The organism is Bradyrhizobium sp. 215_C5_N1_1, from assembly GCF_052075935.1.
Taxonomy (GTDB): Bacteria; Pseudomonadota; Alphaproteobacteria; order Rhizobiales; family Xanthobacteraceae; genus Bradyrhizobium; species Bradyrhizobium barranii.
Genome location: NZ_CP197228.1, coordinates 8,269,593 through 8,323,642, shown reverse-complemented (window position 1 = coordinate 8,323,642; position 54,050 = coordinate 8,269,593). Strand labels below are relative to the sequence as shown.

General features: G+C 60.7%; 57 protein-coding genes, 1 tRNA gene and 6 pseudogenes (1 of these 64 only partly in view). 27 read left to right on the top strand and 37 right to left on the bottom strand.

Translation table 11 applies throughout. From position 1 onward, the window contains the following. Positions 1 to 295: 295 nt before the first annotated feature. Positions 296 to 656 (bottom strand): annotated as a pseudogene (locus tag AB7G19_RS40110) (hypothetical protein). 1,036 nt (positions 657 to 1,692) lie between these two features. Beyond that, positions 1,693 to 2,723 (bottom strand): annotated as a pseudogene (locus AB7G19_RS40105) (IS110 family transposase). 242 nt (positions 2,724 to 2,965) lie between these two features. On the opposite strand from AB7G19_RS40105, the gene AB7G19_RS40100 reads away from it, so the two are divergent. The 3 genes and pseudogenes from AB7G19_RS40100 to AB7G19_RS40090 all read left to right on the top strand — a co-directional run bounded on the left by AB7G19_RS40100 (position 2,966) and on the right by AB7G19_RS40090 (position 7,042). Continuing rightward, positions 2,966 to 4,528 (top strand): winged helix-turn-helix domain-containing protein, encoded by a 1,563-nt coding sequence (locus AB7G19_RS40100; protein WP_354114704.1) that lies wholly within the window; start codon positions 2,966 to 2,968, stop codon positions 4,526 to 4,528. 127 nt (positions 4,529 to 4,655) lie between these two features. Then, positions 4,656 to 5,676 (top strand): annotated as a pseudogene (locus tag AB7G19_RS40095) (IS110 family transposase). 928 nt (positions 5,677 to 6,604) lie between these two features. Further along, entirely contained in the window at positions 6,605 to 7,042 is a 438-nt protein-coding gene (locus tag AB7G19_RS40090; protein WP_071916327.1) for a YybH family protein, read from the top strand. Between the two features lie 154 nt (positions 7,043 to 7,196). Here the strand turns inward: AB7G19_RS40090 and AB7G19_RS40085 are convergent, their stop codons facing one another. The 4 genes and pseudogenes from AB7G19_RS40085 to AB7G19_RS40070 form a co-directional block, all read right to left on the bottom strand. Continuing rightward, positions 7,197 to 8,636 (bottom strand): IS1182 family transposase, encoded by a 1,440-nt coding sequence (locus AB7G19_RS40085; RefSeq protein ID WP_354134850.1) that lies wholly within the window; start codon positions 8,634 to 8,636, stop codon positions 7,197 to 7,199. Between the two features lie 408 nt (positions 8,637 to 9,044). Continuing rightward, positions 9,045 to 10,604 carry a hypothetical protein gene (locus AB7G19_RS40080; RefSeq protein WP_354134849.1) on the bottom strand — a complete coding sequence of 520 codons (1,560 nt, stop codon included), beginning with the start codon at positions 10,602 to 10,604 and terminating at the stop codon, positions 9,045 to 9,047. A gap of 386 nt (positions 10,605 to 10,990) precedes the next feature. Further along, positions 10,991 to 11,898, bottom strand: a pseudogene (gene ligD, locus AB7G19_RS40075) (non-homologous end-joining DNA ligase). A 3-nt stretch (positions 11,899 to 11,901) separates the two neighbouring features. Beyond that, on the bottom strand, positions 11,902 to 12,105 hold the full coding sequence (locus AB7G19_RS40070; protein ID WP_439037682.1) for a hypothetical protein: 204 nt from the start codon (positions 12,103 to 12,105) through the stop codon (positions 11,902 to 11,904). A gap of 252 nt (positions 12,106 to 12,357) precedes the next feature. On the opposite strand from AB7G19_RS40070, the gene AB7G19_RS40065 reads away from it, so the two are divergent. The 6 genes from AB7G19_RS40065 to AB7G19_RS40040 all read left to right on the top strand — a co-directional run bounded on the left by AB7G19_RS40065 (position 12,358) and on the right by AB7G19_RS40040 (position 18,603). Continuing rightward, the gene (locus AB7G19_RS40065; RefSeq protein ID WP_354114698.1) at positions 12,358 to 12,534 is read left to right on the top strand and encodes a hypothetical protein; all 177 of its coding nucleotides are present in this window, start codon (positions 12,358 to 12,360) and stop codon (positions 12,532 to 12,534) included. A 492-nt stretch (positions 12,535 to 13,026) separates the two neighbouring features. Next, positions 13,027 to 13,413, top strand: a complete 387-nt coding sequence (locus tag AB7G19_RS40060) for a DUF1236 domain-containing protein (protein ID WP_354134934.1) — start codon at positions 13,027 to 13,029, stop codon at positions 13,411 to 13,413. 1,201 nt (positions 13,414 to 14,614) lie between these two features. Beyond that, positions 14,615 to 14,941, top strand: coding sequence for a nuclear transport factor 2 family protein (locus AB7G19_RS40055; protein ID WP_439037683.1), 327 nt, complete (start codon positions 14,615 to 14,617; stop codon positions 14,939 to 14,941). A 327-nt stretch (positions 14,942 to 15,268) separates the two neighbouring features. Then, on the top strand, positions 15,269 to 15,436 hold the full coding sequence (locus AB7G19_RS40050; RefSeq protein WP_354134932.1) for a hypothetical protein: 168 nt from the start codon (positions 15,269 to 15,271) through the stop codon (positions 15,434 to 15,436). Between the two features lie 1,337 nt (positions 15,437 to 16,773). Continuing rightward, positions 16,774 to 16,950 carry a hypothetical protein gene (locus AB7G19_RS40045; protein WP_439034323.1) on the top strand — a complete coding sequence of 59 codons (177 nt, stop codon included), beginning with the start codon at positions 16,774 to 16,776 and terminating at the stop codon, positions 16,948 to 16,950. A 1,272-nt stretch (positions 16,951 to 18,222) separates the two neighbouring features. Beyond that, entirely contained in the window at positions 18,223 to 18,603 is a 381-nt protein-coding gene (locus AB7G19_RS40040; RefSeq protein WP_439034324.1) for a hypothetical protein, read from the top strand. Between the two features lie 16 nt (positions 18,604 to 18,619). Here AB7G19_RS40040 and AB7G19_RS40035 read toward each other — a convergent pair whose 3' ends face one another. Continuing rightward, positions 18,620 to 18,850 carry a hypothetical protein gene (locus AB7G19_RS40035; RefSeq protein ID WP_354134941.1) on the bottom strand — a complete coding sequence of 77 codons (231 nt, stop codon included), beginning with the start codon at positions 18,848 to 18,850 and terminating at the stop codon, positions 18,620 to 18,622. Next, positions 18,850 to 19,212: a hypothetical protein gene (locus AB7G19_RS40030; RefSeq protein WP_354134942.1), complete on the bottom strand. Its 363-nt coding sequence runs from the start codon at positions 19,210 to 19,212 to the stop codon at positions 18,850 to 18,852. Before AB7G19_RS40030 ends, AB7G19_RS40035 begins: the two co-directional genes overlap by 1 nt. 536 nt (positions 19,213 to 19,748) lie before the next feature. Between AB7G19_RS40030 and AB7G19_RS40025 the strand changes: the two genes are divergently transcribed. Beyond that, positions 19,749 to 19,991: a DUF6894 family protein gene (locus AB7G19_RS40025; protein WP_354133834.1), complete on the top strand. Its 243-nt coding sequence runs from the start codon at positions 19,749 to 19,751 to the stop codon at positions 19,989 to 19,991. Between the two features lie 353 nt (positions 19,992 to 20,344). Then, positions 20,345 to 20,470, top strand: coding sequence for a hypothetical protein (locus tag AB7G19_RS40020; RefSeq protein ID WP_354134944.1), 126 nt, complete (start codon positions 20,345 to 20,347; stop codon positions 20,468 to 20,470). 477 nt (positions 20,471 to 20,947) lie between these two features. Here AB7G19_RS40020 and AB7G19_RS40015 read toward each other — a convergent pair whose 3' ends face one another. Continuing rightward, on the bottom strand, positions 20,948 to 21,154 hold the full coding sequence (locus tag AB7G19_RS40015) for a hypothetical protein (RefSeq protein WP_354134945.1): 207 nt from the start codon (positions 21,152 to 21,154) through the stop codon (positions 20,948 to 20,950). A 14-nt stretch (positions 21,155 to 21,168) separates the two neighbouring features. Here AB7G19_RS40015 and AB7G19_RS40010 point away from each other — a divergent pair. Beyond that, positions 21,169 to 21,242, top strand: a tRNA-Gly gene (locus AB7G19_RS40010). A 330-nt stretch (positions 21,243 to 21,572) separates the two neighbouring features. Here the strand turns inward: AB7G19_RS40010 and AB7G19_RS40005 are convergent. The 4 genes from AB7G19_RS40005 to AB7G19_RS39990 all read right to left on the bottom strand — a co-directional run bounded on the left by AB7G19_RS40005 (position 21,573) and on the right by AB7G19_RS39990 (position 24,179). Next, positions 21,573 to 22,205 (bottom strand): class I SAM-dependent methyltransferase, encoded by a 633-nt coding sequence (locus AB7G19_RS40005; protein ID WP_439034325.1) that lies wholly within the window; start codon positions 22,203 to 22,205, stop codon positions 21,573 to 21,575. Between the two features lie 135 nt (positions 22,206 to 22,340). After that, positions 22,341 to 22,934: a malonic semialdehyde reductase gene (locus AB7G19_RS40000; protein ID WP_439037684.1), complete on the bottom strand. Its 594-nt coding sequence runs from the start codon at positions 22,932 to 22,934 to the stop codon at positions 22,341 to 22,343. Positions 22,935 to 23,002: 68 nt separating this feature from the next. Continuing rightward, complete coding sequence (locus AB7G19_RS39995) at positions 23,003 to 23,413, bottom strand: nuclear transport factor 2 family protein (protein WP_354134948.1); 411 nt, start codon at positions 23,411 to 23,413, stop codon at positions 23,003 to 23,005. Between the two features lie 31 nt (positions 23,414 to 23,444). Continuing rightward, a complete protein-coding gene (locus AB7G19_RS39990; protein ID WP_439037685.1) occupies positions 23,445 to 24,179 on the bottom strand; it encodes an SDR family NAD(P)-dependent oxidoreductase in 735 nt (244 codons plus the stop codon). Between the two features lie 290 nt (positions 24,180 to 24,469). On the opposite strand from AB7G19_RS39990, the gene AB7G19_RS39985 reads away from it, so the two are divergent. The 3 genes and pseudogenes from AB7G19_RS39985 to AB7G19_RS39975 form a co-directional block, all read left to right on the top strand. Continuing rightward, positions 24,470 to 25,366: a LysR family transcriptional regulator gene (locus AB7G19_RS39985; protein WP_439037686.1), complete on the top strand. Its 897-nt coding sequence runs from the start codon at positions 24,470 to 24,472 to the stop codon at positions 25,364 to 25,366. A 398-nt stretch (positions 25,367 to 25,764) separates the two neighbouring features. Next, a complete protein-coding gene (locus tag AB7G19_RS39980) occupies positions 25,765 to 25,974 on the top strand; it encodes a hypothetical protein (protein WP_354134894.1) in 210 nt (69 codons plus the stop codon). Positions 25,975 to 26,126: 152 nt separating this feature from the next. Next, positions 26,127 to 27,133 (top strand): annotated as a pseudogene (locus AB7G19_RS39975) (IS110 family transposase); the annotation flags it as partial. A gap of 299 nt (positions 27,134 to 27,432) precedes the next feature. On the opposite strand, the gene AB7G19_RS39970 reads toward AB7G19_RS39975, so the two are convergent. From AB7G19_RS39970 to AB7G19_RS39945, 6 genes are all read right to left on the bottom strand, one after another. After that, the gene (locus AB7G19_RS39970; protein WP_439037687.1) at positions 27,433 to 27,651 is read right to left on the bottom strand and encodes a DUF6894 family protein; all 219 of its coding nucleotides are present in this window, start codon (positions 27,649 to 27,651) and stop codon (positions 27,433 to 27,435) included. A 794-nt stretch (positions 27,652 to 28,445) separates the two neighbouring features. Continuing rightward, positions 28,446 to 28,697: a hypothetical protein gene (locus tag AB7G19_RS39965; protein WP_283017309.1), complete on the bottom strand. Its 252-nt coding sequence runs from the start codon at positions 28,695 to 28,697 to the stop codon at positions 28,446 to 28,448. Next, positions 28,694 to 30,343: an IS66 family transposase gene (tnpC, locus tag AB7G19_RS39960; protein WP_283017310.1), complete on the bottom strand. Its 1,650-nt coding sequence runs from the start codon at positions 30,341 to 30,343 to the stop codon at positions 28,694 to 28,696. The genes AB7G19_RS39965 and tnpC overlap by 4 nt, the downstream gene beginning before the upstream one ends. A gap of 69 nt (positions 30,344 to 30,412) precedes the next feature. Further along, positions 30,413 to 30,760 carry an IS66 family insertion sequence element accessory protein TnpB gene (tnpB, locus tag AB7G19_RS39955; RefSeq protein WP_283017311.1) on the bottom strand — a complete coding sequence of 116 codons (348 nt, stop codon included), beginning with the start codon at positions 30,758 to 30,760 and terminating at the stop codon, positions 30,413 to 30,415. Next, positions 30,757 to 31,182: an IS66-like element accessory protein TnpA gene (tnpA, locus tag AB7G19_RS39950; protein WP_283017312.1), complete on the bottom strand. Its 426-nt coding sequence runs from the start codon at positions 31,180 to 31,182 to the stop codon at positions 30,757 to 30,759. The genes tnpB and tnpA overlap by 4 nt, the downstream gene beginning before the upstream one ends. Before the next feature lie 4 nt (positions 31,183 to 31,186). Then, entirely contained in the window at positions 31,187 to 31,393 is a 207-nt protein-coding gene (locus tag AB7G19_RS39945) for a hypothetical protein (RefSeq protein ID WP_441268797.1), read from the bottom strand. A gap of 214 nt (positions 31,394 to 31,607) precedes the next feature. Here AB7G19_RS39945 and AB7G19_RS39940 point away from each other — a divergent pair, with 214 nt between their 5' ends. Further along, the gene (locus AB7G19_RS39940) at positions 31,608 to 31,793 is read left to right on the top strand and encodes a hypothetical protein (protein WP_439037688.1); all 186 of its coding nucleotides are present in this window, start codon (positions 31,608 to 31,610) and stop codon (positions 31,791 to 31,793) included. 111 nt (positions 31,794 to 31,904) lie between these two features. Here the strand turns inward: AB7G19_RS39940 and AB7G19_RS39935 are convergent, their stop codons facing one another. Beyond that, on the bottom strand, positions 31,905 to 32,108 hold the full coding sequence (locus AB7G19_RS39935) for a hypothetical protein (RefSeq protein ID WP_354134897.1): 204 nt from the start codon (positions 32,106 to 32,108) through the stop codon (positions 31,905 to 31,907). Between the two features lie 95 nt (positions 32,109 to 32,203). Between AB7G19_RS39935 and AB7G19_RS39930 the strand changes: the two genes are divergently transcribed. Beyond that, the gene (locus AB7G19_RS39930; RefSeq protein WP_354134898.1) at positions 32,204 to 32,404 is read left to right on the top strand and encodes a helix-turn-helix transcriptional regulator; all 201 of its coding nucleotides are present in this window, start codon (positions 32,204 to 32,206) and stop codon (positions 32,402 to 32,404) included. Between the two features lie 1,005 nt (positions 32,405 to 33,409). Here the strand turns inward: AB7G19_RS39930 and AB7G19_RS39925 are convergent. Continuing rightward, a pseudogene (locus tag AB7G19_RS39925) lies at positions 33,410 to 33,596 on the bottom strand (hypothetical protein); the annotation flags it as partial. A gap of 186 nt (positions 33,597 to 33,782) precedes the next feature. Between AB7G19_RS39925 and AB7G19_RS39920 the strand changes: the two are divergent. Further along, positions 33,783 to 34,133 (top strand): hypothetical protein, encoded by a 351-nt coding sequence (locus tag AB7G19_RS39920; protein WP_439037689.1) that lies wholly within the window; start codon positions 33,783 to 33,785, stop codon positions 34,131 to 34,133. Between the two features lie 433 nt (positions 34,134 to 34,566). On the opposite strand, the gene AB7G19_RS39915 is transcribed toward AB7G19_RS39920, so the two are convergent. The 6 genes from AB7G19_RS39915 to AB7G19_RS39890 form a co-directional block, all read right to left on the bottom strand. Then, complete coding sequence (locus tag AB7G19_RS39915; protein ID WP_439034331.1) at positions 34,567 to 34,830, bottom strand: DUF6894 family protein; 264 nt, start codon at positions 34,828 to 34,830, stop codon at positions 34,567 to 34,569. Positions 34,831 to 35,966: 1,136 nt separating this feature from the next. Continuing rightward, the gene (locus AB7G19_RS39910) at positions 35,967 to 36,161 is read right to left on the bottom strand and encodes a hypothetical protein (RefSeq protein ID WP_144030747.1); all 195 of its coding nucleotides are present in this window, start codon (positions 36,159 to 36,161) and stop codon (positions 35,967 to 35,969) included. Positions 36,162 to 36,224: 63 nt separating this feature from the next. Then, a complete protein-coding gene (locus AB7G19_RS39905) occupies positions 36,225 to 36,671 on the bottom strand; it encodes a YciE/YciF ferroxidase family protein (RefSeq protein WP_439034332.1) in 447 nt (148 codons plus the stop codon). After that, the gene (locus AB7G19_RS39900) at positions 36,668 to 37,306 is read right to left on the bottom strand and encodes a cysteine hydrolase family protein (protein WP_063983395.1); all 639 of its coding nucleotides are present in this window, start codon (positions 37,304 to 37,306) and stop codon (positions 36,668 to 36,670) included. The genes AB7G19_RS39905 and AB7G19_RS39900 overlap by 4 nt, the downstream gene beginning before the upstream one ends. 36 nt (positions 37,307 to 37,342) lie before the next feature. Further along, a complete protein-coding gene (locus tag AB7G19_RS39895; RefSeq protein ID WP_354134902.1) occupies positions 37,343 to 37,633 on the bottom strand; it encodes a SemiSWEET family sugar transporter in 291 nt (96 codons plus the stop codon). 8 nt (positions 37,634 to 37,641) lie between these two features. Beyond that, positions 37,642 to 37,797 carry a hypothetical protein gene (locus AB7G19_RS39890; RefSeq protein ID WP_161495837.1) on the bottom strand — a complete coding sequence of 52 codons (156 nt, stop codon included), beginning with the start codon at positions 37,795 to 37,797 and terminating at the stop codon, positions 37,642 to 37,644. A 193-nt stretch (positions 37,798 to 37,990) separates the two neighbouring features. Between AB7G19_RS39890 and AB7G19_RS39885 the strand changes: the two genes are divergently transcribed. Genes AB7G19_RS39885 through AB7G19_RS39870 form a run of 4 tightly spaced genes read left to right on the top strand, consistent with a single transcriptional unit; the run spans position 37,991 to position 39,975 of the window. Further along, positions 37,991 to 38,575 carry a phosphatase PAP2 family protein gene (locus tag AB7G19_RS39885; RefSeq protein WP_354134903.1) on the top strand — a complete coding sequence of 195 codons (585 nt, stop codon included), beginning with the start codon at positions 37,991 to 37,993 and terminating at the stop codon, positions 38,573 to 38,575. After that, positions 38,562 to 39,167, top strand: a complete 606-nt coding sequence (locus AB7G19_RS39880; protein ID WP_085401472.1) for a cupin domain-containing protein — start codon at positions 38,562 to 38,564, stop codon at positions 39,165 to 39,167. The genes AB7G19_RS39885 and AB7G19_RS39880 overlap by 14 nt, the downstream gene beginning before the upstream one ends. Beyond that, on the top strand, positions 39,164 to 39,511 hold the full coding sequence (locus AB7G19_RS39875) for a DUF3147 family protein (RefSeq protein WP_063983390.1): 348 nt from the start codon (positions 39,164 to 39,166) through the stop codon (positions 39,509 to 39,511). Before AB7G19_RS39880 ends, AB7G19_RS39875 begins: the two co-directional genes overlap by 4 nt. Next, complete coding sequence (locus AB7G19_RS39870) at positions 39,508 to 39,975, top strand: DUF3147 family protein (protein WP_354134904.1); 468 nt, start codon at positions 39,508 to 39,510, stop codon at positions 39,973 to 39,975. Before AB7G19_RS39875 ends, AB7G19_RS39870 begins: the two co-directional genes overlap by 4 nt. Before the next feature lie 33 nt (positions 39,976 to 40,008). Here AB7G19_RS39870 and AB7G19_RS39865 read toward each other — a convergent pair whose 3' ends face one another. The 4 genes from AB7G19_RS39865 to AB7G19_RS39850 all read right to left on the bottom strand — a co-directional run bounded on the left by AB7G19_RS39865 (position 40,009) and on the right by AB7G19_RS39850 (position 42,526). After that, positions 40,009 to 40,524, bottom strand: a complete 516-nt coding sequence (locus AB7G19_RS39865; RefSeq protein WP_439037690.1) for a YciE/YciF ferroxidase family protein — start codon at positions 40,522 to 40,524, stop codon at positions 40,009 to 40,011. A gap of 551 nt (positions 40,525 to 41,075) precedes the next feature. Further along, a complete protein-coding gene (locus AB7G19_RS39860; RefSeq protein WP_439037691.1) occupies positions 41,076 to 41,330 on the bottom strand; it encodes a response regulator transcription factor in 255 nt (84 codons plus the stop codon). A gap of 60 nt (positions 41,331 to 41,390) precedes the next feature. Then, the gene (locus tag AB7G19_RS39855) at positions 41,391 to 41,972 is read right to left on the bottom strand and encodes a YihY/virulence factor BrkB family protein (protein WP_370152519.1); all 582 of its coding nucleotides are present in this window, start codon (positions 41,970 to 41,972) and stop codon (positions 41,391 to 41,393) included. Further along, positions 41,969 to 42,526 carry a YihY/virulence factor BrkB family protein gene (locus tag AB7G19_RS39850; protein WP_439034334.1) on the bottom strand — a complete coding sequence of 186 codons (558 nt, stop codon included), beginning with the start codon at positions 42,524 to 42,526 and terminating at the stop codon, positions 41,969 to 41,971. The genes AB7G19_RS39855 and AB7G19_RS39850 overlap by 4 nt, the downstream gene beginning before the upstream one ends. Positions 42,527 to 43,129: 603 nt before the next feature. Here AB7G19_RS39850 and AB7G19_RS39845 point away from each other — a divergent pair. The 4 genes from AB7G19_RS39845 to AB7G19_RS39830 are packed head-to-tail and all read left to right on the top strand — an operon-like array spanning position 43,130 to position 45,564. After that, entirely contained in the window at positions 43,130 to 43,339 is a 210-nt protein-coding gene (locus AB7G19_RS39845; protein ID WP_439037692.1) for a hypothetical protein, read from the top strand. Further along, positions 43,333 to 43,467, top strand: a complete 135-nt coding sequence (locus AB7G19_RS39840; protein ID WP_256376410.1) for a hypothetical protein — start codon at positions 43,333 to 43,335, stop codon at positions 43,465 to 43,467. The genes AB7G19_RS39845 and AB7G19_RS39840 overlap by 7 nt, the downstream gene beginning before the upstream one ends. A 12-nt stretch (positions 43,468 to 43,479) precedes the next feature. Further along, entirely contained in the window at positions 43,480 to 44,556 is a 1,077-nt protein-coding gene (locus AB7G19_RS39835; RefSeq protein WP_354134906.1) for a glycosyltransferase family 4 protein, read from the top strand. A gap of 12 nt (positions 44,557 to 44,568) precedes the next feature. After that, positions 44,569 to 45,564, top strand: coding sequence for a L,D-transpeptidase family protein (locus tag AB7G19_RS39830; protein ID WP_439034335.1), 996 nt, complete (start codon positions 44,569 to 44,571; stop codon positions 45,562 to 45,564). A 1,098-nt stretch (positions 45,565 to 46,662) separates the two neighbouring features. On the opposite strand, the gene AB7G19_RS39825 is transcribed toward AB7G19_RS39830, so the two are convergent. The 6 genes from AB7G19_RS39825 to AB7G19_RS39800 form a co-directional block, all read right to left on the bottom strand. Beyond that, entirely contained in the window at positions 46,663 to 46,926 is a 264-nt protein-coding gene (locus tag AB7G19_RS39825; RefSeq protein ID WP_063983383.1) for a GlsB/YeaQ/YmgE family stress response membrane protein, read from the bottom strand. 9 nt (positions 46,927 to 46,935) lie between these two features. Then, positions 46,936 to 47,388, bottom strand: coding sequence for a YidB family protein (locus tag AB7G19_RS39820; protein ID WP_439037693.1), 453 nt, complete (start codon positions 47,386 to 47,388; stop codon positions 46,936 to 46,938). A gap of 85 nt (positions 47,389 to 47,473) precedes the next feature. Next, the gene (locus tag AB7G19_RS39815; protein WP_038953428.1) at positions 47,474 to 48,094 is read right to left on the bottom strand and encodes a general stress protein; all 621 of its coding nucleotides are present in this window, start codon (positions 48,092 to 48,094) and stop codon (positions 47,474 to 47,476) included. Between the two features lie 37 nt (positions 48,095 to 48,131). Next, on the bottom strand, positions 48,132 to 48,452 hold the full coding sequence (locus tag AB7G19_RS39810; protein ID WP_354134908.1) for a hypothetical protein: 321 nt from the start codon (positions 48,450 to 48,452) through the stop codon (positions 48,132 to 48,134). A gap of 445 nt (positions 48,453 to 48,897) precedes the next feature. Next, entirely contained in the window at positions 48,898 to 50,679 is a 1,782-nt protein-coding gene (locus AB7G19_RS39805; RefSeq protein WP_354134909.1) for a thiamine pyrophosphate-requiring protein, read from the bottom strand. Beyond that, positions 50,676 to 51,701, bottom strand: coding sequence for an aldo/keto reductase (locus tag AB7G19_RS39800; protein ID WP_259258616.1), 1,026 nt, complete (start codon positions 51,699 to 51,701; stop codon positions 50,676 to 50,678). The genes AB7G19_RS39805 and AB7G19_RS39800 overlap by 4 nt, the downstream gene beginning before the upstream one ends. A 188-nt stretch (positions 51,702 to 51,889) precedes the next feature. Between AB7G19_RS39800 and AB7G19_RS39795 the strand changes: the two genes are divergently transcribed. After that, a protein-coding gene (locus AB7G19_RS39795; protein ID WP_441268796.1) for an excinuclease ABC subunit A crosses the window boundary here: on the top strand, positions 51,890 to 54,050 show its 5' portion. Its footprint extends 368 nt past the window's final position; the window shows 2,161 of its 2,529 coding nt (coding positions 1–2,161); it begins with the start codon at positions 51,890 to 51,892; its stop codon lies beyond the right edge, outside the window.

Genomic DNA, 54,050 nt, shown 5'->3' with positions numbered 1-54,050 from the left:
GGCGTCTCCTTCCTCTCCAGCCCGAAGGCGCTTGGGGCCGCTCACATCGGTAGAGGCATCTCAGTGCCGCCAGCCGTCCTTGTCGACCTCCACCCGAAAGCCTTCCGGCATGCGCGGCACTTCACCTTCGCCAGCAGCGTTGCAGGCCGGGCAGGGGGCGCCAGCGCCGCCACAGCTGCTGGCGTGCGGGCCGTCCCAAGGGCGGTCCGGGTGGTTCTCGCAAACCCACCCGAGATCGTCGCAGTGGTGCACGTCGTGGCGCGTCCGCCGGCCAGCGGCTTACCCTCGCTGGACATCAGACGACCCCGCGCAAAGGCAGCGCGAGCTGCATGTCGAAGCGCCTTGTGGCGTTAGCAGCGATGAAGTCTTGCAATGAAGACGAGATCTCGGCGTCGGTGTCGGCCGCGCGCTGGGCCAACGCGTCGGCGACGTCGGAAGTCGCATCCCGCGACCAACCCTCGACGGCATTGAAGGATACAATTCGGAGCGGATAGGCGTACTGGCCGGACAGGAGATTTTGCAGAACGCCCTCGAGGTTAGTGTCAGCCTCATCCGTTTCCCGCCAGGCGCAACCGGCGCGCGCCGAAGTCGTCAAGCACCAGATAGGTGTCGCGGTCGAGGCGGTCGGCTGGCACGATCGAGGGCGAGGAACGCATACGCTACTCCGATACTACAAAGGCGAAGAGAACGGCCCCGGCTCCGGAGGGATCAAGGGGGTAGGCCGAGTCCGCTCCGCCAACTCTGGCAGCGAGCCAGCGACGATTCAAATATTCGCCTGCTCTTGTCGTTCCCCTTGGGACCCTTGTCCCGGAAGAAAAGGGCCCCAGCTCAAATGGGGATGAGCCGGGGCCTAGAGGTTACCTTCGGCGAGCCCGAGGGCGTCGGGAAAACTTGGCACTAGCCGCGATGTTCCTGCGCGATGGCTTGCTGGCGCCCGTGGCCGGACTCGAATCGGCAACACACTGATTACAGGTCAGCCGCTCTACCACTGAGCTACAAGCGGCTCCAGCCAGGCAGGGGGAGTGCAAGCTGGGGACGTGGCTTGTCGGCCACACGTCCGACTAAACCGAGACGGTTTGTCGGGATTCGGACAGACGAGCCAGCGCCATTTATTCAGCCTGTCAGCCATTGAAGTGGTGTGATCGGCGGATCAGCCCGGCGGTCTCCTCCAAGGGGCCGCCGGGTTTTTCCGGTTTGCCAGTGGCCAGGGGCTGACGCCGCTGAGTGAGCGGAGGCCAGTGGCTTGGATAAGGATCTTCATTTCAAAATTGCTGTCATCGCCCTTGGCGCGTTTACGACCGTCTTGGCTATCAGGCTGATATATCCTGTCTGAGGTGTTCCTTCGATGGCGGTGCTTGTTCAGCCGCATCGATGGAACCGTGACTGCAGGCGCATATCCCATGCAGCACGTCTGCACCCAACCGTGCAGACAATCGGCAGCCGGGAAAAATGGAACCCCTAGTACACTCTGCAGCATTGGTCGGAGCAGCCATGTGTTCGGCCTGTTTACGCGGTACGCATGACCGCTGGCCATAATGCCCTCCGCGGATCAGGTCCCGGTCAATAGCACGCATTCGACGATGCTGTGGCCCAAGTGGGTTGTCCTGATCGCCGGATCGACCCGGCGCTGCATTAGTGCTGTTCGCCCTTCCAACCGTTACGTCACACCCGGATGACCGGCTGTGATCTCGTTCACGCCGTAAGAGCGGCGGGTTCCTTGTAGTGTTCGCTCCTGGCCATCATCGCCCATGCCATCCTGGCGAGCTTATTGGCGAGTGCGATGGCCGCGACCTTGGTGGGGCGCCGCGCCAACAACGTAGTGAGCCAGGGCCGATGGCCCGTGCCATGGATTTTAGCATAGCGGATCACGGCGAGTGCGCCTGCCGTGAACAGGCGGCGCAAATAGCGATCGCCTTGCTTGCTGATACTGCCAAGCTTGCCCTTGCCCCCACTCGAGTTCTGCTTCGGCACGAGCCCAACCCAGGCCGAGAAGTCCCGTCCCGATCGGAAGGCGTTGGCATCGGCAACGCTCGCGACCAGCGCTGTTGCCAGCGCCGGCCCGACGCCCGGGATAGCGTCCAGCCGTTTGCTCGTCGCACTTGATCGATGCCAGGCGATGATGCGTCGGTCGAACTCCAGGATTTGGACCTTCAGGGCTCGCAATTGGCTGCCGAGAGCCGCAAGACACGCGCGGGCCGCCTCTGGGAGCCGGCGATCAGCTGTATCGGCCACGACTTCCAGCAACTGCTCGACACCCCTGCGCCCGACGGGGGCGACAATCCCGAACTCGGCAAGATAGGCGCGGATTGAATTGATGACGGCAGTCTGCTGGCGGATGAACAGATGGCGCGCTCGATGAAGCATCAGACAGCTCTGTTGCTCGACCGTCTTGGTCGGCACGAACCGCATGTTAGAACTCGTGACCGCCTCGCAAATCGCCTCCGCGTCCGTGGTGTCGTTCTTCTGCCGCTTGACATAGGGCTTCACATAGGCCGGAGGCATCAACCGCACCGTATGCCCAATGTCTCCAGCTCACGGGACCAATGGTGCGATGATGCGCAAGCCTCGATCCCCACCAGGCATGGCGGCAGTTTCCGGAAAAATGCCAGGACGTGCCGGCGCCTCAAGCGACGGCGTATGACCACCTGGCCGGCTGCATCAACGCCATGCACTTGAAAGACCGACTTCGCGATATCCAGACCGATTGTCGAAATTGACTGCATAGGATGCTCCTCCGAATCGTGGGAGCTTCAAAACGGCGCCCAATCCTTGGCACTCTCGCGCCGGTGGAGGAGCCGTCCACAGCATCACAAGCGGGAGGAGAGGGAATAAGGAACGCCAGTCCGGCCGCGGATTTAAGGACGAAGGCGTTGGTTTAGTGGCGCGCTAACAGCTCGCTTACATTTTCCTCACCGGCAGCTTATTGTTATGGTTTCCGAGGGTGGCCCCGGAGAGGGAATTCAGCTTGCGGTTTCTTTTTGAGGATTACGCATTGGATACCGACAGGCGCGAACTGCAGCGCGCAACAGACGTGGTTGTTGTCGCACCCCAAGTGTTCGATCTACTCGAATACCTGATCCGAAACAGAGAGCGCGTCGTCAGCAAGGACGACCTCATCAACGCCATCTGGAAAGGTCGCATCGTCTCGGATGCTGCGCTGACGACTCGCCTCAATGCCGCCCGGAGCGCAATCGGGGACACGGGCGATAAACAGCAGTTAATCAAAACATTGCCGCGCAAAGGTTTCCGCTTCGTTGGTGCAGTGCAGGAAGCCCGGAGGCCCGCAAATGAGACGGTTGGCCCAGTCGAGCGAACCGGCGACACGCCGCCGCGCCTATCCATCGTCGTGCTACCCTTCGCGAACCTGAGCGGTGATCGTGAGCAGGACTATTTCGTGGATGGTGTAACCGAGAGCTTGACCACGGACTTGTCGCGCATCAGTGGTTCATTTGTAATCGCACGGAACAGCGCCGTCTCATACAAGGGTAGAGCAGTCGATGTTCGGCAGGTCGGCCGCGAATTAAACGTTCGCTACGTGCTCGAAGGCTCAGTGCAACGCAGCGGCAATCGGCTTCGGATGAACGTGCAGTTGATCGATGCCCACAGCGGTCAGCATCTTTGGGCCGAGCGCTTCGAGAAGCCTGTCGGCGACCTGTTCGATATGCAGGACGAAATCGTGTCGAGGCTCGCCGGTACATTAGGTGCCCAGCTCATCGAGGCTGAGGCGCGACGAGCCGAGCGTACGCTGCATCCCGATGCGATGGACTTGTGCTTCCAGGGCCGGGCCTGGTTGATGAAGGGGATTAGCCTTGAATGCGTGACGCAAGCGCGGGGCTTCTTCGAGCGCTCGCTGGAGTTCGATCCCGGCAACGTCGAAGCAATGATTGGTCTGGCAAATGTTGATACGGTAGTTGGAGGTAGCTTTACGACGGATGATGGGCCCGCGCGGCTTGCGGCGGCCGAGGCGATAGTGAACAAGGTATTGTCGATTAGGCCGAACAGTGCCTCAGCCCACATGGCTCGGGGGTGGGTCCAGACCTTTACGAACCGGGCCGCCCAAGGCATCCGTGAGTTCGAACTTGCGTTGGCGCTGGCTCCGAATTTGGTCCACGCTCATGCTGCCCTTGGTTTCGCAAAATCCTACATAGGTCGCGCTGCCGAGACCGAAGGCCATATACTCGAAGCTTTACGGCTCTCTCCTCGCGACGTTTTCGCCTACCAGTGGGCGTGTTTTGCGGGCGTGGCCAAGCTGCTGCTTGGTTCAGACGTCGAAGGCGTCAGTTGGCTGCGACGAAGCACCGAGGCGAACCGTAACTTTCATCTCGCTCATATATCGCTCGCCGCTGCCTTGGCCTTGACCGGCGCGCTCGATGAGGCGCGAACTGCTGCGAGAACGGGACTTGCGCTCAACTCAGGTTTCACCATTCGTCGCTTGCTCGCAGCTCAACAAAGCGACAATCCAATTTACCTTGCCGGGCTGCAGCGCTTGTGTGAAGGCTGGCGCCTCGCTGGCGTGCCGGAAGGGTGACGAGCGCTTCGGGTCAGAAGTCGACTTCAGCGCGTTCCTGACCTACGTCGGCGAATGGGATGGTCCGGCCGTGCTCCTGCCCCGCCAGCGATAAGCTGGCCAGGGGCGCCAAGACAGGGAGCACGCCATGTCCCAGACACCCAGTACCGCGATCGCCGTGATCGGCATCGATATCGGCAAAAACTCGTTCCACGTCGTGGGCCACGATACGCGCGGCACCATCGTGCTGCGGCAAAAGTGGTCGCGTGGCCAGGTGGAGGCGCGGCTCGCCAATATGCCGCCTTGCCTGATCGGCATGGAAGCCTGCGTCGGCGCACATCATTTGAGCCGCAAACTCGCATCGTTAGGTCACGATGCCAGGTTGATGCCGGCCAAATATGTCCGCCCTTATAGCAAAGGACCGAAGAACGACTTCAATGACGCCGAAGCGATTGCCGAAGCCGTGCAGCGCCCGACGATGAAGTTCGTGGCGATCAAGACCGCGGAGCAACTCGATCTGCAGGCGCTGCATCGGGTGCGCGAGCGGCTGGTGTCGCAACGCCTTCATGCTGGAACGCGGGATCGCGGTGCGCCAGGGTATCGGCTTCCTGCGCACAGAACTGCCCACCATCCTTGCGACGCGCACCGATGCCCTGTCGCCACGCATGTTGCGTGTCATCGAGGAGTTGACAGGCGACTGGCGTCAGCTGGATCGATCGCATCGATAGCCTCTCCGGCGAGATCGAAGCACTGGCCCGTCAAGATCAGGCATGTTCGCGCCTGATGCGATCATTTCGAGCGCCATGGTGGCCGCGATCGGCACTGAAGACGTCTTCTCCAAAGGCCGTGACTTCGGCGCCTGGCTCGGACTGGTGCCCAAGCAGATCTCGACGGGAGACCGCACGATCCTCGGCAAAATCTCACGGCGCGGCAATCGCTACCTCCGCGTTCTGTTCGTGCAGGCGGCATGGGTGGTGCTGGTCAGGATCAAGAACTGGGAACGTTACGGACTCAGATCCTGGATCGAAGCCGCCAAGAAGCGATTGCACCACAACGTGCTGGCGATCGCACTCGCCAACAAGCTTGCCCGCATCGCCTGGGCGGTGCTGGCTAAAGGACGCGCCTTCGAGCTGACAAGGACCAACGATGCAGGCGTCCGACCCGCTTGATCCTCGCGCCGTGCTCGGCGCGGTCAAGGCGCGGCCTGGCAACGCCGGAGCCAGCCGCAAGCCAAGCGCAACGGCCGGCCTTGACCGCCCGTGCGCGCGACGCGACGCACGTCCTGCGGGCCGGGACGAAGGAACGGCCCCTGGCTCGAACACAGGAACTGCGAGGTAGGAGGAGCATGCGATGACGTAACCCCATCAACAGGTTCCAGCCGAAGTCTGCGAGAGGATGAGACGAGATGGAGGTCCGGTCTTCCCGGCGCATGCGAACACTGGTGACCCAAATGGCCCAATCGAGGCCTGTTCGCTAATGAGAACGCACGCGCGCTGATATCCATGATGGCCCGGAGCAAACCAATCAAAGGCCGGATACATTGATGCAAGACCACTCACCACCTGATCGACGAACCTCTTGCTACGCACGGCCGGACCATACAAGGTCACAAGCGGCTGTCCAGCTGGTGTCAGCTCAAAGCCCAAAGCCGACAATACGGCGATTGAGACAGATGATAGCTAAGGGCCAAGGCCGAATTACACTGTGACCAACGCAGGGATTTCCGACCGTGTGCCGCGTCTCCCATTTGTCAGCGCCGTTGACGGTAATTGCCCGGAATTGCTGTTCCGCGAACTATTGGGTGGAGTCCTTCCAACCAATCATGATGAATGTGCCTTCGCAGAACTGGTCATGGTGGTTGAAGTTCGGCGCGTGGACCGGATGCATTAGCGATGTCATGACGCGCGATATGGACTCCCGAGGTGAACGGCGCCGTTGAAGTTGCCATCGCCTGCACCTCTTTCGTAATGAAACAATGGCCGGCCACAGCGCGACCGGCGACGGTGTCGTCATGCTGGCGGGAGCGCAGCCGCGGCAGACGACCGGAGAGATGATCTAATCATTCGGGAAAGGCGTTATCCAACAGAGGAGTATCCTATGAAGTTGGCTCAAACATCAACACTACTCATTTGTCTGCTCGGCGCGCCGGGAATTTCGTTGGCCGCGGACGCCAAGGGGGACGTGGAGAAGGCTTACGCCGCTTGGGATGCCGCATTTAATAAGCACGACGAGAAAGCCATCGGCGCCTCCTATGTCGCGACGGCAAAATTGATGCCGCCCACACATCAGGTCGCGTCGGGGCCGGCCGAGATCGAGAAGTTCTTTGCCGGACTCTTCGCGAGCGGTGTGACGGATCACAAGTTGGAGATGATCGATGCCGGCGGAGACGACAAGGTCGTCTTCGGCACAGCCAAGTGGAGCGCTACGGGTAAGGACAAGGAGGGCAAGCCGTCTCCCTTCAGTGGTTTGGCGACGCACGTCTTCGAACGCCAAGCCGACGGATCGCTCAAATTGAGGCTGCAAACATTCAACTAAAGCGGTCGAAGCTTAATCGGTCCGGCGAGGCGGCGGCCTTACCGGACGCCCAAAAGGGCTACTTGTCTCCGGTGCAAGATATGTCCGGGTTGGGTCTTGGTCGTGTAAAAACGCCTTCCGCGGGAGGGCGGTGATAAGCCATGACGGTTCGGTCTCAGGCCGCGATCGCGGCCATCAGCGGCTTGGTCCCGACGATGTTCATGGCCCGTGTCAGGTTATAGGCCAGGACCGAGAGAGCCATCTCGGCGGCTACGTTTGGAAGCGTTTTGGTGAGGAAGTGTGTCGCTCCCATGCGGGCCTTCATGGTGCCGAACGGATGCTCAACCGTCTCGCGACGCACGCGCATGGCTTGTACGTTTGCCTCAAGGCGCTGCTGCACAGCTTCGAGCAGATGCTCATGCTCCCATCGTGGAATCCGTCGCTCCGGGCCTGTCGTGCATTGCGATTTGAGCGAACATTTTTGACAGGCTGTGGTCCAGTAGCGCCTTATCCGCTTGCCATCTTCCTCGTTCGTAAAGCGATACGGCAGTTGCTCCCCAGCCGGACAGCGATAGGCGTCTTCCTCCGGCAAATAGACAAAGTCCTGCTTGCCGAAGCGACCATCTGACTTGGCACCCGACGTCTGCGGCTTGGGTAGAGTCACGATGATGCCGGCCTCGTGGCACGCGAGGATTTCCAGGCTGCTGAAGTAGCCGCGATCGGCAACGGCCTCGAGGGTCTCGGTCTTGAGAACAGCCTTCGCCTGCTTGGCCACATTGGCCAGCTGAGCCCGATCCGAGCCGCTGTGCGTCACCTTATGCGTCACAATCAGATGGTGCTCGGTATCTACGGCGACCTGCACATTGTAGCCAACGACGCCGGAACCGCGCCCGCTCGTCGCCATCGAACGGCTGTCGGGATCGGTCAGTGAGATCTGCTGGTCAGGCGAAGCACGCATCTGCTTCTCGTAGACGGCAAGCTTGCCCATCTCCTCCTTCAGCTTTGTAAGCTTCTCATTCAGCCTCGTCACCTTCGCAGCCAGTGCCTCCGTCGGCTCTTGCCGGTCGGCCGTGTCAAGTTGGCTCAGATAGCGCGAGACGCTCTCCTCCAGCTGGGCACGCCGTCGTTCCACCTTCGCCCGTGTGAAGTTCCTGTCGCGGTTGTTCACGGCCTTGAACTTGCTGCCATCGATGGCAACGCTCGCCGTCGCGAGGAGGCCCATCTCGCGGCAGAGCTCGACGAAGCGAGCACATACCCTGCGCAGCGCCAGGCCATTGTCTTTGCGGAAGTCTGCGATTGTCTTGTGATCAGGTGTGAGCCGACCCAGCAGCCACATGACTTCGACATTGCGTCCGGCTTCGCGTTCGAGTCGCCGGCTCGACTGCACCCGGTTCAGATAGCCGTAAATGTAAAGCTTGAGGAGAATTGAGGGGTGGTACGATGGCCGACCAGTCGCTGCTGGCTCCACACCCTCAAAGCTCATCTCAGCCAAATCGAGCGCATCGACAAACACGTCGATCACGCGAACAGGGTTGTTCTCGTCAATGAAATCATCGAGGCATTCGGGCAATAGCGTCCACTGCCCACGATCCGCCTGCTCAACGAAGCGCCTCATCAGCTTCCCCCGCAGAATCACGAGAGAATCATAGCAAAGCAGCGGCGTTTTCACACAGCCAGGGTCGGTAGCAGAAGCTGGCGGGCAGGAAGTGCGACTGCTGGATCAGGCGGAGCCGGCGGCGGCGCGGGCTGGGGGTGCTGGATCGGGCGGCGGTGCAATTCGGCCGCTAGCGGTCAAGGCGCTTCGAGCAGCCCTGGGTCGACCAACCCGGGCGCGACATCAATGACCCGAAGATGAAGGGGAAGTAGTCCCATCGCGAGCGGCCGCCGGATATGATCCAGCGGGCTATCTTCATGATGCGTTCGCTTATGAGCAGGAGCAGTCGCGGTTGAGGACCGCATTCGTTGGAGCGATTGCCTTGGTTTTGAGGATCGGTGACTAAATCGCCGACGAAGAGGAACGCTCTCAGACAAACAAAAAGTCATTCGCCGTCATCAAATTGGTGAAGTTTGCAAGTGTAACTTGATCGACTCCTGCGATGATAATGGTGCTAGTTCCATTTTGGGTTATGACAAGATCATCGAACGACTGCACGCCCGCCACGTCAATGAAAGCGATCTTATCATCTTGGCATTGGCTGAAGTCCCCGATGACATTCTGAGTTCCGACCGTCGTTGCACCATCATCCTTGAATACGAACGTGTCGCTACCGCCAAGAGCATTGCCGCGCAGTTGGCCATCGCCCCACATCTCGTTGCTGACCGTGCAACCGGGCGCCGCGGTTCCAGCGTAGAGGACATCGCTGCCTCCCTTGGCACGACCCGAAAGTTGCTCCGCGTCGCCCCATAAGAAGTTATCGACCCGGCCGCTACCAACGGCCTCGCCGCCGACAATAAGATCATCGCCTCCTTGGGTCGCGCCGCCCATGGCCTGAGCGTCCCCATACAGCTCATTTACAACATCAGTCAGGGACCTGTCGCCGCCGCTTAGACTGTCATTGCCCCCGCTGGCAGCGTCGAGCATCGTAACAGCATCGCCGACGGCGAAGTTCTTGCTCCCCTGGAACGTCGCAACGTCGTCGCCGCCTTGCGCATGCCCGGACATTGTGGCGCCGGCGTCCCCGTAAAAAGACACTGTGGAGCCGCCCTCGTTGACGAAAGTATCGTTGCCGCCCTTGGCAAAGCCGGAGATGTCGCCGCCGGCATCGCCATAAAAGGTCTTTGACGTTACCGCCCCACCGGAGCCCATGAAACTGTCGTCGCCTCCCTCAGCATGGCCCGACATGTTACCTCCGGCATCACCATAGAACACCTGCGTGGCGAACAAGGCCCCGTTGAAGGTGTCGTTGCCACCTTTGCTGTAGCCGGTCATGTCACCGCCGGCATCTCCGTAGAATGTGTTGCCTGAGTCCGTTCTGGCTGTGAATGTGTCATCGCCGCCGTGGGCGTGACCGGACATATTGCTCCCGGTATCACCAAAAAAGACGTTTGTTGCCTGCCTGGAGCCCTGGAAGCTGTCATTGCCACCCTTGCTGTAGCCAGACATGTCGCCGCCCGCATCGCCATAAAAGGTGTGGGTGCCACCCTGTACCGTCTGAGTTATAAAAGTGTCGTCGCCGCCCTGAGCGTGACCCGACATGGCGCCGCCGGCATCGCCGAAGAACGTATTGATTTGCTGTCTGCCAGTTCCACTCAAGAAGGTGTCGTTGCCGCCCTTACTGTGCTCCGACATGTCCGCGCCAGCGTCCCCGTAGGCAGTGACACCAGCCAATGGGAGTCCGTTGAACGTGTCATCGCCGCCCTGCGCAAAATCGAAAATGCTGCCAACCACGTCACCATAAAATGTGTAATTGGAAAGTCCGACTTCATCGAAGGTGTCGTTGCCCCCCTTCGAGAAGTCGAACAGGTTCCCACCAGCATCGCCGAACAAGGTCGGTGCGCCCGGGGTGCCTATCAGGTTGTCGTCGGTGCCGAATTGATGATTGACCAGGTCCTCCGGAGTAAGTGGAACAGGCTGCCTGCGCATCGCGAGTCCTCCTCGACTGCATCCAGCGCAATCTTAGGATGTTACGTCAGACCGCGCGCGAGCTATAAAGAGGTATATCTTTGGACAGATCGCATTCCTGTCGGGAACGCCCATGGTTACCTAGTTCATTGCTGCGCTTATGCGCTGGCATGTCAACATGGCGCGATGATCGTGCGAAAAAGCGCGGCGCCGGGCGGGGCGCTCCCAGAGCGGCGCCTGCGGCTTAGCGTTATGTTTCTGGGCGACATTCCCACACAGTAAACGTTTGTGCGAGTACTGGGGAAACAGCGACCTCGACACTGCGCTCGCAGGGCATGTTGAACTAGTCGAAATCGCTAAAAGTCGACTGCATTAACGGAGCGGATTTCCGGGCAGCCCGCCATGCTCTAGAGATCCTCGCGCAACGCTTTGAAGAACGGATGCCGCACCTTCCCCTCGGCCGACTTCGCTCGGTACTCAATCTCAGCAAGAAGCTTCGGTTCGACCCAGATGCCTTTGTGCGCTATCCGCTTCGCGTAGGGCTGCGTCTTCCGGACCAGCGGCTCGAGGCGCCGCCGCAGCTCGGCCGCCGACGTCTTGTCGAAGCCATGGTCGACCTTGCCAGCGTAAACCAGGTCAGAACCCTTTCGCCGAGCAAGGTATATGCCGTACCATTTGCCGTCGTCGAGCGCGAAGCCGGCGATGGTGAGTGTCTCGCGCTGGGCGCAGGTTTTCTTGACCCAATTATTGGTGCGGCCGACCGGGTAGACGCTGTCGCGCACCTTGGAGACGACGCCTTCGAGCCGATCTTGCAGGCATGGGCAAACATCTCGTTCCCGTCGATCTCGAAACTCGCGCTGAACTGAACGTCGGTGCCGGCAATGATCTTCTTCAGCTCCGCCTTGCGCTGAAACAGCGGTAACTTCTGGATGTCCCTGCCGTTGAGGTAGAGCAAGTCGAAAGCGACCAGAACGATCTTCGTTGACTTGCCTGTGAGCTCATTCTGCAGAACCGAGAAGTCCGTCGTGCCGTCGGTGGCAGGTACGACAATCTCTCCGTCGATGATGGCCGAGTGCCAGGCGTCATCGGAAACCTTCTTGAAACGCTTGGTCCAGTCGTGGCCGCGCCGTGTGAAGACCTTGACGGCTTCGTTCGCGAGGTGGACTTGCACGCGGTAGCCGTCGAACTTGATTTCGTGAATCCATCGCTCGCCGGATGGCACGCGGTCGGTCGCGGAGGCGAGAGCCGGCACGACGAAGCCGGGCAGGGGCGCCTTGACACCGAGTGCATCCGGCTTTTTCCGCTGAAACGCCACGGGCTAGACCAGGCGCAGGCTGAACTGCCGCGCATCTTGAGGCGCGTAGCGATCGACGAACTCCTGAAGATGCGAGGGCACGTCGTTCAGTTGGAGATTACAGCGATGTTGAATTTCGCGTGCGACATCCTCTGACACATCTTCGGACCAGCGCTCCGACGTGTTGAAGGCGACCACCTTGATAGGTCGCTTGTACTGGCCCGTCATCAGGTCTTGAAACCGTCTCCAGGTCGGCCGCTTCCATGTCCGTCTCGCGCCAAGCGCTGCCGGCGCGGCCAAAATCGTCCGCGACCAGATAAACGGTCGGCTCATCGGCCGGAATAATGGACGGGGTCCACCGGGACTGACGCATAATACGCAACTCCACAAAGAACCCGGATTCAATTTGAGGGGGCCCGATTCGTTCCAGAAACTGTGAAGAGGGGCGCCAGAGAGGCAAAGCAATATCGGGAGGACGAAATGGCGGTCAACAAGCCCACCGGCGACAGCGCTCGCAAAGGTGCGGTCAAGAAGCGTTCGCAGACGAAGGCGACATTGGGTGGAGCTTCCGCCTTCACTAAAGCGCGACAAGGCGTCCGGCGAATTCATGGGCGTCAAGAAGCCCGCGAAGGGCAAGAAGGCCGCAAAGAAATTTAAGGGCGTGCGGCTTGAGAAGAAAGCTACCAAAAAGAAAAAAGCAAAGAAGAGCTAGGCGGCTCTTCACGTGCGCCCTAATCTGGACGTTCGCTCAATCCTGATCTCAACATAGCCCTTCAGAGTAACGCGAGCGGACAGCGAGTTGGCGGGAGGAATTACCCGAACCCATCCTTCTTCAGGATTTGCCGCAGTGTATTCGATCTGCTCCGCATCGTTCAGGAAAATGCGGATTTTGAATCCGTCGAGCAAAAGATAGCAATAATTGCGAAAGCCTTCTTAGTCGCAACTTCTTGCAACCGGTCCATGAAACTGCGGCTTTCCAATCAAGAGGTACCCGTCTTAGCAACGTATGCCTGACAGCAACGCTGCGCCGCCGCGGCCTGAACTGTTACGCAGTAACATTCTCCAGCGCGCCTTTCATCACGGAGGAACCGGAACAATGCTCTGGCCCAGCGGTTGACGGCGCATCAACAACCACTGGAGAGAGTGGACATGAAAACCCGTCTTGCGATTTCATTGGCTGCTGTGTCGCTGCTGGCGGCGTCGAGTGTAGCCTTTGCCCAGTCGACGACCGAACAGGGCGCCAGGGACGGCGCGCGTGCGGGCGGCGACATCGGTGGCCCGGTCGGCGCGATGGTCGGCGGCACCGTCGGTGCGGCCGTTGGCGCCGGCCTCGAAATTCCGAATGCCGTGCTCGGCGGAATCCCGCGCGACGACTCCGTCGTGATCCACGAGCGCGTCGTCGTCGGCGAGCCCTTGCCCCCGACCGTGGTCTTGCGCCCGGTGCCGAACTACACCGAGTATCGCTACGCGGTGGTGAATGATCGCCGCGTCATCGTCGAACCGCGCACGCGCCGCGTCGTCAAAATCATCGACTAATCGGTCAAAGCGTGTAGGTTTTTAAGAGGCGGGGCCCCGCGGAGTGACGCTCCGCGGGGCCTTTAGTTTGTCAGAGCCGAACTGGCGCGAAACCGCCGGCGCCTAGTTGGGAGATCAGGCGTTCCGAGAAACCCGCCAGGCAACTGTGGCGGGTTTTCTCGTGTCTAGGCTGACGAGGTGGCAGCCGTTTGCGCACGGTCTGCGGGCGCGTCCCAATGAAACTTTTGGTCCCGGCGGAAATTGTGTATCGGGCCAAATTTCGCTTCGGAGGATCGGTAATGGCCAATTCTGTTCGCCCGTGGACCTCAGATGACCTTGAGAAGCTCAAGGCGATGGCCGGGAATCACCGCCGCGACGAGATAGCCGCTGAATTGAACCGAGGCGTCTCGTCGGTGGCTGTCAAAGCGCATCAGCTCGGCATCTCTTTGCGATACCACGGGCTGCCAAAGCGTCGACCGTCAACAGCCCAGTCAGCGCCGGGCCATTGACTCGATTGTTTTCGCTCACCTGCGTTGCGCGTCAGGCGATCCCGCGCAAGGGCAGGGCCAACTGCATGTCCGTGCCGGCCGACCGCCTCGATCGCGACATCCGATCGAGGGCGAAGAACGCATACGCTGCTCCGATACAATAACGGGGGAGAGACGGCCACTATCTGGTGCTCGAAGAGGAGCGCAGAGCGCAAAAAAAAGCCCCGCTTAAGCGGGGCTTTTGAAAGTAGCTGTTCCATTTCGAGCGCGTCAGGAAGCTTTGGAGAGCCCACCCGACACGATCAGGTTGGTGCAGTTAGCCGGTTTCGTCAATCAACCTTTGTTAATTCACCCAAGAAAAAACGGCCCCGCAAGATGCAGGGCAAAAGTGGCAATTCACAAGTGAACAGTTCATGTTGATGAACGATCAGCGCCTGCAACTTTGTCACGCGTGATCACAGCTCTATATAACGTCCGTTTCAGGTCATTAGGCGTAGCTTCATCTGCCGTGGTCCTTGGAAGGCTTGCGCCGCTAGTAGCGGTCTATGACCCACCGGCCGCGGATGCTCGAAGGCGACCCGTCGTCTTTCTTGCTCTTTGCAGAAGCATTGGCCAGACCGAACCGACCTGCCTTTTATCCTCGACCAACTAAGAGGAGGTGACAATCCCGGGAACAACTGGCAATTTCTCCCTACTCGCTGCGACGAACGAGAACACGGCAGGGAGGTAGGAATATGTCCTTTGACCCGATGGCCGCTGCCGTTGCCTGGCTTGATGCCTACCGCGCTGGAGACATTGAAACTATCTTGGCAATGTATGCCGAAGACGCGGTGGTTCACTGCAGCTGCGAAGGCATAAAAATTATCACCAGCACAGACAGCTTGCGTGCTTACTGGGATGACCGCCTTAGGAAGCGTCCCGCGTCCCATCTAGACAACCTGCAGCTATCAGGGGATGGAACAGTAATCTCGTATGTCACACGCGAGGGTGTCGTGAGCGCCTTATTAACTTTCGATGCATCCGGGCAGATCGCGTCACTTACCTGCGGTCCTTCAAACTAAAATGCATATCGGACGTTGAGCCGGCGACGACTAAGGTCCGCTGCGAGTAGTCAGGACGTCGGCTACGCTCTCACCACGTCGGCTATGGCTTAAACTCGACAAAACTCAAAGAGAGCACAATGCGTCCGCTTTCGGCACATTGCCCCCACCCCCGCCGGCATCTTCGTCGCGCCATTCGAGCCAGGCGCGATCGGCCCGGATCTGTTCGACGCGGCCTGCCGCATGAACGGAAGCAGCCAAGGCTCTGGCCGACAAGCCGCACGGCCTCGCTGTCGCGCACCAGGCATCGCAGGCAGCACCAGCGCGGGCGGGCAATACACTTAGACCATGCGCGACATCGCCAAGCAGGTTGTCGAAACCATGCGGGCAACACCGTTCCTGCTCGCCATCTTGATTATCAATCTGGCGGCGTTGGTCGGCTTCGCGTTCACGCTGCGCGAGGTTGGCAAGGCGGTTGCCCGGCGTGACGCGATGCTCGAACGCTGCATCAAATAGGAAACGGACCGCGAGGGCGATGGCGCGCACGGCGACGCTCACCATGGCGGGCAATCAGCTAGGGATCGTCGGACGCCTTAGACGAACCCTAAACGTGGGGCGTCGATTTCGAGCTTGGGTCTCCCGAACGTCGGGGATTATCTCTGTAACTAGGGCGGAGGTGCGCTCTCTGGGCACGCCTCGCGCAACCTTGCCCGTAACGAGCTCTTCGAAGGCAGACAAAAGTTTACGCTCATCCTCTATCATCTGCTGAAGAGCGTCCGTTTCCTGCTTGAGTGGGTCGTCGTCAGACATCAGTGCCTCACTCTAGTGGGAGCCGTAAATACGCCGCCGGGCTCTAATACATTGTCCCGGCGGCGGTGTTCATTTCCAGCCCCGAGGTGGGACTAACAAAAACCTCGGATACACATTTTACGCACGAGACCTAGGATGGTTCAGTTTGCGGGATGCCAATAAGAGGCCTCTGACTCACCGCTGGCGATCCCAAAGAAACGAAGGCGGCGATTTTCTCGCTGCGGCCCGCGCCGTGTCAAAAAATGCCGGATAAAAGATCTAAAAGATCTAAGTGGAGTATGGAGCCAGCCCCGGCGTTTTCGGCCTGCAAGATGAACTATTTCACAAGTGGGCCGCTTGCTTAACCCGGGATGAGGGAAGGCCCGCCTGGGGCTGGCTGAGCTGGCGGGCCTTCACCCCAAGCACAAGAGCGCGCGTTCTCCCAACACGGCCCCGTCCCGAAACCGAGACTGCTCGTGTTTACTTAACGAGCGGCTGAGAACCGGTTCAGGAACCTTCTCAGGCATGGAGCATTTTCGAGTCGCTTCTGGCCTTTACCCCGGAGGTCGGAAGCTACGTGACAGCACGGCTCCAGCTTCTGCCAAGGCTGGAGCCGGAGCTTTTTTTGCGGCCCCGTGGTTGCCGCCTCAGTTCTAATTTGAATTTCGTGCTGGCCTATTTCGAGCAACCCGTCGCGCACAGCACGTTCCCGCAGGCGAGCACATAGCTAAATTTAGTGCTGCGACGCAGCGACGAATTATAAGAACTGCCCCGCCTCACAGCGTTAACTCCTGTCACCGCCCGATCCGTGGCTTCTATCGGTGATGAGATCGCCTCTCTGCGCTCCCGCCCAATCCAACAAGGGAGCACGCCATGTTTCAGCGGCGACGTTTCAGACATCAGTTAGCGCTTAAGGACCGGCTGGCGGCTTGGTCCGAGCGTCTTGAACAGCAGGTCACCCAGCTTCCGCGAGGTCCCGAGCGAGAAGCCCTTTCCGTAAAGGCGCGGCAAGCCGACATTGCGATCCATCTGGATGATTGGGCGCGATCTCCCGGCTTGCCGAAATGAAGGATTTTCAGGCTTCAATTGAAAAGCTTCGGCGTGACGCAGCCGAAGCCGCCCTGATCCGGGATCTCGCGACGGACCGGATCAAACGCGACCTTTACGATAGGCTGCACATACATCTAAGTAGGCTTGCTGATGAGGTTGAGCTGGCGATGAAGTCTAAACAGGCGGGCTAGACAGCTCGACCGAGGCGTGCGCGCTAACTACCATTCGTTGCGCATCGCCTGCTCGACGCGGTCGCTTAGAAGTTCTGGAGGTGGGTATCGGCCACTAGCCTGCTAATTCCACTTCCTGCGCAACTTCTCCGCTGGGTCAAGGAGCTCGCTCATCCCGCACTCAACAACGTGCCGTTCATTTAGTTCGGCGAGCTGGTCCCGCCATACCGCGTCGTGTTCAGCGATCGTGCGCATATTCTGATCGAGTCCAGGTTTTACAACTCTTGCTTTTACAACTCTACGGCTCCGCTTGGGTACTTCCAATGTATTGCCTCGTGTTTCCTGTTCCTGTTAGTACTGGAATAGCTTACATCCTCAGGGTGTCACCCACGTCTCGCTATGATACCGGCGAGGGGCCAACAGCGACGTTATTCCGTTCTTCAACCGTGATGCAGCGTATTGCGTATCAACCAACGAGGTGCGTTGGTCGGCTCGGCTCATAAACCGCGCGCGTCGCGCGTTGACTCAGTGACTTTGTCGCTTGCAACTTCTAGCTTAGATTGTTGCGATCTGAATGGCTATCACGATTATGAGGCGACTGTACTTGATCACTAGCGAGCACAATGCCTCCGCTTTCGGGCTTCTCCCAGTTAGGGTGTGGTGGTGTTCGGCATGCACAGGCACGCCGGCGCGCACGCCGATGGTCCCGACGCGGACCTCGCCGGAATAGATGTGCCAAGTCTCCTCATGCGGATTGTCGGCGCGGCGGCGGGAGGGCGGTCAGTCAGAGAACGGGCCAGCCGCTGGATCGAGGGGCATTGCGGCTAGGCCAACAGGTTGGTCAACAGGTCTCGTCAAAAAGGCCCCGGCCCAAATGGGGCATGAGCCGGGGCCTCCAAGTATGCCCTCACGAGTTGAGGGCATCGGGAAAACTTGGCAAAAGCCACGATGTTCCTGGCTCGGCGGAAGTCCCCCGATTCCAAAAACCTCAGCGATGCAGTGGATGCACGCCGATTTTTGCGGCGACGTGGGATGGAGGAGAGCGGGCCTAGCGCGTCATCAACCATAGCTTCGATGTTCTTCCGAGAGTATTCGCGGGCCGTGTAGCGCGGTCCAGGCTCCTCTGGAAGATCCCGCATTTCCATACAAGCGAAGCCACCTCGTGGCACTCCGGCGCACCAAGATTTCGGCGAGTGATCCACCATCAACGTGGGTGGCCTGGAGAGTGGTGGACCCCTAGGAACTTTCGGAGGTGCAACTCATTGAGCGGTTATTCAAGTAGAGGACCGCTCTGTGAACCACATCGCCGTTATCTTGATCTTACTCGTTGGCGGCTCGTCGCTCGCATTGGCCCAGAGTACGGGTGGATCGAGCAGTAGCGGCTCGGCAACGAGTGGAACTGCGGCCACCGGCTCCAAAGGTTATGCTGGCGGCACCCTATCGACCGGGCATACCATAAGCGGCACTGCGGGCTCCTCCAGTCCCAACGTGGGCAACGCGCTCAGCCACGCGGCGACCGGCGACGTGGATGCTTCCTCTGTTAGTCCGGCTCCAACTTCCCACGACAACGCGGTGGATACGCCCGCCGCCGAACGCGCCATAAAGAATTTGGGCAACACCGATATCGGCATTCTCAAGAAGAAGACCGCGACGAGAAAAACGAGGAGAGCCTAGCCGCGCGGGCGGCCTCTCAGTGCCGCCAGCCGTCCTTGTCGACCTCCACCCGAAAGCCTTCCGGCATGCGCGGCACTTCACCTGCAGTAGCGTTGCAGGCCGAGCAGGGCGCGCCAGCGCCGCCACAGGCGCAGGCGCGTGGTCCATCCCAAGGGCGGTCCGGGTGGTTCTCGCAAACCCAGCCGAGGTTGTCGCAGTTGGTGCAGGTCGTGGTCATTCCACCGGCGGCCTTTTCCTCGCTGGGCATTAGGCGATCCCGCGCAAGGGCAGCGCTAGCTGCATGTCGAAGCGCCTTGTGGCGTTGGCCGTGATGAAGGCTTGCAGTGCAGACGCGATCTCGGCGTCGGTGTCGGCTGCGCGCTGGGCCAGTGCGTCGGCGACGTCGGAGGTCACATCCCGCGACCATCCCTCGACGGGATTGAAGGATACAATTCGCACTGGATAGGCGTACTGGCCAGACAGGAGATTTTGCAGGACCGTCTCGAGGTCGGTGTCAGCCTCATCCGTCTCGCGCCAGGCGCAACCGGCACGCGCGCCGAAGTCTTCAAGCACCAGATAGATATCGCGGTCGGGGCGGTCGGCCGGCACGATCGAGGGCGAGGAACGCATACGCGACTCCGATACGACAAAGGAGGAGAGACGGCCCCGGCTGCAGGGGTCTAGGGGGTAGGCCGAGGCCGCTCCGCCAGCTCTGGCGGCGAGCCAGCGACGACTCAAACATCAGCCGCCCTTGTGGTTCCTTTTCCAAACTGAAGGGGCGCTTCCGTATTTAACCGGTGTCACAAGACTGATTTTAACGGGGCCTAACATGGTAGAAGGCAAGCCAGCGGGGAAGGCGCTCCTGTGACCCGCACGGCCAACAGAAGGCAGAGCCAGTGATCAACATTGCTGAGTGCCGAAAACATGCTGATCTCTACAAGAGACTTTCTGGCGCGAGCGGCATTTCCAAAGATCGAGCCGATGTCCTGAAAAACATCGCCCGAACTTATGTGGGTTTGGCTGGCCAACTGGATAGACTGGCTTCTCTCGCGAGGAATGAGCAGAGGTAGGGTACCGGCCTGCTTCCGGCATCAGTCGCCTAGTTTGATTTGGGTGTGGCCTGTTTTACGAAAGAAACAATTTGAGGTTGGCGTCGTTCTGGTCTGATGAGACGGTACTATTTTGACATCAGAGAGGGTGACGAGATTTTCTCGGATGAGGAAGGTCTGGAACTCTCAACCATAGAGAAGGTGCAGGAAGAGGCGGCGCGCTCGCTTGCCGATATGGCCCGAGATGCCGTCCGGACCCCAGGGGACGGCAGCCACCAGATGTCGATTGAAGTCCGGGACGACGGCGGTCCGGTGCTCCAGCTCAAATTTACATTCGAGGTCGAACGGCGCAGGCATTGAGGCCGCCTCCGTTGGCGGGCTGTGTTCCTTCTGTCGGGAACCCAAGTTCGGGTCTATGGTCTCAAAATCACCGCCCGTCCGAGGCGCCTATCGGTAACTGAGAGTGCTCCATACTCCCGCCCTCTATGCCGAGCGGAAGCCATGTGTGAGAAGTGCATTCAGTACGAGGACAAGATCGCCCGGTATCGGCGCCTGTCGCTCGGAATCAACGACCGACAAACGCTGGACGGAATTGCAGTCCTGATCGCACAGGCGACGGACGCGAAGGCCCTCATTCATCGTCTCCACCGGAAGAGCAAGGCAGTCAGTAGGACGGCTTCACATTCGGCGCTGGATTCCTAGCGGGGCTCTTTATGTTCGACTTCGATCTATTTTCCAAACGCGAATGGGCGACGATGATTGTTGCTTTCGCGGCTGTGACCGCGCTCGCCCTCTACGGCTTTTTCCAGTTTCTCGACTACCTAGCACCACGCCTGTAAGGCCCCTCGGTTTCCCGCCCACAAACCAAACTCTCACCTCTCGTTCAATCGGCACGATAGGCGCAACCCAAGCCTCTCCGGGCGCCGCTGGATCAACCCACGTTGTAGGGCTATAGATTCCACCAGGGAATGCCTTGTCGCCATAGAGCGGGCGCACGGCTGCCGGCAAAGCCCCTGCAACATCTGAGGTAGGCAATGCCCTACCACCGGACCCGATATAGCGCTCGGCATATGCGTCTCGCCATTTCGCGGCGCAGAGGGCATCTTTCGTCCAAGCTATTTGCTCACCCCAGCCGGCGACATTTCGCAACGCCCGCACGAAGGCCACAGAGCCGTAGACAAAGGTTCGGCCAATTGGCCGGGCGGGCGCCGCCACCTACGGGAAGGAAATGTCATCCACCTCGATGCCAGCCGATCGCGCGGCCCGAGCAAGGGGACCGGTGTTGGCGACTACGTGGTTATTTTGGCCGAACAGCTTCACGTCACTTTCGCTCCTTGCCCACGACTGTTTATGAAGCGGCCGACCGCGGTGTCGGTCCGAGGAGCCAGTTCGACGGCGAGCCGGCGCTGGTATTCCGCGCGGTCAACGAGCTCGCCGAAGAGTTCGGCGTCCTGGAAATAGACGTCAATCTTGCCCTCGACGATCGTCTCGTCGGTGCGGCGAACGTATTCCATCATGCTCATCATACATCATCCTCGCGGGCGTAGTTCAACGGTAGAGCGTCAGCCTTCCAAGCTGAATACGAGGGTTCGATTCCCTTCACCCGCTCCAGCCTTTTCATAGACTTAGCGAGCGGGTCGGATTTTGTTCTGACAAACGGGCTGCTTTACACGTTCTGATGCTCGCTTTCCGATCGACTGTTTCGCGTGTTTTTTGATAGTCGTCCTGTTCCCCGCACGGCTCTGGACCGACTGAAGTGCGGGCTCATCAAAGCCGAATATCTTGGCTTGGAAAAGCGGTGCCGAATGCGCGTGCGGAAATCGGCGACGATGGCGTGGAAATAGGACAGGTCTGCGAAGTGAAGTGGTCAGACGATCAGTCGCCGGCTCTGCGGCGGTGATCTGCACTTCGAGGTCGACATAAAGTTGGCGCGGGGACCTGTCAGGGCTTCACGAACCGATAGGCGAAGCGATCGGTCTCGCCCTTGATCGAGGGATCGAACACCTTGATCGAGTGCGGATCGCCCTTGTTCGCGAGCATGGTGCTTTCCGCGTCCAGTACGAAGCCGGCCGCCTCCACCTCCTCGCGAACGGATGCAGGATCAATCCGATGCAGCGACTGGGCGTCGCTCGTGCCCGCCCCGACGGCGGCGGCGTGGTCTACGATGACGTAGGACCCACCGGGCTTCAGCCGCTCGTAGGCAGATCGATTGAATTGGGCCGCTGTCGCACCCCTGGCCTGGATCAGCGCAGTGTGGAGATCGTGGTAGAACAGATGCAGCCACAGGACATCGGCTGGTTGCGTGGCCTCCGGCATCGCGACTAGGTCCGCCGAGACGGCTTCGACGTTCTCTCGGCCCGGCTCCTTCGCAAGCGTTCGCATGCGGCCGACCGGATCGTTCTTGAAGTGGGCGACTTCGGCCGGCACGAAGCTGTAGACCCGTCCTTCGGGTCCCACGACGTCGGAGAAGAGACGGGTCCAGTCGCCGTCGCCTGGGTAAACGTCGATGACGGTGGCGCCCGCGTCTAAACGTGCGAACCGGATCAACTCGGATAGCTTGGATTGGTCGTACATCGGGATCTCCATTGCGGTTGGGAATTCGACGAGCGCGCGGCCTGCGAGGCGGCGATCTACGGCTCATTCACCGCCGACCCCGAACCGATGGCCACAGACGGCCAGCGCTTTGACTGTTCGCTCCGAAGCCTGGACTTAGGCCCAGCGGCCGGCCTCCTCAAAACTAAGGCGAGGATTGCGCGGAAACACGGAAGCTGGATCGCCGTGGCCAATGCTGCAAATGAAGTTCGACCGAATCCGCGTGCCTGAGAAGAACGCCTCATCCACGCCGGCGTTGTCGAAGCCGGACATGGGTCCGCAGTCCAGTCCCAACGCCCGCGCAGCGACGATGAGGTAAGCGGCCTGCAGCGTTCCGTTTCGCATTGCCGTCACCTCGGCCACGTCTGGTGCCGCAAAGTATTTCTGCATGACCTCGGCAGCGTGAGGCAAAAGCTTTGGCAGCTCGCCGGCGAAATCCAAATCGTGGCCGATAATGACCGTGACAGAAGCCTTCGGAATCTTCGGCTTATTCGGTTCCGCAGCGAGCCCGGCGAGCGTTGCCTTTCCATCTGGGCTACGCACCCAGACAAACCGCGCGGGGCTACTGTTCGCAGAGGTCGGGCCCCATTTCAGTAGGTCATAAATCTCGCGTACCAGATCGTCCCCTACTGGACGATCTGCCCATCCGTTGGGGGTGCGAGCGGAGCGGAAGATCTGATCAAGCGACTGATCGTTTAGAGCGGAATTCATAGATAGGGTCCATTCGTATAAGCGGCATAAATCAGGAGATGCGATCGCAATTCACCCGTCGAACTTGACTAGGTCCTTGCGTCGATCTGCGAGGCCCGCGCCAATGCTTGCGTGTCGACGTATTCCCGGATGTGGACGACTTTGCCGTCTCGAACGGTAATGTCGAAGACCCACTCGTCCTTGAACGGCCTGTTTGTGGCTTTGATTTTTCCCGTAGCAACGCCGACGACCATAACCCTGTCTCCCTGCGCTACGAATTCGGGGGGCTTCGGGTATTGCGTTTCCACCTCTTCGGACGCCTTCTTGAGAACAGCCGCCAACTCCGCGTGCCCGCGGTGCGTGCCTGCAAGCGGCCAGCATTCGCCCGGAATGATCCACTCGATATCTTCTGCAGCCAACGCCAGCAGATCGCGCGCGTTGTTGCTGCCCATGGCGGCAAAGAAATTCTTCACAAGCTTGACATTCTCTTCGGTGCTCATCGTATCTCTCCGTTTTCGGCTCGGCGCGAATTCAGATGGCCGAGAAGCCGCCGTCGACGGACAACTCCACCCCGTTCACGAAGCTCGAATCGTCTGAAGCAAGAAATAGCGCGGCTGCCGCAATTTCCTCGGGACGACCCATCTTTCCCCTCGGGATCAGGGATTCGAACATCCGCGTCGCTTCCTCGGTGAGAACCTGGTCCTGCATCGGTGTGGCGATCGGCCCTGGGTGCAGCACGTTCACCCGGATATTCCTGCCCTTGAGTTCGTTGAGCCACCCGCGTGCGAATGCGTGCAGCGCCGCCTTGCTCGCCGCATACACACTGTAACCGGGAAAACCTTTGATCGAAGCAACTGACCCGGTCATCAAGATCGATCCGCCGTCGTTTAACAGCGGCAACGCCTTCGGGACCGTAAACAGCGTGCCGCGCGTATTCAGGCCGAAGGTCGCGTCGAAATGCTGCTCGGTAATCTCGCCCAGTGGGACGGCTTCGCCCGTGCCAGCGCTCGCGTACAGGATGTCGATCCTGCCCTGTTCCCGCTTGACCGTGTCGAACAGACGGTCGAGGTCGTCGAGATTGGCCGCGTCGCCGCGCACGCCGGTCACGTTCCGGCCGATCAGCTTGACGGCCTGGTCCAGCGCCTCCTGTTTCCGGCCCGTGATGAAAACATAGGCGCCTTCTTCAACGAACCGCTGGGCGCTCGCCAGCGCCATGCCGCTCGATCCACCCGTGATGACTGCAACCTTACCTTCAAGCTTTCCCATGACTTCTCCTTTGAGACTCCGTCTTTGGTCGTTCGGGGGAGGCCCCCGAGGAACTCGACATAGGTCCGTCGTCGTCAGGCGTTGAGTGCGGAAGCGCGCACATCGGTGGTGCGAAATCGATCCGGCTGGACGGCTGGCGCCAGCCGCGACGATTGGCGTCCGCCGTTCGGAATTGGGCTGCGCTTGCCGGCTTGGGCTGTAATGACCGCCCGTGCTACCCACATACGAGATGCTGTTCGATGTATTGGACGGGCTCTGGAAGGCGCACCCCAGCGGTGCCGGATTGCACCATGATCGACTGGGACGACGTTCGCTACTTTCTTGCCGTCGCGCGCGGAGGCTCGGTGCGGGCCGCCGCCGAGCGCCTCGGGGTGAACCATTCGACCGTGCTGCGACGGGTCGCTCAGCTGGAGGAACGGCTCGGGGCGCTCATGTTCGAGAAGCTGCCTTCGGGCTACCGCCTGACGGGGGCTGGGGAGGAGGTCCTCGAGCTCGCGGACCAGATGGAAGCGTCGTCGCACCTGCTGGAGACGCGTGTCTTCGGCCGCGACCAGGGCGTGCGCGGGCTTCTGCGGGTGACGCTGGCACCGCCGCTTGCGACACACCTGCTCATGCCTGATTTCGCCGATTTCGCGCGTCTGCATCCGGACATCGAGATGGACATCCTGTCGTTCGGCGAGCTGGCAAATCTGACCAACCGGGAGGCCGACGTCGCGATCCGCGTCGTCTACGACCGCAAAACCCTGCCGCTCAATCTTCACGGCCTGAAGGGACCGGAGCTGTTCGGCGGCGTTTACATGTCCCGCGATCGACTGGCCGCGTGGCGTGCGGGCGCGCCCGATCCCGTCCGGTGGATCGTCATCAGCATTCATGGAATCCCGGACTGGGCCAGCGAGGGTGAGGTTCGCACCACGGGGGTTCCATTCAGGACCACTGACGCCGAGTCGCAGATCGTTGCTGTACGGCAAGGGCTCGGGTTGACGACACTGCCGTGTTTCGTTGGCGATGCCGACCCCCTACTGGTGAGGGTGCCGGGCACCGACCTGCACATGTACGGAACGCTCTGGCTTCTCACACAGGGGGAGACACGCAAGACGAAGCGCGTGCGGCTCTTCATGGAGTTCGTATCCCTCAGGCTCTCCGCGTACGCTCCGCTTCTCGCGGGGATGTCCATATCGCGCGGCTGACGCGCGGCGACGCTGGCAGTGGACAAGTGCCGGCAAGCGGATCCCCAACGCCCGAGTTAGGATTTCCTGAGTCACGGCACCGTTGGCGCCCTCTCAAAGACACAGGGATATTACGAGCGGGGCAACTCTAGGGAGGCGTTTGTTGTGGGTCCGGGATTTGTACCTTTCTCGCGTCCGAGCCGAATGTTCTGCGACCATGGGGCTCGTAACCGCTGACCTTGCCCCGCGGGCTTAATCCAGCTTGAAGTTCGTTCTGGCCCAAGACAAGGACCAGAGCATGAAGCGCAGCCGCTTTTCGGAAGAGCAGGCGCTGGCCGTACTTATTGGTGCGGGAACAAGTGGCAATTCCACGGGTTTTCCGAACCGTCTGTGTTGCATGGTTATGCGCCGAGGCATCGATGAAGACCAAGCTACCCGGGAAGTTGTCACACTACGATAAGATGGCCGCCTCCGCTCAGCAATTTTTCAAGGAGGCGACGGCGTGTCGCGAGGAGGCGGCTCGGAGCCTCGACCAGGTCGATCGAGAAGGCTGGCTGAAGCTTGCGAGCGAATGGACGGAGCTCGCGCTCGCGGCCGAGCGGGGCCAGATTTTCCGCCGGGACATTTGATCCCAGAGACCTATGGAGAACGTTGCGGTCCCCTAGATGCCGTAATGGGCCCGGCTCCGAGCAAGGGGGGATGATGGTGGCTGTCCCCCGATAGATGATGAAACGGGTCACGACTTGAGTCGGCCCCAAGCATCTGGAGACGGAGGACAGCCGTGGAGAATTATGCCGGAATTGACGTGTCGTTGGAACTGTCGAGCGTATGCGTTGTGGATTCCCAGGGTAAGATCCTGAAGGAGGCGAAGGTCGCAAGCGAACCCGACGCCTTAGTCGAATTTTTCGAGACGCTTGGCTTTGCAGTGAATCGGATCGGGCTGGAGGCTGGGCCACTGTCGCAATGGCTGCATGCGGGGCTGCAAAGAGCAGGATTCGAGACGGTTCTGCTGGAAACACGGCATGTGAAGGCAGCATTGTCGGCGATGACAGTGAAGACGGATCGCAAGGATGCACGCGGAATTGCCCAGTTGATCCGGATGGGATGGTTCCGCGCGGTGCACGCAAAGTCGATAGGGGCTCAAGAGATCCGGGCACTCCTGATCGCACGCAAACAGCTTCTCGGACGGCTGATCGATGTGGAATTAAGTATCCGGGGGATTTTGCGTGGCTTCGGTCTGAAGGTTGGCCCGGTGACGCGAAGGAATTTCGAAGCGCGGATCCGAGAGTTGGTTGCGGGGCAAGCGACATTGGAGCGCATTGCCACAGCGATGCTTTCGGCCCGATCGGCCTTGAAGGTCGAGTACGGAAGGCTACACAAGACTGTGCTGGCAATTGTGCGTGACAATGTAGTTTGTCGCCGGCTGATGACAGTACCAGGCGTTGGTCCCCTGGTGGCAATTACTTACAAATCGGCGATTGATGACCCTCATCGCATCGTAAAATCGAAGGCAGCGGGCGCGCTGTTCGGGCTCACGCCAAAGAAGTACCAATCGGGAGAAAAGGACGTCACAGGCGGGGTCACGCTGGCCGGCGACGAAACGGTTCGCACAGCGTTGTATGAAGCCGCCAACGTTCTGCTATCGCGCATCACGCGATTCTCAAACTTAAGCGCTGGGGGATGGACGTCGCCAAGCGGCGAGGCTCGAAGCGCGCAAAAGTCGCCTTGGCACGCAAGCTCGCAGTGATCCTGCATCGAATCTGGGTCGACGGCACAACCTACCGATGGACCGACGCGGCCCGATCGCAGCATAGAACACGAGGAGAAGAGTTGGAATGCAACCGGGCTGAACTGAGCCTGGTGCCCGAAGTCCCGTCGCCGGGACGGTGGATCCGGTGAAGCCGTTACACGCCCAGTGGCCGTCTTCTGATGGACCACGCGTATCTAGATAGGCTTACCGCTCTCTCTGACAGCATGATGTGGCGGCCAGGCGTTGACCACGGACAGAAGCATGAGCTCGGCGGCGTGACATTCACTCGGGAGGCTTGACATCATCGGGCCCATTACAGAAGTGGCGCGTACCACCGTCACCAAGCAGCGTCGAGCGGAATGACGCAAATGGCGGCGTCGTCATCATCGATTACAATGATGGAGTACCCTTTGCCCACTAGTTCGGGTCGGGTCTCGCGTAACGAACGAGCGAGCTTGATGGCCTCTATTTGGGCTTCAGTTTCGCTAGGCAAATCATGCGCTCCGAAGTCCGAAACGAAATGCGTATCAATGAGCTTGTAGGTAAAAAGAGGCATAGGGGTTGCCCGCGACAATGCGAAAGGCAAAGCCCCTGCTGGCATAGCCAAGCAGGGGCTCGCGGATGGATGGCACGAGGCTCGCGGATGAGGTGTCGCTCCAAGAACCCGTATCACTGAAGCAAACAACCGCTTAGTAGGCTCGCCAAAATATTGTGCAAGCCGCGCAAATAAAAGGCCCGGCGCTCTTTCTCGAGAATCACCGGGACTAAGCTGGCCGGCCTTCACCCCAAGCACAAGGCCGCGTATGTCCCCACGGCCCCGTCCCGAAACCAAGACTGCCTCTGCTTACTTAACGAGCCGCCAGGACCGCGGACCTCCGCGATTTAACTCGACTCTCGAATGGAACTGGAATTTAGTTCCCTCATCATCGTTCCGTCCTGGGCACTTGCCGGTGACTGAGAGTGTCGCGCTCCCGCCTGATCGAGGAGCACTTCTATGGCTCCGGACCCGCCCCGCTGCCCGCTATGCAATAAGCCCATGCACCTGCTGATCGGGCCAAACGGCGTCCGCAAACTTCAATGTGTCCGATGCGATGACGTTGACCCGATGCAATTGGCAGACCTCCAGGATTTGATAGAGGGCACACTGCAGCCGCCTAAAAAGTAAGGCGCCTCAGTTGGCGGCCGACCAATATCTTATTCTCGAGTCAGCAGATCTTCACCAGGCGGCATCAGCTTTACGTAGGTGCCGCTTTCGTGCTTCCACAACCAGCCGCGCTCGATCGCGTGTTTGAGCCCGGCGCCGAACTCGCTGCCACGTAAGCATCCGGCGTAGGCCGCGACCTGATTGGATTATTCTGGTGGCCAGCGCTTAAGCAACCTCGGATTTTCTTTATAGATTTGGATGAGCTCGATGAGGCGCTCGATGCCGAAGTCGGTGAACGCTTGAACGCCGTCTTCGCCAACGCCGAACACCCAAATGGCGCCGTCCTCGATCTCCATTTCGTTGGCGACGTCTCGTAGCCAATCTTCATCTTCGCCGAGGTCTTTCGCGACCCGGGTGATGGTGGTGACGTGATGGACCTTGTTGACGCGGGTGGTCATGCCGCTCGAGCGGAGTTCGCTGACGCCGGCGTCCAATTCCAGGGCAGCAGTTCGTCAAGCCGATGCGACGGATGGGCGGCGATCCGCGCGAGGACGTCGGTCAGCCAGGCTTGCGGGTCGATGCCGTTCATTTTCGCGGTGATGATGAGGCTGTACATAGCTGCCGCGCGCCGCCCTCCGCGATCAGAGCCGCAGAACAGCCAGGACTTCCGTCCAAGGGCGATGCCTCTTAGGCCTCGTTCTGCGGCATTGTTGGACAGGCATACCCGCCCCTCCTCGAGGAACAGGGTGAAGCTCGCCCAACGCTTCAGGATATAGTTGAACGCCTTGGCCAGGTCGTGTCCCCGGGACAGCTTGGCGAGCTGCTCCCGCATGTAGACTTGAAGCTCCTCGACCAGAGGCCGGCTCAGCGCCTGCCGCACCTGAAGACGGCCTTTGGGGCTCCTGCCGTTGATGGAGCGTTCGATCTCGAACAACGCATCGATCCGCCTCACGACCTCGATCGCAATCGGCGAGAGCGGGATCTCCTTCTTGCCGGTGGCCTTGCGCCGGGCATTCTCTTCGATGTCGGCCATGGCAAAGAACGGACGCCGTCCGTGCGACCAGCAGGCAGCCTCCCGGATCGGTCCAGGCTGGCGTCCCGCCAGATAGAGCTGGTTATACCCGTCATAGGCGTCGGCCTGCAGGATGCCGGCATACCGGGCCAGATGCCCCTGAGGATGCTCGCCCTTGCGGTCGCGTGAGTAATAGAACATCGCCGCCGGCGGGTCCGTGCCCCCAAACGGCCGGTCGTCCCGAACGTAGATCCAGCATCGTCCCGTATCGGTTTTGCCCTTGGCCAGCACCGGCACGGTCGTGTCATCGGCATGAAGGCGCTCGGCCCCCATGACATGGGCTTCCAGCAGGCGCAGCAGGGGATCCAGCGAGGCACAGACCGCCCCAACGGCATCTGCCATGCTCGACAGTGCTATTGGCACGCCTTCCAGCACATAGCGCTCGGCTTGGCGGTTCAAAGGCTGATGCTGACCGAACTTCTCGAACATGATCATCGCCAAGAGGCTCGGGCCAGCCCATCCCCGGGGGACGGCATGGAACGGTGCAGGTGCCTGGCTGATCTTTTCGCAGTCGCGACAGGAGAACTTCTCCCGAACCGTCTCGATCACCTTCCACTGGCGCGGCACCACGTCCAGCGTGCGCGTCACATCCTCGCCAAGCTTGCGCAGGCGATTGGAACCGCAGCACTCGCACGCCGTCGGCGGATCAACCACCACCCGTTCCCGGGGCAAATGCTCGGGGAAGGTCTGGCGCTCGGCGCGCTTGCGGGTAAATCCGCGCACCGTCGTCGTCTTCGCCACGGCCCGCTCCGAGGCGAGCTCGTCCTCGGTGGCGTCGGCTTCCAGCTCCTCGAACGTCAGCGCCAACTGCTCGATCAGGCGCGACGAACGCTCCGACCGCTGGCCGTAGATCTGATGCCTTAGCTTGGCGATCTGCAGCTTCTGCTGCGCGATCAGCGCTTCATCTTCCGACGCTTTCGCGCGGGCGACCGCGAGTTCGGCGGCGATCTCCAAACCCTTCGCGCGCTCGACTGCCAGCGCCTTCTTCAGGGCGGCAATGTCATCCGGAACAGCGTCGCGGTCGGCATCCATGAGACGCAGTGAATCACAGATTGGATGCGATGGGACTCCCCACAATGCAAAAAGCTGCGGATTTTGCGCTCAGCCCGCGCTCCGCGGCCGCCAGCTCAGCTGCGGATTCCGCCAGTCGATTCCTTCCAGCATATAGGCCATCTGCGCCGCCGAGATTGATACCGCGCCGTCCGACGCCGACGGCCAGATGAACTTGCCTCGATCCAGGCGCTTGGCGTAGAGCGACATGCCAAGCCCGTCATGCCAGAGGATCTTGACCAGATCGCCGCGGCGACCGCGGAAGATGTAGAGATCACCAGCATGAGGATTGCGCTTCAGGCTCTCCTGGACCGCAAGCGCCAGGCTTTGCATGCCGCGGCGCATGTCGGTGTGGCCGGTGGCAATCCAGACCCTGACGCCGCTCGGGATCGGGATCATCGCCGTCTCAGAAGCTCAAGAACCCGCTGCAGCGCCTCCGTGTCCACGTCCCGGTCAACGCGCACGCGACAGCCCTCGCCAAGCTCGATCTCGATAATGCCGGCCCTTGGACGCTGCGCAGGCGGTGAAGACACTGGTTGTGGCACGTCACTCGAGAGCGGAGCCGCCCCAGGCGTGATCTCAACCGGAACAAGCGCCGGCGCGGTATCCCCGCTCAACTTGCCGTCGCGCGCCAACCGGCGCCACGTGAACAATTGGCTTGTCGACAGCCCGTTGCGTCGTGCCGTCACCGACACCAGACGCGGCCCGCCATAGCTCTCGGTGACGATCCGCTGCTTTTCTTGCAATGTCCAACGGCGTCGAGCGCCCGTCGAAACGACTTCAAGTCGGGAAACCTTCGGCATAGGCATATGATCAGTCATACGCCTATGTCTTCATCCTCCATCGAACCGCGCAAGGCGGTCCCCGCCGGAGCGATACGCTGCCACTGCCCTTCAGCTTGAACATGAACGGCGCGTTGATCCGCTCGATGTAGAAGCGGCCATCCTGGACGGCCTCGACGTTGGCTGCGAGCTCGACGAGTTTGCGCGCGGCCACTTCCGGGTTCGCGTAGGGTCGTCCTTCGTGCTTCATCGGCGCGTTCCGCGGTGATGTGTGCGCGGTGCGGGAATGCGCCTGCCGGCGCATTCGCGTGTCTGGTACCCCCCGCCGGAGAGCCGGGATATCCCGGTTGTGAGGTCCCGGCCAGCATCCAGCGCGAATAGGCTTCACACCCATTCCATGGGTTCGCCGATCGGACGGCAAGCAATTCGGAAGCGACGAGGGAGAAGCGACCGATGGAAGCGCGATGGAAGTTCAAGTGCTGCCGCTAATCATCTGCTCTAAGATCATATCGGCGCTTGAGGCGTTGCGTCGTGGTGTGCGCAGCCTGATGAATGCGGTGTATATCGGCATTCTCGGATGCTGCGACGTGAAGTCGCCAATCCATGCCGCGGGGCAGGGCCTGGATCTCGCTCGACTTCCACCGAAATGACGTTCTCTCCTCCCGCGTAACCCCGGATCTCTTGCAGCGCGATACGCTCGAGCTCGGATTTGGAGACGAACGCTTTGAACACCGCACTGCACTCCTCCCGGATGGCCTTCACTAGGCCATATCAAATTCGTCCTGCATCTTAGTGACCGTGCTCTGGAGCTTCTTCTCGGCCGGTTCGTCCATGTCATTCGGTCGCATGCCACCCAGTTCCCAGCTTGGGACGCAGCCCTTTCGACGGATCAGATGCAGGCCGTGGATACGCGACCGCTTTTCCAGTTCCGCCATCAATTCGTTCTCGATCAGAATTGGCTTCATGGGACTTCCTCCGCTGGGGCTTCCCATCTGGACAACTGTCTTGAGGCGTCAACGTTCCTCCGTTTTGAGCTGGCCGCAAAAGGTGGGTGGGGAGAATGACGGTCACGGCGTTGACGCGCAAACAGAAGCAGGTCTGCGAGCTCGTCGCCGAAGAGCTATCGAACAAGGAGATCGGCGTCCGGCTTGGCATCGGTCATCGCACGGTCGAATTCCATCGGGCTCAAGTCTATCGCCGTTTAGGCGTGCGCGATGCCGTGGAATTGGTCAGGAAGGTTTTGGAGGGGAAGACAGCATGACGACCCAGAAGAAGGGTTGCCCGGTGATTGCTGGCCGCGAGCACGTCGTAAGGTCAGAGATCGAGAATTCCAACTACGGGGCCCTTCTCGCGACCTACCGATAGTCGGGCGTAAGGCGCGATCTGCGGTTCGCGCGTGAACGGCCGCTGCTTCCTGGATACGCGCGGTTCTACACGGGCTCCGAGTCCTTGGTGACGTCGCTATGATTGACGGTCTCATTCGTTGGTCAACTCCTAAGGCAAAGCCAGCCCGTGCAGGACAAGGAGATGATCAGGCTCGCCCTCGACCATGCAGGTGGAGCGCACAACGAGATCGCGCACGTTTCCGGTGCCTCGCCGCGAACCCGTCGGCGCAAGCCGCGTCCTGGCAAGAGACTGCGTAAGATTACTAGCTAGTAGCAGCACGAGCATGAAGGACGAAGCAGCCATGGTTAGCGTCCAACAGAAGCGATGTGGTCACTGGGCCTTTCCGCTCCTGGGCAACTGAATGGAGTTGCCGCATTGGATAGCTATGCGCTGAATCAAGATACCCAAGACATTCGACGTTCGTCAGCGAAACCGAGAGCATGACGCCAAGTCGCCGCTCGCCAGCGGCATGACCGCGGCGGGCGAGGCGCGCAGGTCTACTCGGCCGGTGCGACAAAGGAGCAGGCCAGCATCCTCTTCGCTGATGCGGTGAAGAGGTTGAAGAAATCCCCGGCGCTCGAGCAGCAGCTCAATTCAGCGGCGGCGAAGGCAAGGAACATAACATCGCATTTCTGAAGACGAATTCGTTCTTCAGGCCGGTGTCGCGAGAGACGACGGCTCGGGTCCGCGTCCGCACTTCGCCCTTGTCGACGAGCTCCACGAACATCCCGACGGCGGTGTGCTGGAAATCTTGGAGCGCGGCTTCAAGTTTCGCCGGCAGCCGATGCTGGTGATGATCACGAACAGCGGAAGCGAACGCAATTCGGTTTGCTATACGGAGCACGAGGCACGCCATCCGCGTCGCGGCTGGAAACCGCGAAGCAAAAGACGATGATAGTAGATTTTGCAGGGCGCCCTCAAGGTCAGTGTCAGCCTGATCCGTCTCGCGCCACGCGCAACCGGCGCGCGCCGAAATCTTCAAGCACCAGATAGAGGTCGCGGTCGAGGCGGTCGGCCGGCAACCCCGAGCTGGCATTGCCGCATTTGCGACGTCTGAGTTGCCTCACAAGAGATGCAAGGATCGCTCGGCGGTGCGGGGCTATCCGTACAAGCGAAGCCATCTCGTGGCTCCGGCGCACTAAGATTTCCGCGAGCGATCGACCATCAACGCGGTGGCCTGGAGAGCGGGAGGTCCCCTAGGAACTTTCGGAGGTGCACCCCATTAAGCCGTCATCCAAGTAGAGGATCGATCTGTGAAACACATCGCCGCTACCTTGATCTTACTCGTTGGCGGCTCTTCGCTCGCCTTGGCCCAGAGTACAGGTGGATCGAGCAATGGCGGCTCGGCGGCGAGTGGAACTGCGGTCACCGGCTCCAGAGGTTATGCGGGCGGCACCCTATCGACCGGGCATACCATAAGCGGCACTGCGGGCTCCTCCAGTCCCAACGTGGGCAACGCGCTCAGCCACGCAGCGACCGGCGACGTGGATGCTTCCTCGGTTAGTCCGGCTCCAACTTCCCACGACAACGCGGTGGATACGCCCGCCGCCGAACGCGCCATAAAGAGCTTGGGCAACACCGACATCGGCATTCTCAAGAAGTAATGCATGCTGCAAGTTTCCCAACGCCCTCGAGGCTCGTCGAGGTAACCTCTAGGCCCCGGCTTATCCCTCATTTGAGCTGGGGCCGGCACGAGGACTCAAGGGGAACGACAAAGGCGGGCGAATATTTGAGTCGTCGCTGGCTCGGCTTGGCGGAGCGGCCGCCGGCGGTGTCGCGCCAATTCGGCTCTGACGACTAGGGCCGCGCGGGAGTGACGCTCCGCAGGGCCCCGGCTCTTCCTTGACGCCTTGACCAATTAGTCGATGATTTTGACGACGCGGCGCGTGCGCGGTTCGAGCTGCACGAAAGCGGCACCTATGGGAAACTGCTCCAGCGCGGAGAGAACCTTATCTGATAGGAGCCCGCCATCATCAGGCGCGATGATTTACTCGGCGGGCCTGCGCCCTTCCGCGGAGCCGCGAATGTTGGCATCGTTCAATGCGCGACACGCACGTTCGCGGAAACTTGTAAGACTTCACCGCGAGCGTCGCGGATTTTGACGGACTTGAGTCCGTACTGATCTTTGAAGCCATTATCGATGATGATCTGCCCCAGTGCTTCGATTGCCAAACGACGCGCCGTCGCCAAATCGTGGCGGTCGATCCCCTCGTCGTCACGAAGCTCTCCGTCGCTATCATGCAGATCAAAGTAAAACATCGCCATGCCGGGAAAAACCAGCAAGAGGTTTTGAAGTTCCAAGCTTAGCGCGCAACAATGTTCATCCCTTCCCGCGCGCGGTTCGCTGTGTTCGTTACCCTTTAGAAGACGATGCACAAGATCCTTTTTCCGGTAGTGACTACAAGTTGAAAGATAGTGCTTCCAAAGAAAACGAGGCCCGACATACGAGATGTCGGACCTCTCGCCTGTTTGGCATGGTCGGCAAACCAAAGTTTTGGTGACCTCGTCACCTGATTATTGAGCCGAGTGCTCCGCGAGACATCGCTCGATCGCCAGCTTCAGGGATTCAACCGTGCAGGCTCCGCCTCCCCTCTACTGTCCCCACGCGGCGCCGGCCCCACTTGCCAGAATGGTGATAAGCAACAGCTTTGAAGTTGTAGCACGCATCTCGATCTCCAAGTTACTGCCACAAAGGCGGCGAACGCTGTGAACCGGTGCTCGCCTCAAGCCTAACCTAAATCGGCCGCCGAGCGCTCGTTGGACATATCGGCCTATCTGTTAACAATCACGGCCATGAATGCCACGGTGGGTGTCACGACGGCGGCCGCGATGTATCTTTGCGGCCTGGGAGAGAACTCGTCCGCGGCCTTGATCACCACATAGGCCGGACTGGTGATCAGGTCACGCGCCTGCCGTCTCATCTCAACTGACTTTTGCAAAAAAATCGGCCAGAAGCAGAAGTCGGTTATTCTATTACCTCGTCTGCGCGGCCCAGCAGCGTTGGCGGCATGTCGAGCCCGAGAATTGTTGCTGTCTTCAAGTTGACTGCAAGTTCAAATCGGGTTGGCTGCTCTACCGGGAGGTCGCTTGGCGCAGCGCGCCGAGCTGATCGCGAAGCAGAAGGCGGCTTATGAAGCCGCGCACTCGGAGACGAGGAACGGCGCGAGTGGCCGGGGTCGCGCCCCGTCAACTAACCGGCGAACGGGAGAAAGAAACGGCTCTGAATGGGCGGACAGGCACGGGGCACAAATGCTCGCCTGCGCGAGGAAAGGGCAGACGACGATCGGCGCTTTGACGGAGGCGGAGAAGCCGCGCTCGCGCGGCGGTATTTCAGACAGGAAGCAGGCCTGATCCTTTATAGGGCTGTGATCCGTAGGCTGAGATGTGGCGGCTTCTTACTGGCGCGCGGTAGCCAGCGCCGTACGCCAGTACGTTGATCAGAAGAAGAACGGCGTTCTGGATGATGAGCGAGTTCTTCGGTTCATTATCCCGTCGGCGATCCATGCGAGAGACGCGGCGATAAAGAGAGCGAACCCGCACACGGTGATGCGCGCGTTCCAGTTCGCCGCCACCATGGCGGCAGCGATAATCGTCATGGCGGCTGCCAATGTCCTTAATACTTCAAGGCTCATGCTTTCCTGCTCAAAACAAGGGCCGCCTTCCGGGCGGCCCTCCACTTCAATCCTGCCAACGGACTAGGCGGCTTTCCGGTTCACGCTGCGCAGCGCCATCGTATTGAGCTTCTCGTCCGTCGCCTTCTCCTCATCGAGATTCTGCTGCAGGACGGAGGCGCAATCATCGCGGCCGAGCATCTTGGCCCATGCGATCAGTGTGCCGTACCGGGTGATTTCATAGTGTTCGACGGCCTGGGCCGCCGCAATCAGAGCCGCATCCAGCACCTGCTTGCGCCAGTAGTCCGGGAGGAGAAGCTCCGTCGTGACCTCAACGACGGCGATATTGTCGCGCTCGGTGCCGCCGCCGCTTCGCCACAGACCTTCGCCGGGCGCTCGGATGAAGCTCGTTGCGCCGCCGAACTTGTCGGTCAGCTCTCTCAGAAGCCCGTCGAACCAATCCTTCGGGATCTTTTCTCCCTTGCCCGTCTCCTTCGGTAGCAGGATCTGCACAAGATAGGACTCGCTCATGGCAGAAGGCCCGTGCGGGTGCCGCCGGGCCAGGCGGCGAGGAGCGTTTCCGTCGTCACGCATTCCACCTGCTGCCCGAACCTGTTCGCGTAGATGGTCATCATGGAGTCGTGGGTCTCGTCGGCGGAGCTGCAGATCGCGTCGGTCATGAGGACGACTCGAAAGCCCCAATCGACCGCGCCCAGCACGGTCGCCAACACGCAGACGTCGGTCTCGCCGCCCGTGACGATCACGGTGTCGACGCCGGCGGCGCGCAGTTGCGCGTGCAGGTCGCTGCCGATCCACGGCGAGTAGACGTACTTGTCAAAAGTGCGGGCAGGTGGAACGAAGCGGGCGAGATTCGGTACAAGATCGATCATGTCGGAACCGATCTCGTCGATGGTCATCGAGCTCCAGCGCTCATAGTAGCGGCGCCACATGCCGACGCCGTGGCCGGGAGCGCTCGCCGGAATGAAGCGGGTGAAGACCGTGCGCGCCGGGTGCGCGGCCGTTATCGCCACGACGTTCGGCAGGACGCGGGGCAGCCACGGCATCTTCCAATCCGTGTCCTCGGCGAACATGCGCTGCATATCGACGCAGAGGTGGATCGCCTCGGCGCCCACGGGCCCGTACCTGAGCTCGTCCTTTTTTGACATCGCTCGCATCCTCGAAAGCCAGCCCCAACGGACCTGCTAGGGCTTGGTTCCTCGCTTGTGCGAGTGGCACTTGAGGTCGCGGAGCTTGCAGCCGAGGACGGCACCGGCGAGGGCGGCGCCGACCACGTTGGAGCCGACGATGACCCAAACTCCCTTAATGGCGCCGTAGACGATCCAGAGCGTCAGGCCGAGCGTGAGTGCCGTGAGCATGCCGAGAGAGAGGTCGTCCGTGGATCCGCGTGGCCAAGCCTTCCGGACCTGCGGCACGTAGGACAGGGAGGCGAGAAAGGCGGCAAGTGCGCCGACGTAGGGGGCAAGGGTCGACAAGCCGGTAGCTACTTGGGCTCGATCTTGAGCTTAGGATCGGTAGGAAGGACTTTCGCGCCGACATCGGCCGCGGCCTGCTCGGTGCTCACACCGGAGTTGGCGTGGACGGAGCCGGAATTCTTCCCGCCGATCAGCGGGTAACTGAGGAAAACGGTCGCGAGCACCAGCGCTCCACTAGATGCGAGCCATTGCGATTTCCGCTTCTTCCCGACTGTACCCATCGTTTTCCAAATCTTGGCCTGGTCGATTGGTTCCATGACAGGCAGATGAACTTGGAACCTGCTCCGACGTTATGATGGCAAAGGCAATTCAAACGAGGCGTTCGCGACTACGCGGACGCCGTCACGGATCGACGTGATGGCGCTGGTCACTGTCAAACCTACCAAGCCTGACGTGCTCATTGCACGGACCGTGGCGAGTAAGACCAACCATTGCGCGGAGAGGGTCTCGCGCGGCCTGACGTGGGGCGGCGACGAAAAGATCCTCCTGGCTTTGGCCGTCGCCGGTTGGGTCGTGACGAGGGGCAGATCGGAGCAGCTGCAGCGCGTGGGCAACCACGCTCTCCTGGTCACAGTCGCAGCCTCCCTGGCGCCTCACGGTATGAAATCGGTTTTCGACCAGACCCGCCCGGATCGCACGACGGTGCTCGGTCATCTGCACGGGGTCTCGTTTTCCGGCAAGCGCGAGGACGCATTTCCGTCCGGCCACGCGCTCCACATGGGCGCCCTGGCATCCGCTGCGGGCACATTGCCGCCTCTGCTGCGGCGACTAATCCGTACCTTGGCGGTCGGCCTTTCCCTGACGCGGGTCATAGTGCTGGCGCACTGGGCGAGCGACGTGATCGCGGGCTTCGCGCTCGGAGTCATCATGGAGCGGTTACTGCGTCTCTGGACCGGCTATCCGATGTCGCCACCGAAGGAGGATGACAATGCCAATCCTTGAGGACGTGAAGGAATACGTGCAGCGCGCGACCGGTCTGCGCCGACCCGGAAAGAAGGAGGCGCCTGACCTAGCGCGGCCAAGAAAGCCTCAGACGGCTCGTTTCAAGGACGACGGTCTCATCCCGAACCATCCGCGCTGGCCTCTCGTCATCTACCGAGGCGCTGTGGATCTCGGCGACGGGCATGATCCGGCGGCCGTCATGGAGGACCTGTTCGAGGCCAACGGCTGGGGCGAAACTTGGCGGGACGGGATTTACGACTACGTTCACTACCATTCACGTATCCATGAGGTGCTTGGCATCGCGCGGGGTAGGGGACGTGTACGCTTCGGCGGAAGCAAAGGCCGGATCTTCAAGCTTAAGGCGGGCGATGTCGCCATCCTGCCGGCGGGCACGGGACACCAATGCCTGTTCGCAGATGAGGACTTCCTCGTCGTCGGCGCCTATCCGCGCGTCGGCACCTACGACGAGTGCACGCAGGTCGAGGACCGTCCGAAAGCTCTGAAGACGATTCCAAAGGTGCCTGTCCCGCGCAAGGATCCGGTGTACGGCGCGGGAGGCCTGCTCTCAAAGCTATGGAAGAAACCGAAATGAGCGAGTACGTCGTCCGCTTCCTGGTAGGCGGCGCCGTTGTGTCGGCCTTCGCGATGCTCGGAGACGTGCTCAGGCCGAAGAGCTTCGCCGGGCTGTTCGGAGCCGCGCCCTCGGTCGCGCTCGCCACTCTAGGCATCGCGATCTATCAGCACGGCGAATCCTACGCAGCCGTCCAAACCCATTCGATGATGGCCGGTGCGATCGCGCTCGGGATCTACAGCTTGGTCGTCTGCCAGCTCTTGATCCGGGCGCGCATGCGTGCGCTGCCGGCCACGCTGCTGTCGATCGTCGTGTGGCTCGCAGCTGCCTTCGGCCTGTGGGCGGCCGCGGGAGGTCAGACATGAGCGCGCCGATTGAAATCTCGCCGTCCTCGCTGCGAGAAGGACGCTGGCACGAATACGCGGTCCGCTTCGCGCTGGGCGGCGCAGCGACCGTCCTCGCCGGCCTGGTCAGCAGTTGGTACGGGGCTTCGATCGGCGGCCTATTCCTTGCTCTACCGGCGATCTTCTGCGCCAGCGCCACTCTCATCGAGAAGCATGAGATCCGCCGCATGCGCGAGGCCGGACTTGACGGAAAGCGGCGAGGGCAACAAGCCGCAGCGCTCGACGCCGCCGGCGCGGCGCTCGGCGCGCTCGGGATGCTGGCGTTCGCCGGAGTGTTCTGGCTACTGGTCGAACGAAGCGTCGCGGGCGCATTTGCGAGCGCCTCGCTGGCGTGGCTGGCGGTGTCGGTCGCGGCTTGGTTCGTGCGACGCAAGGCGAGATCATGTCGGAGCTCGCCCGCAGCCGAAAGGGCCGGCCCGCGTTAACGCGAAGCCGGCCCTTCTGAAGTTGGTCAGCCGTCAGGCAGCGTCGGAGGCCTTGGCGTTGACGCCCTTGCGCAGCGCGACCGTGTTGAGCTTGGTGTTCGCCGCCTTCTCTTCGTTCAGGTTGGTCGTGAGGAAGCGCACGATCTCGTCATGGCCGAGTTCTTCGGCCCAGGCGATCAACGTCCCGTAGCGGCACATCTCGTAGTGCTCGACGGCCTGCGCGTTGGCGACGATGGCCGCGTCCAGCACCGCCTTGTCTTGGATTTCGCCGGCGGTCTCGTCGGCTTCCTTGATGATGCCGTCGATGGCCGGGCACTTCGTGCCGCTGGGCTCCTTGCCGAGCTTTGCGAAGGCCTTCTCGAGCCGCTCTACCTGCTTATTGGTCTCTTCCAGATGGTTCTTGAGGCCGGTAACCAGGTCGCGGTTGGTGGCCTTTTCGATCATCTTCGGCAGCGCTTTCAAGATTTGCTGCTCGGCGTAGTAGATGTCCTGAAGACCGTGGATCAGAAGGTCATCCATGGTTTTGATGTCTTTGGTGAAGAAGCCCATAATCGATTTCTCCTCTCGCAATGATGTCAACGGAACGCCGAAGGGTCTTCGGCGGTTCCGCCTTGCGACACGGAGACACTGATGACAGATCGAACCAATACCTTCGTAGCGCGGCTCGAGCGAGCGGCCATGGGCGACTAGAGCGACGTGCCACGCCATATTTAAGAGACACTCTTCTTCGAACGTCGGCAGGAGCGATGGCGGGAAAAGGGGCCGGCGCCACGAGGGCGCGGGCCCTAAGTTTTGCTCTTCGAGTATCGTGACATCCTCGAAGCTTATTCAACGTTCGATGTCGGTCGCCGTTCCTGCGTCGCGCGACGCAGAGCGCGACGAGCTCGCTGCGCCACTACTCGACCGGCATCCGAGGACATGAAGCGGTGGGGCGTGCTGACGATCGGGACGGGACTGGGCAACGCCCGCGTCACCAACCGCGGCAACGGCAAAAACTAGCAGACGTTAGCGACCCGCCGTCATCTCTCTCACGGCTTCGACAATCTGCTCCGGATGGTAGGGCTTCCGTAACATGAGGCTGTTCGGCACCGGTCGGGGCGTCACGGGAGAGAGCCCGTCGCATAGATCACCGGCAACTCCGGATGATGTTGACGGCAGTGTTCGGCGATCTGCCAGCCGTCGATCTTTCCGGGCAGCCTCACATCGGTGACAAGAACGTCGGCCGCCGTACGTTTGCACCACGCAAGCGCTTCTTCGCCGTCGCAGGCGTGGATGACGTCATAGCCTTCCTCGCGTAGCGATTCGACGATGAATTCTCGGATCAGAGGGTCGTCTTCGACGAAAAGGATGCGCACGCGGAACTCCGATTCACTCAGGAGTCTGAACCGCCGAATGTTTGGGCGGTTCCTGCTGGTCTATCGGTCCACACGGGCCGCGCCGACCGTGTCCGCCATCTTCGCGCCCCGCGCGCCGAGCGGCTTAGGCGCGCCGGTCGTGGTGTCACGTGCGGTCTGATGCTCTATCTCCGCGTTAAGTTCGCATCCGAGCAGGATCACGATCGCTGAGATCCAGAGCCACGTCATGAAGCCGATGACGGCGCTGAGCGAGCCGTAGGTCTGGTTGAACGTGCCGAAGTTGGCGGCGTACCAGGAGAACAGCGCCGAAGCCACGAGCCAGAGCACGGTCGCGCCCGTGCTGCCCCAGGTGATCCACGTCCAGCGTGGCGCTTGGCGGCTTGGCCCGAAGCGGTAGATACAGGCGAGAGAGAGCGCGAGGACGACAAAGAGCGCCGGCCAGCGCCCAATCCGGACCAGGAGTTTGGCTGCGTTCGACAGGCCAACGTACTGCAGTGGAACGACGACGACCGCACCCAGCGCCGCTATAACAAACGCGATCCCGGCGGCGGTGAAGCCTAGGGACATCGCATTCAATTTCAGAAAGCCGCGCTTCTCCTGTTCGCAGTAGACTATGTTTAAGGTGTCAAACAGCGACTTCATAGCGGCGTTCGCGCTCCACAGCGAGATTCCCAGCCCGATCGCGAATGTGAAGAGCCCAGGGTCCGATCTCCCTTGGTGGCAACGCGCATGTGTTGTTCGTGTGCCACGTCGACGGCACCGCCCGGGATGAAGCCGGACACGTCGTCGAGGTGCCTGGCGATGCTGCCTGGATCCGAAAACAACCCGTAGATGGCGGCGAGAGCGGCGATCGCCGGAAAGATCGCGAGTATGCTGTAGTAGGTCATACCGGCGGCCAGCGCGAGAATGCGATGTTCGCCGATGTTGCCGTATACACGCCAAAGAATGTCTTTCCACCCTTTCGCCGGGATCTCCGACGGAGAAGTCGCGCTCCGGCCGCGACCGTCGCATTCTGCCGCCAGGACGGCAGCGGAGGTGTCCCGCTTCGCCTCCGCCTGCGGCGGATGGATTTCGTCCTCTAAAGGGGCAAAGCGCTCGACCAGGAATGCCGCGGCCAACAAGCCGAGCGCCGCGGCGATACTCCAACCACTATGGTCAGCGCGACCGCGGGGCGTGCCATCGACAACATGTTTCATGAGCCTCTCCGCGAAAGTTAATCGGAGTGGTTGAAGGTAGTTCCTCGCGGCGACTTCGGAGGTTTCCGGCCTTTAGCCCCCGGTTGGGGAAACATGCGCCACGCGCCTGAGCTGCGGCCTGAGGGGAGCCTATGCTCACCCGGTGGGGATACTCAGATGTCGGCGGCAAACCAACCGATGCGGAAGCCTTGACCGTTGTGCGGCGGGTCCAATGAACGCGCGCCTGACAGAACCCGGCGGGGGCGGGATCGGTACGTTTGTATGAACTGCTATGACTTAAGTCGGTTGGAGGATCCCATTAGGCGCTGTTGGGTCGAGGGTCTTCTCCGGCCGCTCGGCAAGTATGGAAGTAATCCGGCGCAGGGCTTGCTCTTGCTCGTCGATCTTACTCGCATCGCCAATGTTTAGCATTCGGGCACTAGAGCTCGAAGCGATGGGATTGCGCTTGGACGGCGATGGCGAACTCCAGGTGTCCCGTGAGCCGTCACGGCCTCGATACGGTCCATCTCCGTCACTGGGCTTAAGATTTTCGGGAAAAACTGGAAACCTCCGCTCGGGGGATGAGTTGCCGTCCCACGATGTCAATTTTGTTGGACCCGGAACATGGTCGACGAAGCCCTGCGGCGGCGAGCCGTGGATACGGTTTGGTCCCTCTATCGCGCGAAGCATCGCGACGTGGATGCCGCGGACAGCCGGCGTTGTCTGCTGCAGCGCCACCTTCAAGGAAGATCGGAAGCGCGCGTGAGCGAGGTCGAAGAACTGACCGGGTTCGGCCTGGCCTACTTGAACCGTCTCCCCAAGGACGAATGTTGAGGCTTATGGAGAAGCTCGTCAGGCAATTGGTGGCAAGCACCGCGAGGCCGGACTGGACGCTGTTGATCATCTCCAAGCTCGTTTCGGCTGCCATCATGCTGATCCTCCTTTTGATGTTTCCAGTCTAGAGGATCGGCAAGATGCGCATTGCTCAGCTTGCTCCCCTCGCCGAAAGCGTTCCCCCAAAGCTCTACGGCGGCACCGAGCGGGTCGTGGCGTGGTTGGTGGACGAGTTGGTAGAGCTCGGTCACGAGGTCACACTATTCGCGAGCGGCGACTCCAGGACGAAAGGCAAACTCCATCCCGTGTGGCCACGCGCGCTGCGCCTCGGTCGGAAGGGCGTGGACCCCAATGCGGCCAGTGCCGTGCTGCTGGAGGCCATCGCCAGGCGCGCGAAAGACTTCGACGTGATCCACGCACACATCGATTGGTTGTCGCTTCCGCTGCTCAGCCGGCTCGGCGTGCCCTTCCTGACCACGATGCATGGTCGGCTAGACCTCCCGTGCCTGCCGGACGTGGTGCGCGAGTTTCCCGGCGCCGGCTTCGTCTCGATATCCGAGCACCAGCGCGTGCCGCTTCCGGAGGCGAATTGGATCGCCACGATCCAGCACGGGCTGCCTTCGCACCTCTTCCGCCCGTCTTTCGATGAGGGATCCTATCTCGCTTTCCTTGGTCGCCTCACGGCGGAGAAAGGTCCCGAGGACGCAATCCGGATCGCGCGGGCGGCCGGCAAGCCACTGCGCATCGCCGCAAAGATCCCGCGCGGTGAGACCGGATACTTCAAGAAGAAGCTAGAGCCGCACATCGATGGTCGAATGGTTCAGCTTGTGGGGGAAGTCGACGATGCGAAGAAGCAGCCGTTCCTCGCCGACGCAGCGGCCCTCCTGTTCCCGATCGATTGGCCTGAGCCGTTCGGTCTCGTCATGATCGAGGCGATGGCATGCGGAACGCCCGTTATTGCCTACCGATCCGGATCCGTGCCGGAAGTCGTTGAGGACGGCGTGACGGGTTTCATCGTGGAGAATGAGGAGCAGGCGGTAAGGGCGGTTGGCGAGCTTGGCCGTCTCGACCGGAGGGTAGTCCGCGCCCGCTTCGAAGCGCGCTTCTCCGCAAGCCGGATGGCGCGAGAGTATGAGCGCGCCTACCGAGGCTTGATCGCCGATCCCGGCGTGAAGGAAACGGACCTTTGCCCAGGTGCTCAGCCATCGATACCATGAAAGGATTTGGCGATGTGGCCTCGAAAGGTGAAACACATCATTGTCCTCCTGGCCGTGATGGCCGGCCCGGCGGCGCGGTGCGCCGAAATGGGCGCGGCTGCTATCGATGCCGCCGAACCATCGAAGAAGATCTTGTCGAACGAGAAGCCGACGCCGGCGGGGGTTCGGTTACAAGTCCTGCTCGACCGGGCCCACTTCTCGCCAGGTGAGATCGACGGCAGATTCGGCGAGAACGCGAAGAAGGCCCTACGCGCCTTCGCGGAGGCGCGGCAATTGCCGAGCTCGGACGTTCCGACCGAGGACGTCTGGAACGCACTGCGCGCGGACGATCGGCGGGTCACGGCGAACTACACGATCACCGAGCAGGATGTCGCCGGACCTTTTCTTAGCAAGCTCCCGTCGAAGATGGAGGAAATGAAAGACCTGCCGAAGCTGGGTTTCACCAGTCCGCGAGAAGGACTGGCCGAGAAATTCCACATGAGCGAGCAACTGCTGGCGGCGCTCAATCCCGGGCAGCGCTTCGACCGCCCCGGCGACGTCATCATCGTTGTGGATACTGGCAGTGCAGAGGCCGGCGCGCCGTCGAGGGCGGACAGGGTCGAGGTCGACAAGAGTCGGCAGACCGTGAAGCTGTTCGACAAGTCTAACGTGCTTATCGGCTTCTATCCAGCAACGATCGGGAGCGAGGAGAAGCCGTCGCCATCCGGCACTCTGAATGTGACCGAGGTCGACCGAAATCCGACCTATCGCTACAATCCGGACTACCACTTCAAGGGCGTTCAATCCCGAAAACCTTTCACCATCAAGCCGGGCCCCAACAATCCGGTCGGAACGGTGTGGATCAACCTCACCGCTGAAGGATACGGCATTCATGGCACACCCTCGCCCGACAAGGTCTCGAAGGCGGAATCCCATGGCTGCGTCCGTCTGACGAACTGGGATGCGGAGCGGGTTGCTGCGAGCGTCGCAAAGGGCACTCCGATCGCCTTCGTCGAGGGCTCACGATGACAGCAAATGCACCGCGAGCGTGGCCCCCCGGCGCCGATTGGCGTGAATGACTCCGGTGGGCCAGGTCGGCAAGTGTTTATCGAGGTAAGCGCAGCATCGAACCCGGAACCTGTTCTGGCGTTGAGTAGCCTGTCGTATTCTCGCAAGAGATTTGCGACAGTGCGAGCGTCGAGGGAAGGCACTTAACCAAGCCTCCCGTTCCGCGCCCGGCGGCGCCGGAGCAAAGTGACATTGAGGGGGTGGGCCGTCATCGGGCCGACGATCGAGAGATGCCTCAAGTTTCTGCGCTGTCCGGAAGTCCTCAATGTGCTGTGTGTTAGGAGTGTAGCGGCCTCTTTCTTGAGGAGGTTATAAATTCGGCCCGCCACCAGCTGCAGATGCTTCATCCTGCCCCGCGACATGGATCGGGCTTTGCAAAGAGCCCGGACGGGATAGGCGCGGAAGTAATCAAAAGCGTCCGACATGATCTCGGTAAGCGCCCATTCTCGCCTTTAGTTCTGTCGCCGTGGTGAGGGCCGCAGGCCTGTTCTAGTCGGCATTTAGGCGTGTTCTTATGAGCGCAAGTTTCCCTATCAGGCTGCCTCTCGACGTACACTAAGCCGCCGGAGCTTACGCCTGCCGACGGCAACGGCGGTGAAGAGCTTTTCAAGGCAGCTACAACACTCGTTTGCGACCCCTATGTTCCGAACGTTCAGACGTCACGATTTCGGACTTGGTGGCGACGTGGGTGCGGCTTGAGGAGGCTGAGAGGGCATCGAATTGCTCGGCTGCCGCGGCGCTATGGTGTCGCCGCCTGCATGAGGAACGCACGTACCGATGCTGCTAAGCAGGCGTTTGGCCTGGAGGTCGCGCATCTTTGAGTATTCGCGTCGTCGCTCGATATTTGCCGCGGCCGATCGGTCCCAGACCTCGAAGGCGTCGATGTAGTGCTCATCTGCTTCTCGGCGGCAAGGCAACCGGCGAATTTGTCGAAGACGAGGTCGGTGTTGACCGGTGTCATGCCTCCTACCAGAACAACGAGCATCCATTTCATCTGTTTGTGCCTTTCGCGTCCGGACGGATACTCGCGTTTACGCGAAGAATTTCCGGTCACCGCGGTTAGATAGCCCGTCGACTGCGACCGGCCACAAAACCGTAGACAAAAAGCACGATTATGGCGCCCACGACCGCCCCCACCAGCCCTGCGCCTTCTCCGGGCCGATACCAGCCTAGTGACTGGCCAAGATAGGTCGCAACGAACGCTCCCACTATTCCCAGGATCGTGGTCAGGATGAAGCCGGAGGGCTCGTTGTCGCCAGGCATGATGAACTTCGCGATGACGCCTGCGACGAAGCCAATGATGATCGTCCAGATGATGCTCATGTCTCTCCCCTAGCCTTGCGATCCCGATGGAGCCGGAAGACGTCCGTCAGGCGTGTATTTGTCCACCGCTGCCGGCAGCTCGCGAGACAATCGGTCGAGAATCTCCTGCTGCGACAGGCCGGTCTGCTGCTCCAGTTTTTGAAGGACGTCCGGACCGATAGCGTGCTGGAGTTCGGGCGGGGTGACTTCCCGGTTTGGCCCTTGATTGATCCAGGATTGGGCCGCATCGCCCTGTCCGTTCTGCTTGAAGTGCTCGAGCAACTCGCCGATCCCGCCGTTCAGCAGCGAACTCACGCCGCCGCCTCCCACAAGGCCGCCAAGATTGCCGAGCATACCGCTCAGGGAATCCTTGGCACCCGCCGGCTGACCGGAGGTAGCGTTGCGAAACATGTCGGCGAGCTTGTCCCGATTTTGGTAACCGGCGATTGCGAGCATGCCCAAGAGGGCGGTCATTGATGGCATTCAGCGACTCATCTTCGGCTCCTGAGTTCGATGGGCAAACATACGCAAGAAAAGGGCGACCCGCCTTGGCGGGCCGCCGGGTAATTCATCGCAGGCCGGTGCCGTAGAGTTGGCGCTCTCTCCGGACCTCCTCCGCGCCATAAGGCTGGGCGGATGGATCATAATTTTTCCACCCTGCCTTCTGCCAGGCTGCGCTCCGGTCGCGCAGGTTGACGGCGGACCGATTCAGGATCGCTTCGTATCGCGCCCGATCCGCATCCGGCACACGAGCTGAAACCAGCGTGCCGCCGCGCCTCACACCTTCAGCGTAGAGTGGTGCTTCCTCATCGGATACGCCGGCCTGCGTCAGCGCCCCAACGACCCCGCCTGTGGCGCCGCCGGCAACGGCACCGAGCGCGGTCGATGCGAGCCATCCGGCCGCCACGACCGGACCCAGGCCGGGGATAGCCAACAAACCAAGGCCCGCGAGCAAGCCGGCAGCGCCACCAAGACCTGCGCCGACGCCCGCTCCCGTGGCTGCGCCTTCCGCCCGATCGTCCACCCCATCGCGATCGCGATCGACCTTCTTGTCGGTGCTGTACCAGTTGTCGGAATTGTTCGCGACGATGCTCAGATCCGAATGCGGCACGCCCGCGGCCTCCAGGCTCGTCACCGCGCGCTGCGCATCGGAGTAGTTATCGTAAAGACGTGAAATCGTAACGGTCATGCTGAATCCCTCTTAATTTTCGCTGGTGGTCGCCAGGTTACTTGGCCGCGTTCACGTTGCCCTGGAAATCCAGACTGACATTGGTCGAGGCACCGCCTTTGCTGGCCTTTCCGCGCCAAACGCCGTTGTCGTCCTTCTTCAGTGATGTGACGTTACTGTAGCCCGCGTCCTCGATCTTCGACTTGGCCTGGCCCTCGGTGAAGCTGTTGGCGCCTTCAACCGGCTTGCTGGAATTGTTCTGGCCGGAACTGTTGACCGCATTGTTGTTGGGCCGATCGGTCGCCGGCGGATTTTGCGCCAACGACGGACCCGCCAGAAGCGAAGCAGCCGTCAGCAGCAAAAGAAATGTCTTTTTCATATCGTCCTCCTGTAGTGGCAAGGCCCAACATACGCTGAACTGAGAAGTTCCAAGTTTTCCCGGTCCGCAGGGCTTGCATGGAGGATCTAAAAAAGCATCTACAAGAAAGCGGGAGCGAGCTCCGGGGCGCGTACTTGAACCTATTAGAAGGAGAGCCCTGACGTGGTCCAACTCGGACCTAGGGCGACGTGCGCCAACGCGCCCCTGTCAGAAGTAATAGCGAACCTCGTACGAAGCGCAGCGCGGGGTTATAGTACATTTGCTGAGGCTGATGCGGCAGGCGCGGTATCCCAAAGCGCAACGTGTGATCCGCCCTTAGCTGTGTTCGGGCGTGCACCGTGTCTTTTGATTCGGAACACCGCATCGCCTTCGAAGTTGGAAATTAAGTAAGCTACCCGCCGTCGGCGGAGGTTCGCAACGCGTTGAAGCGCCGCGGGCCCCAAATTCAATCTCTCTTGCCGAATAGTCCGTCGACAACTTGTCTTGCGGTGTCGCCGATGACACGGCCAGCGCCTCTGTCTCCTTTAGCCATCGCAGACATAAAGGAGAGGGCCTCCTTGAACGTGACGTGCGGCGGCAGCGGAGCCACCTCAGAATCTGTCTTCACTTCCAGCACGACAGGGCGATCGCTCGAAAGGGCCTCCTGCCATGCGGATGCCAGGCGGCCCGGGGAATCAACGAAGATCCCCCTGAGCCCGAGCAGTTCGCCAAATTTGGCATAGGCAAAGTCGGGGATATCCTGCGAAGCCTCGAATCTTGGGTTTCCCTCCATGACCCGCTGCTCCCAAGTGACTTCGTTGAGGTCCTGATTGTTGAATACACATACGATCCATCGCGGATCCGCCCAACGCTTCCAGTACTTCTGGACCGTGATGAGTTCGGCCATGTTGTTCATTTGCATTGCGCCATCGCCCACAAGTGCGATGACCGGCCGGTCCGGATGGGCGAACTTGGCCCCGATGGCATAGGGGACTGCTGCGCCCATCGACGCCAAGCCTCCCGAAAGCGATGCAGCCTGGCCCTGCTGCACCCGGAAATCGCGGGCATACCAGTTGGCGCAGGATCCGCTGTCACTGGTCACGATGGCGTTAGCAGGTAGCAAGGGTGACATTTCCCAAACGACGCGCTGCGGATTGACGGGATTGGCTTCCGCCTTAGCCCGACCTTCCAGCTTCTTCCACCACCCAGTTATGTTGGTCTCGATCGTCTTCGCCCATTCCCGGTTCTCCTTGCGCTGGATTAGGGGCAGGAGCGCCTTAAGCGTTGCTGCGGCATCGCCGTGGAGGCTGACGTCGACCGGATACCGCAGCGACAGCATCGAGGCTTTGATGTCGATCTGGACGGCGCGTGCGGCCCCGTCTTTGGGTAAGAACTCCGACCAGGGAAAGCCCGTGCCGACCATCAGTAGCGTATCGCAGCCTTGCATGAGATCCCAGCTTGGCTCGGTCCCGAGCAGGCCTATCGCGCCGGTAACGAACGGCAGGTCGTCCGGCAACACATCCTTGCCCAGCAATGCCTTCGCAATGCCGGCGCCGAGCAAGGTCGCCATTTCGATGAGTTGAGGAGCGGTGCCGCGAGCGCCCGCGCCGACCAAAATGGCTACCTTCTTGCCGGCATTCAGGACCTCGGCCGCCTCGGATAGGTCCGCATCCTCTGGAATGATCTTGGGTTTGGAATAGCCCACTCCAGACCGCGTAAACCCGTGCGCCACCGCGGGCTCTTCGTATTCCTCGTCCTGAATATCTTTCGGCAAAATAATGACGGAAGGTGTGTTGTCGGCCTTAGCGACCCTGATGCTGCGGTCAAGGAGGTGCCGCACCTGGGCAGGGGACGAGGCTTCCTGTACGAAGCCAGCGACGTCCGCAAACATCCGGTCTAAGTTAAGTTCCTGCTGGTAACTGGCACCTCGAACGGTTGCCTCAGCTTGCCCGCAGATAGCAAGAACGGGAGCATGGTCCAGTTTACCATCGTACAATCCCGTGATGAGATGAGTTGCTCCCGGGCCGCCGGTCGACAAGCACACCCCTAATTCACCGGTGAACTTGGCGTGCGCGACCGCCATGAAGGCGGCCATCTCCTCGTGCCGCACCTGGATGAATTCAATGCTGTCGGCGCGCTGCAGCGCGCCGATCACACCGTTGATGCCGTCGCCCGGATAGCCATAGATGCGGCGCACGCCCCAAGCGTGGAGCCGTTCGACCACAAAATCGCCGACCTTCATGCTCAAGCCTCCGAAGCAGCAGGGAGCGAGGCGCTTTTCTCGATGAGGCCTTGTTGCTTGAGATCACCCCAGAAATCCGAGGGGATCTTGGCTTGGAGCGAATTCCAGTCCTCCTGGATCTGTTGAGCGCTCCGTGCCCCCACGACCAGAGCGACCGCGACGTCGGCCGCCGCCGAAAACTGAAGTGCGGCAGTTCGGAGGTCCACGCCATACCGAGAGGCGATCGTCCTGAGCTTCTCCCGCTTCTCGATGACGGCTGCGGGAATCTTGAAGTTCTCTTTTCCGTAATTGTAACGTGGACTTCCTGAGATGAAGCCGGCGTTGAGAGAGGAGCCGATGACGAGCGAAACGTTCTTTTTTCGCACGACCGGGAAAAGTTCGTTCACCGCACTTGCGTGATCGATCAACGAGTATTGGCGGGCGCACAGGCAGACGTCAGGGTCCGCATCTTCCATGACTTTGAGGATGGGAAGCGGGGTATTCACGCCGATGCCCCAAGCGCGGATGATGCCCTCGTCACGCATTTTGGAGAGCGCCGGAAACGCGCCTTTACGGGCGATTTCGTACTGTTCTTCCCAGCCGTTCGGAAAGAAGGCGAAATCCGGCGAGATGTCGTGCACGAAAGCCACGTCCAGGCTGTCGACGCCGAGGCGCTGCAGGCTGTCTTCGATCGAGCGGCGCACACCGTCCGCCGTATAGTCAAAAATGATGTCATTGGGCGAATCTGACAGCGGATAAATATCCGCATGTTTGTTGTTCTTTGACGCCTTGAAAAGCTTCCCGACCTTCGACGAGAGCATGTAATCTTCGCGCTTCTGGTTATGCAGAAAATGACCGAAGCGACGCTCGGAGAGTCCGAACCCATACCAAGGCGCCACATCGAAATATCGAACGCCCATCGCCCAGGCGCCTTCAAGGGTTGCCTCGGCTTCCTTATCGGTATGCTTGTTGAACTCGTTCCCGAGGGAAACGCCACCGAGGCCGAATCGGAATTCCGGTTTGAAGATCTGTCGCGCGCGGTCATTCATAGAAAATCCTCAACATTTGTCGGGAATTGAACGACGGGCGCGAGAGCCGGTTCCTAGATGTAAATCACAGGAGCTCGGGCTTTCGGCGCTAAGGGACGGCCGGTGACTGTTACGGAACCGGTCATTTCCCGGAGACTTTCCTCTTCGAGACGGCCACAGCGTTTCCGCGAGTGGCGAGGAACCGTACGATGGACAAGTCGCTGATCGGCGATAAGGGCGAGCAGAATATCCATACAGACGACGGTTTCGTCCGCGTCCGCGGAGCCCGCGAGCACAATCTGAAGGACGTTTCGCTCGAGATACCCCGAAATGCGCTCGTGGTGTTCACGGGCGTATCCGGATCCGGGAAGTCGTCGCTCGCCTTCGGGACCTTGTACGCAGAGGCCCAGCTGCGTTACTTGGAATCGGTCTCACCGTACGCCCGCCGCCTTTTCCACCAAATGGCAGTGCCCGAAGTAGACTCGATCGAGGGGCTTCCCCCCGCAGTCGCCTTGCAGCAACAGCGAGGCTCGCCGACGACAAGGTCATCAGTCGGCAGCGTGACGACCCTGTCCAATCTGCTGCGGATGCTGTACTCGCGCGCCGGCGACTATCCGCAGCATCAACCGTTGCTATATGCGGAGTCGTTCTCGCCCAACACGCCCGAGGGCGCTTGTCTCAATTGCCATGGCATTGGCCGCGTCCATGCTGTCGACGAACGCCAGCTCGTTCCCGACGATACGCTGACCATCCGAGAGCGGGCCATAGCCGCGTGGCCAAGCGCGTGGCAAGGCCAGAACCTGCGCGATATTCTCGTTACCCTCGGCTACGATGTTGACAGGCCGTGGCGCGAATTGCCGAAGAAAGATCGGGACTGGATCCTGTTTACTGACGAGCAGCCGACGGTGCCGGTCTACGCCGGTTACACGCCTGCTGAGACGAGGCGGGCGCTGAAGCGGAAGGAGGAGCCGAGCTATCAAGGTACTTTTACCGGCGCGCGCAAATACGTGCTGCAGACGTTCGCCACGACGCAGAGCGCTATGATGAAACGCCGGGTGGCGCAATTTCTGTCGAGCTCAAATTGCCCAGTCTGCAAGGGGAAGCGGCTTAAACCCGAACCGCTGTCCGTCACTTTCGCCGGAATGGACATTGCCGAGGTTTCGCGACTGCCGTTGAACCAGCTCCGCTTGTTGCTGGGCGGGCATCTCGACAAGAAAAGGAATCAATTCGTCGGCCATCCTGGGAAGGCTCTCGTGGTGCAACGGATAACGGAGGACATGTCGGCACGCCTTGAAGTGCTACTTGATCTCGGTCTTGGCTATTTGACGCCCGAACGCAGCACGCCGACGCTGTCGCCAGGCGAGCTACAGCGGCTTCGATTGGCGACGCAGGTCCGCTCTAATCTGTTCGGAGTGGTCTATGTCCTGGATGAGCCCTCTGCGGGACTGCATCCGGCGGACACGGAAGCCTTGTTGCGCGCTCTCGACCGCCTGAAGTCGGCCGGCAACTCGCTCTTCGTCGTCGAACACGAGCTCGACGTGGTGCGGCACGCCGATTGGATCGTCGACGTCGGCCCCGACGCAGGCGCGCAGGGAGGGCGTATTATGTACAGCGGTCCCCTGGCAGGACTGAAAGACGTGGAAGCGTCTCGGACGCGACCTTACCTCTGTGGCCAGCACGAGAGGGTGGCAAGGGCTCCACGAGACCCCCGCGGATGGCTCAAGCTTCGCGGTGTCACGCGCAACAATCTCAATCGGCTAGACACGGAAATTCCGCTCGGCGTGTTTACGAGCGTCACGGGGATTTCGGGATCCGGCAAGTCGAGCCTCATTAGTCAGTTTCTTGTCGATGCCGTGGGCGACGAACTGGGCCAGCGCAAAGAGGCGGGCGACGAGGACGACAAGCTAGAGACTCCGGTCGAAACCTTAGGTGGCGAGATTGCGGAAGGCCTCGATGACATCAAGCGATTGGTAGTCGTGGACCAGAAGCCGATCGGCCGTACGCCGAGATCGAATCTCGCGACTTACACCGGCCTGCTGGATCATGTTCGCAAGATATTCGCCTCAACCAAACAGTCGCGTGCAAGGCGCTATGACGCGGGCAGGTTCTCCTTCAATGTAGCGAAAGGCCGTTGCGAGACGTGCCAAGGGGAAGGCTTCGTCTGTGTCGAGCTTCTCTTCCTGCCGAGCGTTTACGCTCCCTGTCCGACTTGCAAAGGCGCGCGGTACAACGCCAAAACGTTGGAGGTCAAGATCCGGAACAAATCAATCGCTGACGTGCTGGCGTTGACTGTGGACGAAGCGTTCGAGTTCTTCAGTAGTGAGGATTTTCTACGTCGTTGTCTGGGCGTGCTTCGCGACGTCGGGCTCG

Coding starts and splice junctions, on each gene's coding strand:
- AB7G19_RS39815 (WP_038953428.1), bottom strand. CDS start 48,094: ATGACCGTTACGATTTCACGTCTTTACGATAACTACTCCGATGCGCAG.
- AB7G19_RS39970 (WP_439037687.1), bottom strand. CDS start 27,651: ATGCCTCTTTTTACCTACAAGCTCATTGATACGCATTTCGTTTCGGAC.
- AB7G19_RS39995 (WP_354134948.1), bottom strand. CDS start 23,413: ATGAGCACCGAAGAGAATGTCAAGCTTGTGAAGAATTTCTTTGCCGCC.
- AB7G19_RS39835 (WP_354134906.1), top strand. CDS start 43,480: ATGCGCATTGCTCAGCTTGCTCCCCTCGCCGAAAGCGTTCCCCCAAAG.
- AB7G19_RS39945 (WP_441268797.1), bottom strand. CDS start 31,393: ATGAAGCACGAAGGACGACCCTACGCGAACCCGGAAGTGGCCGCGCGC.
- AB7G19_RS40055 (WP_439037683.1), top strand. CDS start 14,615: ATGTCCTTTGACCCGATGGCCGCTGCCGTTGCCTGGCTTGATGCCTAC.
- AB7G19_RS39810 (WP_354134908.1), bottom strand. CDS start 48,452: ATGAAAAAGACATTTCTTTTGCTGCTGACGGCTGCTTCGCTTCTGGCG.
- AB7G19_RS39980 (WP_354134894.1), top strand. CDS start 25,765: ATGAAGACCAAGCTACCCGGGAAGTTGTCACACTACGATAAGATGGCC.
- AB7G19_RS39845 (WP_439037692.1), top strand. CDS start 43,130: ATGGTCGACGAAGCCCTGCGGCGGCGAGCCGTGGATACGGTTTGGTCC.
- AB7G19_RS40030 (WP_354134942.1), bottom strand. CDS start 19,212: ATGCGTTCCTCGCCCTCGATCGTGCCGGCCGACCGCCCCGACCGCGAT.
- AB7G19_RS40035 (WP_354134941.1), bottom strand. CDS start 18,850: ATGCCCAGCGAGGAAAAGGCCGCCGGTGGAATGACCACGACCTGCACC.
- AB7G19_RS39820 (WP_439037693.1), bottom strand. CDS start 47,388: ATGCCATCAATGACCGCCCTCTTGGGCATGCTCGCAATCGCCGGTTAC.
- AB7G19_RS39905 (WP_439034332.1), bottom strand. CDS start 36,671: ATGAGCGAGTCCTATCTTGTGCAGATCCTGCTACCGAAGGAGACGGGC.
- AB7G19_RS39880 (WP_085401472.1), top strand. CDS start 38,562: ATGCCAATCCTTGAGGACGTGAAGGAATACGTGCAGCGCGCGACCGGT.
- AB7G19_RS39910 (WP_144030747.1), bottom strand. CDS start 36,161: ATGAGCCTTGAAGTATTAAGGACATTGGCAGCCGCCATGACGATTATC.
- AB7G19_RS39825 (WP_063983383.1), bottom strand. CDS start 46,926: ATGAGCATCATCTGGACGATCATCATTGGCTTCGTCGCAGGCGTCATC.
- AB7G19_RS40005 (WP_439034325.1), bottom strand. CDS start 22,205: ATGTACGACCAATCCAAGCTATCCGAGTTGATCCGGTTCGCACGTTTA.
- AB7G19_RS40045 (WP_439034323.1), top strand. CDS start 16,774: ATGAAGGATTTTCAGGCTTCAATTGAAAAGCTTCGGCGTGACGCAGCC.
- AB7G19_RS39830 (WP_439034335.1), top strand. CDS start 44,569: ATGTGGCCTCGAAAGGTGAAACACATCATTGTCCTCCTGGCCGTGATG.
- AB7G19_RS39935 (WP_354134897.1), bottom strand. CDS start 32,108: ATGAAGCCAATTCTGATCGAGAACGAATTGATGGCGGAACTGGAAAAG.
- AB7G19_RS39850 (WP_439034334.1), bottom strand. CDS start 42,526: ATGAAACATGTTGTCGATGGCACGCCCCGCGGTCGCGCTGACCATAGT.
- AB7G19_RS39840 (WP_256376410.1), top strand. CDS start 43,333: ATGTTGAGGCTTATGGAGAAGCTCGTCAGGCAATTGGTGGCAAGCACC.
- AB7G19_RS40090 (WP_071916327.1), top strand. CDS start 6,605: ATGAAGTTGGCTCAAACATCAACACTACTCATTTGTCTGCTCGGCGCG.
- AB7G19_RS39965 (WP_283017309.1), bottom strand. CDS start 28,697: ATGACCACCCGCGTCAACAAGGTCCATCACGTCACCACCATCACCCGG.
- AB7G19_RS40070 (WP_439037682.1), bottom strand. CDS start 12,105: ATGACGGGCCAGTACAAGCGACCTATCAAGGTGGTCGCCTTCAACACG.
- AB7G19_RS39900 (WP_063983395.1), bottom strand. CDS start 37,306: ATGTCAAAAAAGGACGAGCTCAGGTACGGGCCCGTGGGCGCCGAGGCG.
- AB7G19_RS40085 (WP_354134850.1), bottom strand. CDS start 8,636: ATGAGGCGCTTCGTTGAGCAGGCGGATCGTGGGCAGTGGACGCTATTG.
- AB7G19_RS39930 (WP_354134898.1), top strand. CDS start 32,204: ATGACGGTCACGGCGTTGACGCGCAAACAGAAGCAGGTCTGCGAGCTC.
- AB7G19_RS39940 (WP_439037688.1), top strand. CDS start 31,608: ATGGAAGTTCAAGTGCTGCCGCTAATCATCTGCTCTAAGATCATATCG.
- AB7G19_RS39885 (WP_354134903.1), top strand. CDS start 37,991: ATGGCGCTGGTCACTGTCAAACCTACCAAGCCTGACGTGCTCATTGCA.
- AB7G19_RS40020 (WP_354134944.1), top strand. CDS start 20,345: ATGTTCGACTTCGATCTATTTTCCAAACGCGAATGGGCGACGATGATT.
- AB7G19_RS40015 (WP_354134945.1), bottom strand. CDS start 21,154: ATGAGCATGATGGAATACGTTCGCCGCACCGACGAGACGATCGTCGAG.
- AB7G19_RS40025 (WP_354133834.1), top strand. CDS start 19,749: ATGAGACGGTACTATTTTGACATCAGAGAGGGTGACGAGATTTTCTCG.
- AB7G19_RS39855 (WP_370152519.1), bottom strand. CDS start 41,972: ATGAAGTCGCTGTTTGACACCTTAAACATAGTCTACTGCGAACAGGAG.
- AB7G19_RS39865 (WP_439037690.1), bottom strand. CDS start 40,524: ATGGGCTTCTTCACCAAAGACATCAAAACCATGGATGACCTTCTGATC.
- tnpC (WP_283017310.1), bottom strand. CDS start 30,343: ATGGATGCCGACCGCGACGCTGTTCCGGATGACATTGCCGCCCTGAAG.
- AB7G19_RS39800 (WP_259258616.1), bottom strand. CDS start 51,701: ATGAATGACCGCGCGCGACAGATCTTCAAACCGGAATTCCGATTCGGC.
- tnpB (WP_283017311.1), bottom strand. CDS start 30,760: ATGATCCCGATCCCGAGCGGCGTCAGGGTCTGGATTGCCACCGGCCAC.
- AB7G19_RS39985 (WP_439037686.1), top strand. CDS start 24,470: ATGATCGACTGGGACGACGTTCGCTACTTTCTTGCCGTCGCGCGCGGA.
- AB7G19_RS40060 (WP_354134934.1), top strand. CDS start 13,027: ATGAAAACCCGTCTTGCGATTTCATTGGCTGCTGTGTCGCTGCTGGCG.
- AB7G19_RS40000 (WP_439037684.1), bottom strand. CDS start 22,934: ATGAATTCCGCTCTAAACGATCAGTCGCTTGATCAGATCTTCCGCTCC.
- tnpA (WP_283017312.1), bottom strand. CDS start 31,182: ATGACTGATCATATGCCTATGCCGAAGGTTTCCCGACTTGAAGTCGTT.
- AB7G19_RS39875 (WP_063983390.1), top strand. CDS start 39,164: ATGAGCGAGTACGTCGTCCGCTTCCTGGTAGGCGGCGCCGTTGTGTCG.
- AB7G19_RS39990 (WP_439037685.1), bottom strand. CDS start 24,179: ATGGGAAAGCTTGAAGGTAAGGTTGCAGTCATCACGGGTGGATCGAGC.
- AB7G19_RS40050 (WP_354134932.1), top strand. CDS start 15,269: ATGCGCGACATCGCCAAGCAGGTTGTCGAAACCATGCGGGCAACACCG.
- AB7G19_RS40080 (WP_354134849.1), bottom strand. CDS start 10,604: ATGCGCAGGCAGCCTGTTCCACTTACTCCGGAGGACCTGGTCAATCAT.
- AB7G19_RS40065 (WP_354114698.1), top strand. CDS start 12,358: ATGGCGGTCAACAAGCCCACCGGCGACAGCGCTCGCAAAGGTGCGGTC.
- AB7G19_RS39870 (WP_354134904.1), top strand. CDS start 39,508: ATGAGCGCGCCGATTGAAATCTCGCCGTCCTCGCTGCGAGAAGGACGC.